We start from the raw sequence: 57,544 nt of genomic DNA on the forward strand, positions 1-57,544 counted from the left end.
GCGCCTGCGCACCACGCTGCGCCACATTGCCGATACGGATGTGGATGTGCTGGTGGCAGGCGAGACGGGCAGCGGCAAGGAAGTTGTGGCGACAGCGCTGCATCGCTGGAGCAAGAAGCGTTCAAAGGGAAATTTCGTGGCGCTGAATTGCGGTGCGCTGCCGGAAACGGTGATCGAAAGCGAGCTTTTTGGCCATGAGCCGGGAGCCTTTACCGGTGCACAGAAAAAGCGTGTTGGCCGTATCGAACATTCCAGCGGTGGTACGCTGTTTCTGGACGAAATCGAAAGCATGCCGCTCGCGGTTCAGGTGAAGATGCTGCGTGTGCTGGAAATGCGCGAAGTCTCGCCGCTCGGTTCAAACGAGGAGAGGCCAGTCGATATCCGCGTGGTGGCGGCAGCGAAGGTGGATCTCGGCGACCCGGCCGAGCGCGGCAGCTTCCGCGAGGATCTCTATTACCGGCTGAACGTGGTGACCTTGTCCATTCCGCCGCTGCGCGAACGCAAGGCGGATATTCCGCTCCTGTTTTCCCATTTCGTCACCAAGGCTGCCAACCGTTTCAACATGCCGGTGCCGCAGATCAGCGCCGGCACGTCCCGGCGGCTCCAGGACCACGACTGGCCGGGCAATGTCCGAGAACTCGGGCATTTTGCCGAAAGGGTCGTGCTGGGGCTGGAGGCAGAACCGGCGGCTGCGCCCGCCTCGCAATCCGCCATTCCGGCTTCCGGCACTCTGCCGGAGCGAATGGATGAGATCGAGGCGCATATCATCCGCGAAACGCTGGAACAGTCGAACGGAGACGTGGCGGAAACCGTCGCAACGCTCGGCATTGCCCGCAAAACCTTTTACGACAAACTACAGCGCCACGGCATCAACCGGGCGGATTATGTGAAGAACGGCACGGCGTGAGATCGCGCTGATGCAGATGGAAAAGCCGCGGACGTTTCCGCCCGCGGCCTGACAATAACGGTTGTATCTATGTTGCCGGTCTTGCCGATCAACCTGCTACGCAGAAATGGCGCTGACCGTCGTTGCCAACATAGGTGCCGGAGCGGCTGTTGAAGCTGCGATAGCGCTGCGAGCAATAGTCGTACCAGGCATTTGTCCAGGGCTCGATGGTGCGGTAGGTCCGGCGCGGCTGGTAATAACCGGGATTATTGTCATAGACCGGCTGGGCACGGTAAACCGGTGCCGGACGATAGACCGGAGCGGGGCGATAAACCGGCTGTGGCTGCGGCTGATAATAACGGTAGTCGGGCTCTTCATAAACGTAGCTCGGTTCGTAACGGCGGGGCGGGTCGATATAGACGCGTTCATCATCCACCGGGCCGGGCCGCGACATTGCCGAGCCAACGGCGACACCGGCGGCAAGACCGAGTACGCCACCCAGAATGGCGGCATCGCGACGGTCGTGGCGATCCCAGTCGCCGGCGGATGCGCTGCTGAAGGGAACGAGCGTGGCGGCGGCCACAGCGATCGTCAGAACTGTTTTAGCTGCGAAGGACGACATGGTGTTTTCTTCCATCCAAGTGGCAGGGCGCTGCCAGTTGCAAATTTGATGGTTAAGGAAATACAGTCCGGCTGCTGAACGGGCGCTGAATGAATTGTGGCGGACCGGCGGCGGCCTGCAATTCCTGTTTGCGCGGACCGTACTTCGCGCTAGAACTCAACAACAAACAGGACGCACCGATGAGCCTTTCCCACATAACCGTCAATCCCGATTCCTCGCATGAAGACCGTGCACAGGCCATTCGCGATACGCTGCGTGACGCCATTGTCGACCGGCGGCTTGCACCGGGGACGAAACTGTCGGAAGCGGAAGTGGGAACCCTGTTCGAGGTCAGCCGCACGGTGGTGCGGGCGGCCCTTCAGATGCTGGCCTATGAGGGGCTGGTCAAGGCCGAGCGTAATCGTGGCGCCTTCGTTTCCAACCCCACGCCGGATGAGGCGCGGCAGGTTTTTGCCTCGCGCCGGCTGATCGAACCCGGTGTGGTGGATGCGGCGATCGAAAAAATCACCCCAGCGGCGGCGAAGAAGCTGAGGGAACATCTGGTCGAGGAAAGCCGCCATCAGCTGGAGCGCGGCCCAACCGCCAGACGCGCGGAAATCAAGGCGTCGGGCGATTTTCACCTGATGCTTGCCGCGCTTGCCGGCAATGCCATCCTCGAAAAATTCATGGATGAGCTGGTGGCGCGGTCATCGCTGGTCATCGCGCTTTACGGTCGCTCGGGTGTCTCGAGTTGCGGCCATAATGACCATGCCGACCTTCTGAATGCGCTGGAGGCTAAGGATGCGGCAAAAGCCCGCGCGCTCATGCTGCGGCACCTCGACCATATCGAAGCCGATCTCGATCTTCGCATGAAGGAGGGGCTGGCGCTCAGGGACGCGCTGGCGCTTTGATCGCCGCCCGTCCCGCCTTGTCGGCGGGAAGGGGCTTTTCTATTCCGCCTCAGGCGGCGTAGCGGCTGATGGCGAGGTCGTGTGTATCGATCTCCGGCTTGTTCCCGCTGATCAGGTCGGCAAGTACACGGGCCGAGCCGCAGGACATGGTCCAGCCGAGCGTGCCGTGACCGGTGTTGAGATAAAGATTGCTGTAGCGGGTGGCGCCGATAACAGGCGTGCCATCTGGCGTCATCGGGCGCAGACCGCACCAGAATTTCGCCTGGCTCTGATCTCCCGCGCCGCCGAACAGGTCTTCCACCGAATGGGCGAGCGTTTCCTGGCGTGCGGCCGGCAAATCCTTGCTGAAACCGGCGATTTCCGCCATGCCGCCGGCGCGGATGCGCGAGCCAAGACGGGTGATCGCCACCTTGAACGTCTCGTCCATGACCGTGGAGACGGGCGCGCGCTCCTCCTTCACGATCGGAACCGTGATGGAGTAGCCTTTCACCGGATAAACCGGCAGGGTCAGCCCAAGTTGCCGCACGAATTGCGGCGAATAGCTGCCGAGTGCAGCCACGAAAATATCCGCTTCGATCAGGCCGCGCGTGGTTTCCACGGCCTTGATACGGCCTCCCTCAACGATGGGGCGCATGATGCCGGTGTCGTAAAGGAAGGTGACGCCTGCCTCTTCGGCCATGCGGGCGAGTTCCGTGGTAAACATGAAGCAGTCGCCGGTCTCGTCGCCGGGCAGCCGCAGACCACCGACGATCTTCTCCTTGGCGGGAGCAAGGCCGGGTTCGATGGCGGCGCAGCCGTCGCGGTCGAGAATTTCGAAAGGCACACCGCCCGCCGTCAGCACGTCCACATCCTTGCCGATGGCGTCGAACTGCTTCTGGGTGCGGAACACTTCCAGCGTGCCCTGCATGCGCTGGTCATAGTCGATGCCGGTCTCTTCGCGCAGTGCCATCAGGCAATCGCGGCTATATTCGGCAACGCGCACCATGCGGCTCTTGTTGATGGCATAACGCGCCGAGGTGCAGTTGCGCAGCATCTGGCTCATCCAGCGCCATGCGGCCGGGTCGGTGGTCGGGCGAATGATCAGCGGTGCATGTTTCATGAACAGCCATTTCATCGCCTTCATCGGAATGCCGGGGGCAGCCCAGGGCGATGAATAACCGGGGGAAACCTCGCCGGCATTGGCAAAGCTGGTTTCGAGCGCTGCGGCCGGCTGGCGGTCAATCACCGTCACCTTGTGTCCGGCTTTGGCCAGATACCAGGCGGATGTCACGCCGACGACGCCGGCTCCGAGGATAGTGACGTTCATGATCGTCTCACTTGTGATTGACTGATGTTGAAGCGGTTGCCGGGCTCATGCCCGGTTGAATGTAGCTGCGGCGGTAACGGCGGCCGAGGCCGGTCAGGATTTCATAGGCAATCGTGCCCGCGTCGTTCGCAATGTCTTCCAAAGTCTGGTCAGGCCCGATCATCTGAACGAGGCTGCCCTGGGTCAATGTTCCCTCGGGCAGGGCGGATATGTCGAGAATGATGCTGTCCATCGAAATGCGCCCGGCAATCGGCAGACGCACGCCATCATACCACGCCGCGCCGCGATTGCTGAGCGAACGCGGCAGGCCATCGGCATAACCGGCAGCGATGGTCGCAAGCCGCGTCGGAACGCTCGCCGTAAAAGAGCCGCCGTAACCAACCAGCGAGCCGGCGGGAACGGTGCGGGTCTGAATGACGGCGACATCGAGACGAACGACCGGCTTCATCGGGTTGGGGCCGGCAGCGGAAGGCGCACCGCCATAAAGCGCGATGCCGGGGCGCAGTAGAGCGTTATGATAGTCGTTGCCGAGAAAAATACCGCCCGAATTGGAAAAGCACACCGGCGTCTTGGGAAAGGTGGCTGCGGTCCTGCGCATTACGGCAAGCTGCGCGGCATTGGAAACATGATCCGGCTCGTCGGCACAGGCGAGATGGCTCATGACGAAGGCGATCTCAATTCCATCAAGCAGCTGCGGCTGGGCGGAGAGGATTTCAAGCTCTTCGGGGGAGAGCCCAAGGCGGCACATGCCGGTGTCGATCTGCACGGCGGCGGTGAGCGTCTTGCCGAGCTCTCTGGCATGACCCGACCATTGGGCGATCTGTTCCAGCGAATTCAGAACCGGGGTGATGGCCAGGGCGGCGCAGGAGGTTTCGTTGCCGGGCTGCAGACCATTAAGGACGAAAATACGCGCCTCTGCCGAAAGCCGGAGCCTGAGTGCCAGCGCCTCATCGATATGGGCGACGAAGAAATTGCGGCAACCCGCCTCGAACAGGGTCTGTGAGACGATATCTGCGCCGAGGCCATAGGCATCGGCCTTCACGACGGCGGCCGTCTGCGATGCGGGGGCCATCGCCGCAAGGGTCAGATAGTTGTCGCGCAATGCGCCGAGATCGATGGTTAGATGGCCGCTTGCACCACCGGCGGCCTGCTGGCGGCTGATCTGCATGTCCATGGTCGTTCACCCTCATTTTTATCCTCTGAGGGTATTGCAACGATTATCGAATTTCTTGGCGATTATTCGAAGAAAATACGATAGAATTTGAAATCACGCAATTTTCATCGATTAATTGGAATTTTCTATGTCGTCCCTTGACGCGACAGACCGCCACATCATCCGCCTGCTTCGGCTGAATGCCCGCATCAGCAATGCAAAGCTTGCCGCAGAGGTCGGGCTTTCGCCGTCGGCGTGTTTGCGCCGTGTCGATATTCTCGAGCGGGAAGGCATTATTCGCGGTTATACCGCCCTGACCAGCGGCCTTGCCGGCGGTGAGGTGATTTCGGTTATCGTACAGATCACGCTCGACCGGCAGACGGAGGATTTTCTCAACCGTTTCGAAAATGCGGTGCGGCGATATCCGGAAATTCGCGAGTGTTATCTGATGACCGGCGGTTCGGATTATTTCCTGCGCTGTGAGGCGGAAAGCGCGGGGGATTTCGAGCGCATTCACAAGGAGATCCTGTCGAAACTGCCGGGGGTTTCGCGCATTCATTCGAGCTTTGCGATCCGGAATGTGCTGGCGACGCCGAAGGCGCGGTAGCGTCGAGTACGCGGCCACCCCCCCTCTGTCCTGCCGGACATCTCCCCCACAAGGGGGGAGATCGGCAAGCTGCTTGCTCACCGCATCCAGTGAACCACTTTATCAATAGTGAGACGATTGCGAGAGAACGAGCGGCCGCCCCATCCGATCTCCCCCCTTGTGGGGGAGATGTCCGGCAGGACAGAGGGGGGTAAGCCTCACACTCGACGCTATCCGTTAATCCCACCACCGATAAAAATGATGCACCGGCCCGCGCCCGGACCCAACGACGAGCCCCCGGCCGGCCTCGAGCGCTCCGTTCAGATAATCCTTCGCAAGCCCGACCGCCTCCCGCAATTCATGTCCCATCGCAAGGTGAGCCGTAATGGCGGCCGCGAGCGTGCAGCCGGTGCCGTGGTCGTTTTTTGTCTCCACCCTGGGTGCAGAAATCGCCTGCATGGCACCATCCGCAAACAGATAGTCGGTGCTCTCAGGTCCATCGCCATGGCCGCCCTTGATGAGCACGGCCTTCGCGCCGGCCTTCAGGATCAGCTCCGCCTGGCGGGTGATCTCTTTCTCCGTCTCCGCCATCGGGGTTCCGGTCAGCAGCGCCGCTTCCGGCAGGTTCGGCGTGACGATGGCGGCGAGCGGCAAAAGATCGCGCCGCAGCGTCTCGATGGCATCTTCATGCAGCAGCCGGTCACCCGAGGTGGCGACCATGACGGGGTCGAGCACCACCGGCTGTGATTGCTGCCGAAGCCGTTCCGCGATGGCGGCGATGGTTTCGATCCGTGAGACCATGCCGATCTTCACGGCATTGACGGCGAGATCGGAAAAAACTGCATCCATCTGCGCAACGATGGTCGCGACCGATATATCTTCCACCGCGGTTACGCCCCGGGTATTCTGGGCGGTGATGGCGGTGATGACGCTAGCTGCATAGGCGCCGAGTGCGGAGAAGGTCTTGATATCGGCCTGGATACCCGCGCCGCCGCCGCTGTCGGAGCCGGCAATGGTCAATGCAATTGAAGTCATGGCTGTCTCGCTTTCAGCGCCGCGTCAATTGCGGAGCGGAAGTCGCTGGTTGCGCTGGCAATATTGGCTGCGCGGAAGATGGCGGAAATGACGGCGACCCCATCCGCGCCGGCGGCGATGACGGCGGGCACACGGTCAAGATCGATGCCGGCGATTGCGCCCACCGGCATATCCGGCTGCCACTCCTTCAGCAGGGCGCGCAGCGTTGTAAAGCCTTCTATGCCGACCGGCTTGTCCGGGTTGACCTTGGAAACGGTCTCGAACACGCCGCCAATACAGGCATAGTCGGCGGGCATGGAGGCCGCCCTTTCGGCATCGGCGCGGTTCTTTACGGTGAGGCCGATGATTGCCTTTTCGCCGAGAATGCGCCTTGCTGTCTTTGCATCCATGTCGTCGGCACCGAGATGCACCCCATCGGCCCCTGAAGCGAGCGCCACGTCCACCCGGTCGTTGATGACCAGCGGCACGCCGGTGCCGCCGATCGCCTCGCGAATGGCGCGGGCGTTTTCGATCATCTCCCGCGTCGAGCCGTGCTTGTCGCGATATTGCAGGATGGTTGCGCCGTTGAGCGCAGCCGCCAGAGCAAGCTCCGGTAACGGCGCGACGTCGGCAAGACTGGCATCGACCAGCGCGTTGAGGCGGTAATCAACCTTGTTCATGCTTGATCCTCGCATGATTGATGATGTCTTCCCCGGAGATTTCGGAAAGCGCATCCAGAAATGACGGTTCGAATGTGCCGGGGCCTTTGGCCCGTTGTGCGGCCAGTTCTGCGGAAACGCCTGTCACCGCAAGGGCGGAGGCTGCCGCTGTCAGCGCGTCTTTTTCCACTGCCATAAAGGCGGCGATGACACCGCCCGAAAGGCAGCCTGTACCGGTCACCTTCGCCATCCACGGATGCCCGTTGACAATGCTGACGTTGCGGCTCTTGTCGCGGAGATGATCCACCGGTCCGGTCTCGATCCTCACCACATCTGGTACATCGCCGATCAGGCTCATTTCTGCGCGGTTGCCACGGACGATAGTGGGCGATTGGGCGATAAGTTCCCGCGCGAAATCCAGCCGCGAGGGTGAATAGTCGACATGCACTGGGTCAACGATCCACGGCTTGCCAGATGCGTTGGCGATCTCGATCGCCAGCCGGATCACCTTGCGTCGTTCGGCGTCCAGTGTGCCGAGATTGACGGTCAGTGCATCCGCCTTGGTGACGAAGCTCTCGATTTCTTCGAGCGAGGTCGTCATCGAGGGAATGCCGCCAATGACGGTGATGCCGTCGGCGGTGAATTTCTGCGCCACGGTGTTCATCAGGCAATGCACGCGGGGGCGCATCTGCCGCACGCGCTCCAGAATTTCGGCGGCCTGTGCCGCTGTCGGAAAATCACCGCTCATGGCTGTTGCAGCTCCACGGCGATGTCGTCCGCTGCGGGGGCCTGCTTGATCAGCTGCATCTCCTGCATGAAGGCGCCGAAACGGGCGTAACGGGCGCGGTCGAGTGCGGCCGGGCGCTTGGTGAAACGTGGCAGCGTGTCGAAAAAGGCCTGTTTATTCAGGGCGTCGTTCAGGTTCGGATAGGCCTTGATGAAAAGCTGCCACGATTCCTGCGGATGGTTGGTGATGAAGATCGCGGCCTGTTCCACGGCGGAGAGGAAACGCGGCAGGCGGCTGTCCTTTACGAGATCGGTATGAGTGACGAAGATCAGCTCGTCATAGGCCGGCACGCCATGTTCCTCGGGGAAAAAGGAGCGACCCTCGTGGCCTTCGAGCTTCATCTGCGTCAGTTCGAAATTGCGGAAACCGCCCAGCGTGGCATCCACCTTGCCGGCGATCAGCGATGGCGAAAGCGAAAAATTGACGTTGATAAGTTCGACATCATCCTTCGTCAGGCCGTCCTTTTCCAGCATGCGCTTCAGCATCGCATCTTCGAAGCCGGAAACGGAAAAACCGACCTTTTTGCCTTTCAGATCCTTCAGGCTCTTGATAGGCCCATCGGCGAGAACTGTGACGGTGTTGAGCGGCGTTTCGACCAGCGTACCGAAACGGACGAGCGGCAGGCCGGCTTCGTGATCGAGATAGAGGTTCGGCTGGTAATGCACGCCGATATCGGCCTGTTTGGCCGAGACAAGGCGCGGCACGGCGGAAGGGTCGGCGGGCGGCACCAGCTCCACGTCCAGCCCTGCATCGGTGAACAGGCCACGTTCCCTGGCGATGACCATCGGTGCATGATCGGGGTTGACGAACCATTCGAGCAACACGGTCAGCTTGTCGGCGGCTTGGGATTGCATCGGCGCAAGCACGCTTATCGCTGCGATGGCGAGGGAAAGAAGTGTTCGTTTCATGGTGCCGAAAGTCTCCGTAAATATCTGAAAGGAATGGCGTGTTCTGTTTCCTTGGCCCAGGGGGCCAGATTGGCGGTTGCCCGGTCGACGATGAGCCTGAGCAGCACGGCCATGACGGCGAGAATGGCCATGGCGGCGAACATGGTGTCGGTCTGCATACGGGCATTGGACTGGATCATCACGAAACCGAGCCCGGCGGATGCGCCCACCCATTCGCCGATGACGGCGCCGAGCGGGGCAAGCGGCGCCGCCACCCTCAAGCCCGAAATCAGGGAGGGCAGCGCCAGCGGCACGCGCAGCCGGGTGAGGATCTGCCAATGGCTCGCCTCCGTCAGCGAGGCGGCGTCGAGGATGGCGCGGTCCGTGCGGTTGAGGCCATCGGTAAAGGCCGAAGCGACGGGGAAGAAGATGATAACCGCCGTCATCACGACTTTAGAGGCCATGCCAAAGCCGAACCAGAGCACGAGAATGGGAGCGAGCACGAAGACCGGGAACGCCTGCAACACCAGAACCATGGGCCAGACAAGGCGGCCGAAGCGCGGAGTGGCGGCAATCGTGAAGGCGACGAGAATTCCAGCGGTAACGCCTGCCGCGAGACCCAGCGCCATTTCACCAAGCGTCACCATGGCCTGACCGAACAAAAAGCCGGACTGGCGCCAAAAGGCGGCCGCGACATCGGCGGGTGACGGCAGGATGTAGCGCGGCGGCGCAAACAGCCATGTCCCCGTCTGCCAGAGAAGCAGCAGAAGACCTAAACCGTTCAGTGCATGGGTGGCACGCATGAGCCGGGCCTCAGACGCAAACGCACCATGTGCGGAGGACGGAAGGTTTCAGCATCATCGGTCGTCTCCAGATGTGACAATCACGGAGATCAGGCATGGCGGAGAAGAGAAAGGGCAGCGCCTCCAGGGCACGACAGTTCCGTTCCTACGCCGGCATGACCCGGATCAGGTTCAAGGGTCCGGTTCACCACCATCTCAGCACCGTCTGGTGCTCCCCTCGGAAGAGCTTGTTTTGTAGGTCAAGTTTTGAAAATGTCAACGGTTCGCGCGAGGTAAGACCCGCACTGGATCAAGCAGTTTCAGCCAGAAACCGGCGCTCGCATGTAACAATTCGCTTCGCCTGGCCTGTAATTCGCCGGGCCTGTACTTCAAAGTCAGCCTGTCGCAGGAGGAAGGCCATCACATCACCCCGCCTGACGGGGTGATGGCAAGGACAAAGCCTTTAGCCTTCAGCCGATGGTGCGAAGCTGTTCGAACAGCCGGTGATGGCTGCTATAGGCACGATAGAACACTGCCGGCTGGCCGAGCGGTGTTTCGACGGTGATGTCTCGCCCGCCGATATAACGCTTGCCGCTCCAGAGATGCACCCATTCACCGTCGCCCGGAAGGTAGAGCGAACGTTGCGTTTCGCCCGCTTTCCAGACCGGTGCGACAAGCATATCCGCCCCGTAGAGATAGCAGTCCTGAACGGCATAGGTCTGCGGCTCATTCTCGTAATGAAGGAATAGGGGTCGCTGCACCGGCAGGCCGGTTTTTGCGGCCTCGGCGGAAAGCGATTTCAGATAGGGGGCGAGCGCGACGTATATCGCCGTCATGCGGGCGAAATGGGCAAGAACAGTTTCATCCTGATCGATCTGGAGATTGTCCCGCGGCCGGTTGCCCTCATGGGTGCGCATGACCGGGGTGAAGGCGGCCATCTCCGTCCAGCGCATGATGAGTTCCGCTGTCCGGACATTGCCGAACAGGCTGGTGTAGCCGCCGATGTCTGAGTGATGATAGGCATTGCCCATGAGGCCGGAGGAGAGCGCGCCGCAGATGACGGTGACAAGGCCGTCATGACGGGAGAAGTCGACAGACTGGTCGCCACCCCAGATCAGCGGGCAATGGGCCTGCACGCCGGTGAAGCCTGCACGCATGAAGAACAGTGCTTCGCCGGTCTTGCCACGGCTTTCGACGCCCTTCGCATTGACTTCGGCCCAGAGCGTCGGCCAGGCATTATGCATCAGCTTGGCGTCGACGCCATTGGACAGCTTGATATCGATCGGCAGATATTCACCGAAATCGGCCATCCAGCCGGAAAGCCCGAAATCCAGCATGTTTTTGCCGATGATCTCTTCGGCGAACCAGTCGGCGGCGGCAGGGTTGGTGAAATCCACCACGCCGCAATCGAATTCGCCGAAGTCCACCAACGCCGTCTTTCCATCCACATCGGTGGCGAAATAACCCGCCGATTCAGCGACCGAAAAGAGTGGGCCATCTACGCAGAGATAGGGGTTCACATAGCCCAGGAAACGAACGCCCTGATCGGCAAGCTCGGCGATCTTCTGGCGCAGATGCGGGTAGCGCGTGTCATTCGCCTGCCAGTCCCAGAAGAGGCGTGCGCCGAAGGACGTCTGACGAAGCCCCACCCAGTCCTCGCACCAGAGGCCGGACACCTTCGTTCCGGCCGCACGGATTTTCTCCAGCCGGGCAAAGGAGTTGGCTCCATCCTTTAACCCTATGATCGCGCCGTTATAAACCCAATCAGGCAATTCCGGCTGGCGTCCGAAGCGAAGAGACAGGGTGGAGACGATATCGGTGAAACTCTCGCCGGCGAAAAATTCGATCTTTTCGGGGATGGCCCAGATTTCGATCTCGTGGAAATCGCCATTGCGGAAGTCGAAGATCGAATAGGCGCTCGTTTCCACATGCAGTGCGTATTTGCGCGAGGAGAGCCAGGTCGGCTGCGGATAGTTGGTGTTGTAATAATCACCACCCGCTTTGCCGCTGACATCAGACTTGAAGGTGATTTCGGTCGTCTTGTCGCGCCCGACCCCCGGCTCGGAGGTCCAGAGCGGGAAGCGCCGGCCGCGCATGTCGAAATAGGACATCTGCTCGCCGCCACCCCAGACATGCTCGTCCGTCTCCGCGACGACGCGCAGCCAGAGGCGGTTGATCGTCTCGTCTAGCGCCGTCAGCCTGATAGCGTTGCCGTCGAGCGTCAGGCTAAGGCGCGGCGCCTGTCCTGGCGCGGAAGAGAGCGTGACGCTGTCGCCACTCACCTCGGCATGGCGCAGGGCTGTTCTCTCGATGACATAGTCTTCAATATCGAAATTGCCACGATACATGTCCATCCGTTCCTTGCCGAAACCGGCGAAGAAGGCCGGTTTATCGGGCGAATGGGAAAGGATGGTGCGGTTGCCGATCGCAAGCGTGAAGCCGTCTTTGGTCGTTTCGAAATGCATGACTTAACCTTTTAGCCCTTGAGACCACCGGCGGTGAGGCCCGAGACGACCCGTTCCTGGAAGATGACGATCAGAATGGCAACCGGCACGATGCCGACCACCAGCGCTGCCGAAATGACCGGCCAGGGGAAGGCGAACTCACCCTGATAAAGCTGAATGCCGACGGGCAGGGTGCGAAGGGCCGGGTTGGAATTGAAGGAAAGCGCCAGCAGGAATTCATCCCAGGCATTGACGAAAGCGAGAATGCCGGCGGTAAAGACGCCCGGCGCGCAGAGCGGCACGACGACCTTGAACAGGGCGCCGATGCGGGTGCAGCCATCGATCATGGCGGCGTTTTCGAGGTCGCGCGGAATGCTTTCGAAGAAGGATACCAGCATCAGCGTGCAGACCGGCAGCGACAGCACCGTGTAGGGCAGGATCAGCGCCGTCCAGCTGTTGAGCAGGTTGAGCGCCCGCATGATTTCGAACAGTGGCACCAGCAGCGTCACCAGCGGGAAGGTGGAAACGGCGATGATGAGCGAGAGGATCAGCGCCCGGTATTTCAGGTTCAGCCGCGCCAGCGCGTAAGCCGCCAGCACCGAGATCAGGATTGTGAGCGCAGTGGAAAGCAACGCCACCATGAAGCTGTTGAACAGGAAGAGGTGCAACGGCTGATCGGAAAAGGCCTGCATGTAATTGGCAAGCGTCGGCGCGTGCGGAAACCATGTGATCGGTTTCACGGTCAGTTCTGCCTCGGTCTTCAGCGAGGTGAAGAGAATCCAGATCGCGGGGAAAAGGCCATTCACCAGAAGAATGGAGGCGGCGATGAAGCGCAGCGGCTTGCCGGAGAAGAAGGAGGACAGACCGGGGGAGGTGGCAACGGTGCTCATGGGTTTAGTCCTTCGTCCTGATAATGCGGAGGTAAACGGCGGTAACGCACATGGAAAGCGCAAACATCACGACCGCTAAGGCCGAACCGTAACCGAGATCGAGGAAGGAGACGGTGTTCTGGTGGATATACATGGCAAGCGTGGTGGTGGATGTGCCGGGTCCGCCGCCGGTCATCATGTAAGGGATATCAAAGGTTTGCAGCGCCGTGATCGTGCGGAAGATGAGTGCGACGACGATCGAGGGCTTGAGCAGCGGCAGGGTGATCTCGAAGAACTGCCTTATCTTGCCGGCGCCATCCACATCCGCTGCCTCGTAAAGCGAGCGCGGAATGGTCTGCAAGCCCGCAAGGATCATCAGCGCCATGAAGGAGGAGGTTTTCCAGATGATCGTCAGGCAGATGGCGGCAAAGGCCCAGTTCGGCGAGTTGAACCAGATGATGCCTTCAAAGCCGAGCCGGTTCAGCACATCATTGACCACGCCATATTCGTAATGGAAGAACCACGCGAAGATGAGGCCCGCAAAGGACAGCGGCAGCGCCCAGGGGATCAGAAGCGAAAGCCGCATCGGCCATTGCATGGAGAAAGGCAGGTTGGCGAGCAGTGCTAGGCCAAGGCCCATGAAGAGCGCGCCGGGCACCGTGATCAGCGTGATCAGCACCGTATTCCAGGTCGTTTCCCAGAAGATCGGATCATCGAACATCGCCGTATAATTTTCAAAGCCGATGAATTCCGCCGGCAGACCTGAGGTCAGCGACAGGCTGAAGAAGCTGGTATAGACGAGCCGCGCCACCGGATAAACGATGATGAGCGACAGCAGGATCGCTGCGGGCGCCAGCAGTAGCACGGCCAGCGACCGGTCGCCGAGATCGAGCCAGCGCGTCCAGCGCGGCAGCTGCTTTTCGTCCACCCGGACCATGGTTCTTTCCGGCATTGTCACCTTTGCCGCTCCCGCAACTGGATTCACGTCATCGTCTCCCGATCGGACCGGTTTATGTCCGGCCCGTTTATCGCGCCGTTCAGGCGGCTTTATTCCTGTCAGTCGAAACAGCCGGAAAGGGCATGGCGCGCATGCCGCCTTCCGGCCTCAAAGCTTAGCGCAGAACGCGCCGCAGACGGCTTTCCATCTGCTTTGCACCATCTTCCGGTGTCATCACGCCGGCAAGAACGCCATTGACCGTGGTGCGGATCGTTTCGCTGACCTCGTTGTAACGCGGGGTAACCGGACGGGCCTTTGCCGTTTCAACGACGGGCAGGGCGTCCGCGAACCACGGGATTGTCTTGGTCACGTCCGCATCCTTGTAGAGTGCGGCATAGGTGGGCAGAAGTGCTGCGTTGATCGCCATGAACTTCGACACATCCTGACTGGAGAGATATTCCACCAGCTTCTTGGCTTCATCCTGCTGCTTGGAATAGGCGGAGACGCCGAATTCCCAGCCGCCGAGGCAGGTCGTCTGCTCACCGCCCTTGACGGCCGGCAGGCGGGCGACGCCGACCTTGTCGTTTACCTGCGATTCCTTGCCCTGGAAATGGGTCCAGGCGTAGGACCAGTTGACGGCGAAGAGCACCTTGCCGGCCTGGAATTCCTTGCGGGTGTCGTCGGTCGCCACTTCCGAAATGTTCTTCTTGGAAATGCCGTCGTCAACAAAGCTCTTCCACAGCTTTAGCGAATCCACCGCAGCCTTGTTGTCGAAATTCAGCTTGCCGTTTTCAACCAGAGACTTGCCTTCACTCCAGTAGGGCAGGAGGAAGGTGCAGACCGCGCCTTCGATCGCCTTGCCCTGGAAGGACAGGCCCTGAAGCTCGGGGTTCTTTTCGCCGTCCATCACCTTCTTGGAGGCTTCCTTCAGCTCATCCCAGGTGGTCGGCGGCTTAATGCCGTATTTGTCGAGCAGGTCTTTGCGGTAATAGAGAAACATCGAGTCGGCAAAGGCAGGCAGCGCCACGATCTTGCCGTTCACCGTATTGGCTTCGGCATAGGTCGGCAGATAGCCGGACAAGTCCTTGCCGGAGAAATCGCTGGTCCAGCCGGCGGTGGCGAATTGCGCGGGACGGATGACGTCGAGCATCAGCACGTCGAGGCTCGAATCCTTGGCCGACATGACGGTGTTGAGATATTGCGCCTGCATTTCCGAGGTATTGCCGCCAGTCTCGATGACTACCTTCACACCCGGCGTCTTTGCCTCATATTGATCAAGCGCCTTGCGCCAGATATCCGGCTGATGCTGGCTGGAAACGAAGATTTTCAGTTCGGCGTCGGCAAAGGCCTGTCCCGAAAAAGTAAGCATTGTTGCGCAGAGCGCTGCGCCCATAAGGGCTTTGCCCCTGATGGTTTTAAGTGTCATGTGTTCCTCCCGTTATTAAACTCTTGGCCGCGCAGCCTTTTTGCCCGGCAATCAGTGAATCGAGCGTTCCGTCGTCGCGTCGAAAAGATGGACCTTGGATGGGTCGACGCCGATCCGCAGTTCCTCGTTCGGCGTTGGCCGAAGCTGCGGCGGCATCCGCGCGGTCAGCGCCGCATCGCCAAGGCTGAAATGGACGAGCGTGTCCGAACCCAGCGGCTCCACCACCTGCACCCTGACGGCAAGCTGGCTGTCGAAGCCTTCGGCGGGACCGAAATGTTCCGGACGAATGCCGACGATGACGTCTCGGCCTTCGAGCCCTGTTTCGCGCGATGGCCGGATGGCCGCCATCGGCAGGGAGTTGCCGTCGGAAAATGCCAGCCGGTCGCCATTGACCCTGGCGCGGGCGAAATTCATGGCGGGCGCACCGACGAAACCACCCACAAAGACGCTTTCCGGGCGGTTATAAACCTCATCCGGCGTACCAACCTGTTCGATATCGCCGCCGCGCAGGATGACGATGCGGTCGGCGAGCGTCATCGCCTCCACCTGATCATGGGTAACGTAAATGATCGTCGTGCCGAGCTGCTGATGCAGGCGTTTGATTTCGGTGCGCACCTGTCCGCGCAGCTTGGCGTCTAGGTTGGAAAGCGGCTCATCGAACAGGAAGACCTGCGGACGGCGTACTATGGCGCGTCCCATGGCTACACGCTGACGCTGGCCGCCGGAAAGCTGGCCGGGCCGCCGGTCGAGAAGGTGCTCGATGCCCAGCATCTTCGCCGCTTCATCGATGCTGGCATTGGCCTGGGAAGCGCTGACGCCGCGCACCTTCAGGCTGAAACCCATGTTTTCGCGCACCGTCTTGTGCGGATAAAGCGCATAGTCCTGAAACACCATGGCGATGTCGCGTTCACGCGGCGGCAGCTGGTTGACGACACGGTCGCCGATCTTCACCTCGCCGCCGGTAATGCTCTCCAGCCCCGCGACCATGCGCAGCGTCGTCGATTTGCCGCAGCCGGAAGGGCCGACGAACACGACGAATTCGCCATCGTTGATTTCAAGGTCGATGCCCTTGACGATGCGAAGCGCACCGTAACTCTTGTCCAGCTTGCGCAGGCTGACCGACGCCATATTTTCCTCCTCACGACCGGCGCGCCCAGAATTTGAATGGACGCAATAGCCGGTATCAACCTTCAAGTTCCCCGTATCGCATCTTCGAAAATCGATCCCGATTGTCTGGCGATAGCGGGGATGGCGAAACGCCTGTCTCCCTGAGGACGTGATATTACCTTTCATAAAAAGGAAATCAATAGTGTATCAATTTTATTTCTGACAGAAATCAAAAACTAATAAGTCTTTGATTCTAAGAAATATAACTGCAAAATAACCCGCAGCGCGGGCCGTGGCGTGCTTGCCTCCCGTCAAATTCCTTCGTCCACGTGGATCACGCGAAATTTGCGTAATCTCAACGTATGCGAGAAACGTAGCGGGCGACGGTATGGTCGAACCAGGTCCATGAAACTTCGGCCACTGCGCCATCCTGCGCCTGGCTGAGGCGCAGAACCCGCGGCACAGAGGAGCCGGCTTTCTGGCCGAAGACCTCGGGTGTCCATTCGGGCACGTCACCGAGATCGATGCGATCTTCCGCCTTCGATATCCAGAGATTGAGGCGGGTGCGGTAGTAGAGATAGAGGGATTCCGACATGTTTTCGATGGTGATTGTGTCGACGTAAGAACCATCAAGCCAGATTTCCTCGATAGCTGCCGGTTTGCCGGCGATGCGCCGCAGGCGGCGTATCCTGTGCCCTTCTGTCGAGGTGCCGAAGGCCGGCAGATCGGCTGGCTTGGCAAGGCGGGCCACATCCAGAACCTCTGCCGTCGGCAGGCCGCCGCCTTCGATCAGTTCAAGCCGGAAAAAGGCGTAGACGCTTTGCGGATCGCTGACGGCGCGGATGTAATTGCCGGAGCCCTGCACGCGCTCGAGAAGACCGCGCTCCTGCAATTCGGCAAGTGACTTGCGCAGCGTGCCGACGGCGATGCCCAGATCTGCCGCCATGTCGCGCTCCGGCGCCAGCTTTTCGCCATCGATCAGCCGGCCCGCCGCCACCTCGCGCACCAGCATTTCAGCGATCTGCATATACATGGGCAGGCTGCCGCCAGTGTGTTTCATGATGCAGTTTCCTCCGCCGAAACAAAAATTGATACATCATTGATTTACATATTTCTTGATGTTATGCAAGAAAAACGAGAGCGGCCCTGAGGAGGAATTGCATGACCGTCGTACCCGTTACATCTGCTGATCTCGATGCTGCCGAGGTCTCCTGGTTTTCCGCTTTGTGTTCCGATGATTACGCCTATCTCGGCGTGCCGGATGGAAGCCTGCGTTCCAGCTTCGAACATTGCTCCGATATCGTCAAAAAAGCCGAGGAACTCGGCTTCCGCAACATTCTCTGCCCTTCGTCCTATCAGGTCGGGCAGGATACGTTGAGCTTCGTTGCTGGCTGCGCGCCGATTAGCGACCGCATCAATTTCCTCGCGGCGATCCGTTGCGGCGAGATGCAGCCGATCATGCTGGCGCGGACCGTGGCAACACTCGACCACATGCTGAAGGGCCGCCTGACGCTCAACGTCATCAGCTCCGATTTCCCCGGCGAAGTGGCCGACAGCGCTTTCCGTTACAAGCGCAGCCACGAGGTCGTCGAGATCCTGCGTCAGGCCTGGACGCGCGACACCATCGACCATGACGGCGAGATTTACCAGTTCAAGGGTGTGTCGACCGAACCGGCAAGACCCTACCAGCTGAATGGCGGCCCGCTTCTCTATTTCGGCGGTTATTCTCCCGACGCGCTGGAACTCTGCGGCGCACAGTGTGACGTCTATCTAATGTGGCCGGAGACGAAGGACCAGCTGGCCGACCGCATGCGCGCCGCCCATGAGCGCGCCGCCGCCCATGGCCGCACGCTGGATTATGGCCTGCGCGTTCACATGGTGGTACGCGATACCGAACAGGAAGCCCGCGAATATGCCGACCATCTAGTCTCCAAGCTCGATGACGAATATGGCCAACTTATCCGCAACCGTGCCCATGACAGCGGCTCGCTCGGCGTGTCGCATCAGGCGCGCGCCCGCGAACTCGCCGACAAGTTCGGTTACGTCGAGCCCAATCTGTGGACCGGCATCGGCCGGGCGCGCTCGGGCTGCGGTGCAGCACTTGTCGGTTCGACGGATCAGGTTCTTTCGGCGCTGGAGGAATACCAGAAGATGGGTATCCGCGCCTTCATCCTCTCCGGTTATCCGCATCTCGACGAGGCGGAACATTTCGGCACCAAGGTTCTGCCGCAGATGAAAACCTGCTCCCTGCCGCATGCCTACGGCCGGGTGCCTTCTGAAACGCCTGCTACGCCGCTCGGCAACGGGGAACGCCACTGATGCAACGTATCGCTCTTTCTGACAAACTCGAACTCAGCCGCATCGTTTATGGCATGTGGCGCATCGGTGACGATGCCGACACCTCGCCGGCGCATGTGCAGGCGAAGATCGAGGCTTGCCTCGCGCAGGGCATCACCACCATGGATCAGGCCGATATTTACGGTGGGTACACGGCGGAAGCCATTCTCGGCGGCGGCCTGAAGGCGGCGCCCGGACTGCGCGACAAAATCGAAATCGTCACCAAATGCGGCATCGTCGCGCCGGCCGGCCGACACTCCTCCGCTCGCGTCAAGCATTACGATACGACGGCCGGCCACATCAACGTCTCGGTCGAAGCCTCGCTGCGCGACATGGGAACCGATCATGTCGACCTGCTGCTCATTCACCGTCCGGACCCGCTGATCGATGCGGAAGAAACCGGTAAGGCGCTGGATGCGCTGGTCGCCTCCGGCAAGGTCAAGGCGGTGGGCGTCTCCAACTTCCGTCCGTGGGATTTTTCGCTGCTGCAATCGGCCATGAGCAACCGGCTCGTGACCAACCAGATCGAAATGAGCCTTCTCGCCACCGATACCTTTACCAATGGCGATCTCGCCTATCTACAGGAAAAGCGTGTCTCGCCCATGGCCTGGTCGCCGCTTGGTGGCGGTTCGCTGTTTTCAGGCGCGCATGGCGGCACCATGGCTGCCCTGCAGCGCATCGGCAAGGAACAGGGTGTCGATGCGACGGCTGTCGCCATCGCCTGGCTGCTGCGCCATCCGGCAAAGATCGTGCCGGTACTGGGTACCAATAATCTCGAACGTATCAGAACCGCGGCCGATGCGCTTCGCGTGACGATGGACCGTCAGACCTGGTTTGAACTCTACACCCTTGCGATTGGAAAAGAGGTGGCGTGATGACAGTTGCAGAGGCAATCAAGATGCCCAATGAGCATGTATTCGTTCCCGGCGGCGAGAACAGCCGCAGCTTTCGCAACGCGCTCGGCGCTTTCACGACAGGTGTCACGGTGGTGACGGCAACGACGCCGGAAGGCCCGATCGGCATGACGGTCAACAGCTTTGCGTCGGTTTCTCTCGATCCGCCGCTGGTATTGTGGTCCCCGGCGAAAAGCTCGTCACGCCATCCGGCTTTCAGTGAGGCGACCCATTTCGCCATCCATGTGCTGAGCGCCGATCAGGATGTGCTGAGCGCCCGCTTTACCCGCAACGGCCGCGCTTTCGACGATCTTGACTGGGAAATCAACGACGAGGGTGTTCCCGTTATTCCGGGCACGCTCGCCCGTTTCGAATGCCGTCGCGCCGCCGCCCATGATGCGGGTGACCACACCATCATCGTCGGCGAAGTGCTGCGCGCCGCCCATCGCGACGGTGATCCGCTGTGCTTTTCGGGCGGGGCCTTCGGTCGTTTTTCAAGGCAATAGACAGAACGGGATTTTCCCGTTCGATCTCGAGAGAGATTTACTCTTGGTTGTTTAACGGAGCACGCCTGTCGTGCTCCGTTTCTGTTTTCGTCTGTCAGTAAAAACCGCGCTTTTGCTATTCATACTGGAAATCATCTTCCAAACTGTCCTAGTTGATTTGACTTATTAAACAGATGATTCGCGGGATCGCGAGAAGACCGCGCTGCGCAGTTGAGGGAGACTGGATGTCCGCTGGTTTCTGCCATGTTTCGGAAGGGAAAGCCTGTCCGACTGCGGAAATGCGTGGAGTGGCGCTCGGCCGATTCCTCATCTGCGGGGCAACGGGTCTTTCCTTTCTGACATTGTCACTTGCCGCCGTATCGGATGCTGTCGCGGAAACATTGCTCTGGACAGGCCCCGACGGGGCTGAATGGTTCACCGACGCCGCCTGGGGGCCGTCGCACCGCGTGCCGAATGCGGGCGATGACGCGATGATCAACGCCTATGGCCCGGTCATCACGATAGGCACCAACGCTGAAGTGCATCAATTGTCGATAGGCAATGCTCCGGGCGACGGCACGCTGGTGGTGCAGGGCGGCTTGCAGACGAACTCGGTTATTCTCGGTGCTACCAGTGGCTCATCCGGCACCGCAAGTTTCGTCGGCGCGAACTGGGCGAATGATGGTGACGTCTCCGTCGGCGGCAACGGAACGGGCAGCCTTCTTCTGCTGCACGGTACGACGGCATCGTCGGAAAATATCTATGTTGGCGAGAGCGGAACGGGAAGCGGCTCCCTCAAACTCGATAATTCGTCGACCCTGACTGTCGCCGATACTGTTTTTGCGGGTTACAACAGCTGGTCGTCATCCGCAGCGGGTGGTAGCGGCAATGTGGAGGTCCTTGGCGCCAGCTCGCTGTACAGTGCCAATGGCGTGCTGGCAAACGACCCCGATACCGTGGGAACAGCGTTGGTTTCCGGTGGAGGCAGCAGCTGGAACATGTCATCGGACCTGGTTGTTGGTGAGGCGGGCGTTGGCACGCTCACCATCACCGGTGGCGGTATGGTTATCAGCCAGACAACGACTGTAATCGCGGATCTGAATTCCGCAGACGGCAGTAGCGTGACAGTCAGCCGTTTGGGTTCCTCGCTGCAAAGCGATTCGCTCGTCGTCGGCAATGGTGGAGCTGCAAAGCTTCTGGTCGAAGCCGCGGCAACGGTCACCAGTGGCGAGGCCATTATCGGCCGCCATTCGGCAAGTGAGGCGACGGTGACGGGCGACGGCTCGAAATGGACGACCGGCGATTTGCAGGTCGGAGGCGACACCTCCGATCCGGGCGGCGCGGCCGGCAACGGCACGCTCAACGTCACGGCAGGCGGTTCCGTGGAGAGCACTGTTGCGCACCTTGGCGTCGTCGCAGGCGCAACCGGCTATGCCATCGTGGATGGAAAGGGGTCGGTCTGGACCGTCGACCGAAACAGTCTCGAGGTGGGGGTGAGTGGCACGGGTTCGCTGGCGGTGACAGGCGGCGGCCTTATCGATGCAGCGAATATCATCATCGGAACTAGTACAGGCGGCATTGGCTCGGTCCGGGTGTCGGGGGCAGACAGCACGGTGAAAAGCCGCTCCGATCTCAATGTCGGCCTTTACGGCAACGGTTCCATGACCGTCGAGGCCGGTGGCGCCGTTAAAAGCCGTGACGGTTATGTTGCCACCTATGGCGGGTCCACTTCCGCCGTGACGGTAACGGGCGACGGATCGAGCTGGGCGATGACCGGCACGTTTTTTGTCGGACATGCAGGCGGGGCCACGGGAAATGTGACGGTCAGCAATGGCGGCGCCATCAGGGCAACTGGCGTTACCCTCGGGGATCTAGCCGGCGCTTCCGGCACGATGACCATCACTGGATCCGGTTCCAACGTCACCGCTTACGTCGACAATGGCACCGTGAATTCCGGCTCTGTCGATGTCGGCTTTCAGGGCTCCGGAAGCTTGAGTGTTGTAAATGGCGGATCGCTTGCTGCCTATAATCTTTATGTCGGCAATGGGTTGGGATCGAGTGGCGCGGTTCTGGTCAGCGGCGTGGGATCCCATGTTTCCGTTGATGGCCTTATGGTTGTCGGCAGTGCCGGAAACGGTTCCGTTGAGATAACGGGGGGCGCGTCGCTTGCTGCCCCCACCATCCTCATCGCCACGGCGGCGGGTTCGACGGGGGTGTTGAGTATCGGTGCAGGCTCCGGCCAAACGGCGCGGTCCGCGGGTGCGGTCGAGGCGCGTGCGATCGCCTTCGGCGCTGGGAACGGCAGTATCGTTTTTAATCATTCCGAGACGGGCTATACGATGTCCGCCGATATTTCAGGTGCGGGCAGGGTGGTTGCCGAGGCTGGTGTCACCACGCTTTCGGGCAATAACAGCTATTCCGGCGGAACCACCATTTCGGCCGGTACGCTGAAAGGAACCGCGAAAAGTTTTGGCTCCGGCGGCATCGTCAATAATGGTGAACTCGTCGTTGACGGTGGGGGCACGCTTTCCAATGCCATCAGCGGCACTGGCGGCTTCGAAAAGACCGGCGACGGCAATCTGCTCCTGACCGGAAACGGCACCTATTCCGGCGCAACCGCGGTTTCCTCTGGAAAGCTGAGCGTGAACGGTTCGCTTGCAAGCGCCGTTTCGGTCGGCAGCGGCGCGACGGTCGGCGGCACCGGCACCATTGGCGGTCTGACCGTCAATTCAGGCGGCACGCTTGCGCCCGGAAATTCCATCGGCACGCTGACGTCCACGGGCAATGCGACATTTGCGAGCGGCTCCACCTATGTGGTCGAAATCGATGCGGACGGCAGTTCCGACAGGCTTGCCGTGACCGGTACGATTACCATCGCAAACGATGTCAGCCTTATTGTCACGCCGCTTGGCGCCCATTCGGCCTACAGCCTTGGCACGCGATACACGATACTGACGGCGACGGGCGGAGTGACGGGCACATTTTCAAGTGTTGACGAAAGTTTCGCCTATCTGACCGCAAAGGTCGTACAGAGTGGCGATGACGCTACCACCTATCTTTCTTTCCTCAGGACATCGCCCGATGCCGGCTTACTGGCCGCCGCGACATCGACTGCCAATGCGCGGGCAGCCGCCAATGCCGTCGAGACGCTCGGAGAAACCTCGCCGCTCTATGAAGCGGCGCTCTTCTTGCAGCAGGGCGAAACGCAAGGGGCTTTCTCGCAGCTTGCCGGAGAAATCCATCCCTCGCTTGCCATGGCCTTGATCAATCGCAGCGGGCAAAGCCGGGATGTCATTCTCAACCGGCTGCGCAGCGCTTTCGAGGGCGTCGATGCGCGCCCAATCCTGCCGGTCGCTTATGCGGAAGGCGGTCAGAACCCATTTGCAGTTGATCAAGGCGCGCTTAGCTTCTGGTCCAGCGGTTTCGGGTCTCACGGGCGTATCGATAGGGACGGCAATGGTTCATCCGTCGACATGAACGGCGGCGGCATCCTGTTCGGCCTTGATGGAGAACTCAGCGACAGCTGGCGCGCCGGGGTTGCGGCCGGTTATGGCCATGACGGTATCAAGCAGACTGTGCTTGCCGCCTCGGCCGATGTGGACAGCTATTATCTGGCCGCTTATGCGGGCACACAGATCGGCCCCGCCTCTTTGCGGCTCGGCGCAATCCACGCTTTTCAGGATGCCGAAACCCGCCGCTCGATTTCTTTCTCGACGCTGCAGGAGAGCCTTTCCGCAAGTTACGGTGGTTCCACCTCGCAGGTCTTTGCCGAAGCCGCCTGGCATTTCGATTTCGATCTCACCCATATCGAGCCCTATGCCAGTATCGCCTATGTGAATACACGCACGGACGGCTTCCAGGAGAAGGGTGGCATCGCGGCTGTTTCCGCCAACTCTGCCAGTTACGACCAGCTATACACCACGCTCGGTGCGCGGATCAGCCGCGATATCGCGCTTGAAGGCATGCTTGGCCGCGCGATGTTCGATCTGGCGTGGCGTCACAATTATGGCGATACGGCCATGGGCAGCAGCTTGTTCTACGAGGGTGGCGGTGTGTTTTCGGTTGCGAGCACTTCGAGCCCGCGCGATGCAGCGATATTGAACCTGGGGCTGAGCTATGATCTCACGCCATCGGCCACTTTGACATTCCGTTATGGTGCGGTTTTCGGGGCTGGCGTGCTGGATCAATCCGCTGCCGCCGAACTTGGAGTTCGTTTCTGATGGGACATAGCCAGATGTGCATCGTGAAAGCGGCGCTTGCGGTTTTTCTTTGCGCCGGTGCCACGGCGGGTGAGGCGGTTGCGCAGGAGGCGGCAAAAACCGCAGCACCCCTCCATGAGGTTCACGGAAGCTGGCAGCTTGCCTGTGCGGCTGCCGCAAAAAAAGACGGTGCCGATGCCGCGTCCTCCACAGGGGGAGAGACGAAACCACCTTGCGCCATTGCCCAGGTGCAGTTGGAGGAAAAAACCCGCAAGCTGGTCGTCTCCGTCGAGTTCCGGCTGGACGATGCCGCAACGCCGGACAGGCTTACCGGCACCATGGTCCTGCCTTTCGGTCTGGCCGTCACCAAGCTGTTTTCAGTGAAATCGGGAAATATGCGCTTGCAGGAAGTGCAGGTCAGCACATGCCTGCCGGTTGGCTGCATCGTGTCCTTCACGCCCTTCATCGAGCTCGTCTCGGCGCTGAAAGCGGAACAGACGCTCACCATCGAGGCGCCTGATCTGCAGGGCCGCATTGTGTCGTTCCAGCTGCAGGGCAAAGGTTTTCCCGAGGCGCTGAAACGCCTCGGGGAAGTGCGTTAGGCGGCCACGGAATCCGGTTCGGCCTTCCCACGCGGTTTTTGCTGTTCTGCATGGGGCTCAACGTTTTTCTTGCGGGAAAAAAGCCCGGTGAGGAAGTGGCCGAACCGGTCCATCTCCACGAAGATCACGGGTGTGATGAACAGCGTCAGTAGTTGCGAGACGATGAGACCACCGACCACGGCGATGCCGAGCGGCTGGCGCAGTTCCGAACTTGCGCCGGAGCCGAGCGCGATGGGCAATGCGCCCAGCAATGCGCAGAAGGTGGTCATCATGATCGGCCGGAACCGGCGCACGCAGGCTTCGTGAATGGCGATTGCGGGCGGTTCCGCCTTTTCGCGCATCAACTCCACCGCCACGTCGATCATCATGATCGCGTTTTTCTTCACGATACCGATCAGCATCAAAAGGCCGATGAGCGCGACGATCGAGAAATCCATGCCCATCACCTTCAGCGCCACAAGAGCGCCGAAGGCTGCGGCCGGCAGGCCGGACAGGATGGTCAGCGGGTGGATGAAGCTTTCATAGAGCACGCCCAGCACCACATAGATGGTCAGCACCGCCGCCAGAATGAGGATGCCGGTATTGCCCTGGCTCTGCTGGAAGATCGCTGCCGTGCCGCCATAGCTGGTGAACACATCCTGCGGCAGGCCGATCGTGGTCTTGATCTGGTCGATGCGGCTTGTGGCATCGGAAAGCGCCACGCCATCCGGCAGGTTGAAGGAGATGGTGGTGGAGACGAGCTGGCCCGTCTGGTTGATGGTAACCGGCGCCTGCGTACGGGTCAGCGAGGCGAAGTTGGAAAGCGGAACCAGAACTCCCGATTTTGCCGAAAGAATATTGATATCGCTGAGGAAATCGTCATTCCAGGATTTGGAGCTGTCGAATTCCACGATGACGTCGTAGCTGTCGCCGGTCGACTGGATTTGTGCTGCGGTATAGCCGCCGAAAGACATTTCCAGTGTCTTGCGTAACTGGTCATTGGTGATGCCGAAGGCGGCCGCTTTTTCCGGATCGACGGAGATCGTCGCGGCAATCGCCCCGTTCTGGGCGTCGGTGGTGACGGCGGTGAATGTGTGGTCGCGGCGCATCGCCTCCATCAGCTTGTTCGACCATTCATTGGTCGTATCGGCATTCAGGCCCTGAACGACGAGCTGATATTGGCTGGCGGAACTGCGTCCGCCGAAACGCAGGCTCTGCTGCGGATTGATATAGGTGCGAATGCCCGCCACTTTCGACGTGGCCTGACCCAGTTCGGTCAGCACCTGGCTTATCGGCGCGCGTTCTTCCTTTGGCTTCAATTCCACAAACATCGAACCGTTGTTCAGCGGATTGCGTGAATTGCCACCGACGATGGAAGTGACATGCACGACCGCCGGGTTCTTGCGGATCTGATCGGCGACCTGTGCCTGGAGATCGCGCATCGCCGTGTAGGAAATATCCTCACGCGCCTGTGTCGAGACCGAAAGGCGGCCGATATCTTCCTGCGGGAAGAAGCTGGAGGGCAGGGTTTCGAACAGGTAGACCGAGGCGGCGACCGAGGCGAGAAATGAGGCAAGCACGATGCGGCGGTGGGAAAGGCACCAGCCGACGGCCTTGCCGTAGAGGCGAAGCGTGCGCTCGAAGCCGGCATCGAACCAGCGGATGATGGCCGGCGGCCGCGAGGAGTGGCCCGACAGGCGCGAAGCAAGCATCGGCGTCACCGTCAGTGAAACCAGCGCCGAGGCCATGATCGCCAGCGTGACGACCATGCCGAACTCGTTGAAGAGCCTGCCGATTACGCCGCCCATCAACAGAATGGGAATGAAGACGGCCACCAGCGAGACGGACATGGACAGGATGGTGCCGCTGACTTCCGCCGCCCCCTGCAAGGCCGCCTCACGCATGGGCAGGCCTTTTTCATGCAGCCGCAGGATGTTCTCCAGCATGACGATGGCGTCATCGACCACCAGGCCCACCGATAGCGTCAGCCCGAGCAGCGAGATATTGTCGATGCTGTAGCCCAGAACATACATCATGCCGAAAGCGGTGATGAGCGACAGCGGCACGGCAAGGCCCGGAATGATGGTTGCCGTCAGGTGCCCGGTGAAAAGATAGATGACCGCAACCACCAGCCCGATGGTGAGGAACAGGGTGAACTGAACGTCAGAGATCGCATCCTTGATGGCAGTCGAAGCATCGTTCATGACATGGATATTGACGGATGGCGGCAATTGCTGTTGCAGCGCCGGCAGCTTGGCCTTGATGGCATCAACCACTTCGACGGTATTGGCATCCGGCTGCCGCTGCACGGCAAGAATAATAGCCTGTTCACCATCGAACCAGCTGCCGGCATTGGTATTGTCGATGCTGTCAGTGACATTGGCGATATCGCCGAGATGAATCGGCGCGCCATTATTCGTGGAGACGACCAGCGAGCGGAAGGCGGCCGCATTGGTCCGCTGGGTATCGGCCTCGATGGTCAGGCGCTGATTGTCGGTCTGCAAGGCACCCACGGGTACCTGATTGTTCGCCTGGGTGATGGCCGTTGTGACCGTATCAACACCGAGCCCTCTTGCCTGAAGCTGCGTTGGATCGAGACCAATGCGCACCGCATAGGTTTGCGCACCATAGATGCTCACCTGTGCGACGCCCGAAATGGTGGAGAGAAGCGGCGAGATGATGTTTTCGGCGATCTCATCCACCTTGCTGGTCGGCATTTCCTTGCTGTTGACGGCAAGCAGCAGCACCGGCGCATCGGCCGGATTGGTCTTGCGATAGCTTGGGGTTGTCGTCATGTTGCTCGGCAATTGCCGTTGGGCGCGCGAAATGGCGGCCTGAACATCGGCTGCTGCGGCGTCGATATCGCGGTTGAGATCGAACTGCAGCACGATCGAGCTGTTGCCGAGCGTGTTGGTGGCGCTGATTTCGCTGACGCCGGGAATGGTTTCGAACTGCTTGACCAGCGGTGTGGTGACCGATGTGGCCATGGTTTGCGGCGAGGCGCCTGATAGCGATGAGGAGACGTTGATCGTCGGAAAATCCACCTTCGGCAGGGCAGCGACGGGCAGCAGGCGGAAGCCAGCAAGCCCGGCGAGCACAAGGCCGATGGCGAGAAGTGTGGTGGCGACGGGGCGGTTGATACAGAAATTAGGGATCATTGGCCGCCAACCTGTTCCTGCGGAATATTGGCGGCCACATTGGCAGCCGCACCGCCCTTGTCCGAGAATTGCTCGACCACCGTCTGGCCATCGGCAAGTTCGGACTGACCTTCAACGATGATATGTTCGCCGCCATTGAGGCCGCTTGTTATGGCGGTGAGATCGCCATTCGAGCGGGCAATTTCCACCGGCGTCATATGGGCACGGTGGTCGTTATCGACCGTATAGACGAAATTGCCCTTTGGCCCGGGCCGCACGGCGACCGTCGGCACCACGATCATTTCATCGTCCGAGACGAAGTGGGCGGTGACGTTCACCGACTGGCCGGGCCACAAAAGACCGCGGTCATTCTTGAACTCCGCTTTTGCCAGCACGGTGCCCGAGGTCTGGTCCACCGTATTGTCGTAAAAACGCAGGACGCCGCGCATGGGCTCGCCACCCGTCGCCGCCGGATCGACATCAACGGCGGTTTCTTTTGTCACGCCTTCACGCAATTGCGGCAGGTAGCGCTGGGAAAGCCGGAAACTGACCGAGATCGGATCATATTTGGTAATCGTCACGATATTGACGCCGGCACTGAGGTAGGCGCCGGGGCTGACGGTGATATCGCCGAGCCGCCCGTCGAACGGGGCACGGATTTCCATATGTTCGAGCGTCACCTGATCTGAGGCGAGCGTTGCCTTGTCGGCATCGATCTTGGCGCTGGCGCCGTCGCGCGCTGCCCTGGCCTGGTCCAGTACCTGTTGCGATTCAGCACTTTGCTTGACCAGATTGGTGGCACGCTGGAAGGCGGCCTCGGTCTGCTCCAGCGTCGCCTGGTCGGCGGCGATATTGGCCTTGTCCTTGTCGACGGCGGCACGGGCGATGCGGTCATCCAACTTGAGGATCAGATCGCCCGCCTTGATATGCTGGCCGTCCTTCGCGCTAATTTCCGTGACGAGACCGGCCTGAAGCGGGGCGATATTGGTGATATCGGCCGCAACTGCCCATCCCGTCGCCGTTGCATCCATCGGCAGCGTCGCCTTGGCGACGGCGATGGTGCTGACCGTGGGCGGCGCGCCATTGCGACGTCCGCCGCCCTGTCTTTGTCCCGACTGCCGGGCCGGCTGGCCGTTTTGGGAGGATTGCGCTGCAGTTTCGGCGCCGGGCTGTGGAGACGCGCTGGAAAATTGTTTGAGATAGGGAATTTGATCGAGCGGCAGGCGATCCCTAAAATACCAGGTACCGGCGGCTGCAATGGCAAGAACGCTAAGGGCGGTCCAGAAACGTTTCATCTGACGATTCCGCGTAATGAGAGTACATGTTTCCCGAACATGTGCGGCAAGCCTTGGGAGCAGCTTTCCTCCACAAGACACCCAATGCGCTACGAAATCACCTTAAACTTTTGTAATGGCGGCGACAATGCCCACGGCGGCATCGCCTTGCCACGCAGGGGCTGGAGCACTTTCGGGCAAGTTGCCCGGTCATCGCCACGGTCACCCCGGGGACCGCCAATGAAAAAAGCCGCCTCGTTTCCGGGGCGGCTTTGATGGGAGGTGTCGGGATGCCGAGTATCAGAAGGCTCGGATGGCGTTGCGTGTCGTCAGCACGTCCTCTGCAACATTGCCCGTCGTTGCCGGAACGGAGCCGACGAGATCCAGGAACTTGTAAAGTTCTGTCGCCTGCGAATTGGTGACGTAGATGATGTCGCGATCCTGCATCGGGAACTTCGTGGTGGCGAAGAAGGTCGACGGATCGCGCAGATTGGCGCGGAAGATGACCGGAATTTCCTGCCCCGGGAATTTCGACGTATCGATGCCGAGTTTCACGAGAAGATCGCGTTTCACGGTACGATAGATATAGACTTGCGCGGGGTCTGCGCGGGAATCGAGCAGGCCGCCGGCTTTGCCGAGCGCATCCGAAAGCTTGAGGCTGGCGTCCTCGAACTCGAAACGTCCGTTCAGGCCAGAAGCGCCGAAGGCGAGATAGGTGCGGCGCTCACGCTCCACCATGATTGTGTCGCCGGGAACCACATAGATGTTTTCCGACGGGGTGCTGACGAGGTGGTTGTAGTTGATGCGCGCAGTCTTGCCGCGGCGGATCAGTGTGACGTAGGATTCGATATTCGGCGCGCTCAAGCCTTTGGCATAGGAGATGACGTCGAGAACGCGGTCGCCCGCTTCCGAAAGCTGAACCTTTGTTGGCTCCTTAACATCGCCCAGCACCGATGCCTGTGCGGAGCGGCTGGAAATCTTGGTGATGAGAACCTGCGGTTCGATGGCGCGGTTGGCGAGCCGCTCCTCGATTTCGGTCTGCACATTCTCGACATTGCGGCCGGTGGCGCGGATCTTGCCGGCATAGGGAACGCTGATATTCCCCTCGCGGTCCACCGTCTGGTTCGGCAGGCTGATGAAGTTGCCGGGACGGCTGCCGGCCTCGCTTGGAATGAACAGGCCACCTGCCTGGCTTTCAAAGATCGCCACCTGCACCACGTCGCCGACACCCATCGGCAGTGCCGGCACGCCACCCTTGCCGCCGCCGAAGCTGCCGAGCAGGGTCGTATTGGTGGTATCTCCCACGTAATTGAGAACGGCGCTGTTGACGTCGATCAGGGCGTAATCGACGCCTGCGGTCTTGTGTTTGTCCTTGGACGCAAATTTTACGGAAGCGTTGGATTCGATCGTCGCCGCGTCAGGGCCGGAGGCCGCAGTGACCGTGCAACCCGAAAGTGCTGCAGAGGCAAGCAGGATCGAAACATTCAATAAACGCATTTGGTCCTCAAAATAAATTCCGTCCGAAAAAGTGAAAATAGTCCGGACACCGTATAAGTTATTAAAAATAAGCACTTCTTACATGACACCGGTAAAGGAAATCCCAACCGGCATTACATCCCTTCAGCGGAATCGCATTCGAAGATGTTTAATTCCCCCAATCAGGCATATGCCTAATTTAAGGCGATGCTTCAAGTTCTTCATTGCTCAACCGCCCCGGAAAAATCCGGATCAGGCGCGATATTCAAATTCCCCGACGGTATCAGTATTGTTGCTCTTCAATATTCAGTTATCGTCATAATCTCTTTGATTGCTGCATCGCGCTAGTGCAGTTTTGTCACGTTTGCGCGGTTTCTTTTTCGGTTGACGTGAGTGACGTCTAATCAATTGTTTTGTAAAAGACTTTTACATTCAAGGCGGACCAAGCTGAGTACTTGGCGGTGATGATGAGCTTTGGCGTGGACGGGAAATCCGGTTCAGGCCCGCTCAGCCAGGGCGAAATTCACCGTATCTGCGAATTCCCTCAGGAAGCGCTCGCGCGAGAAGCGGGCGGCATTGTCGACGCAGGCACTCTTGTCGAAACGGTCGGAATTGTCGACGAATTCCTGGACCGCGGCACAGATCGCCTCCGGTGTCTGCTCGCCGAAATAAAGGCCGGTCGGCTGGTTTGAAGCGCCGAGTGGAATGACGGTTTCCAGCACGCCGCCCTTGCCATAGGCGATGACCGGGGTACCCAGCGCCTGCGACTCGACGGGAACGATGCCGAAATCATCTTCCGCGGCAAAAACGAAAGCCTTGGCCTCCGCCATGTATTTGTGAAGCTCTTCATTGCCGACAAAACCGAGAATTTCGACATTTGGCGCGGCGATGTCGCGGATGCGTTTCATGTCCGGCCCGTCGCCGATGACGACGAGCCGTTTGTCGGGCATCTTCGCAAAGGCCTCCACGATCAGGTGCACCTTCTTGTAGGGCACCAGCCGTGAGGCGGTGACGAAATAATCGCCTTTCCTGTCGGAAGGGGAAAGATGCGCGGTATCGACAGGCGGATAGATCACCGTGGAATCACGCCCATAACATTTGCGCACGCGGCTGCGGATGAATTTGGAATTCACCGTCATCAGATCGACGCCATGGGTGGTGCGGATATCCCACATGCGAATGTAGTGAAGAATGGCGCGCGCAATCCACGAGGCGAAGCCGCGATTGAGCCGGGTTTCCTTGAGGTATTGATGCTGGAGATCCCAGGCGTAGCGAATGGGGCTGTGGATATAGGAGACGTGAAACTGGCCGGGACCGGTGATGACGCCCTTGGCGACCGCATAGCTGGAGGAGATGACGAGGTCATAACCGCTAAGATCGAACTGCTCGATAGCGAGCGGCATAAACGGCAGATAGGAGCGATATTTCTTTCGGGCGAAGGGCAGCTTCTGGATGAAGGAGGTGTTGACGGGACGCCCGCCGAGAAAGCCCCGGTCGCGCTCGCTCATGAAATCGACGAGGCAATAGAGGTCCGCGTGAGGATAAATTTCGAGAAGGTTGTGAAGCACTTTCTCGGCCCCACCTCGGTCGGTGAGCCAGTCATGCACGATAGCCGTCTTCATAATTTCCTCAATAATTTCAACGTAATAAAAATTTATTGTCCGCCTTTGAACAAGCTCGGCGGTATCGAATATCAGGTCTGTCTGCAGCCCTTGAAAACACGGCTGCGGGAAGGCGAATAAGGTAAAGATAAATAAGAATGGGCGGTTATGTCTGTCCTAGTCCGATCTTCAATAACACTTCCTTCGCAAATGCGAAACAACCAAGCTGCGTAATTCTCCACCGGCGTCTCCCTCGCGAATGCGTGCAGCAATATCCTCCCTGCCGGCTCGCTCCTTTTTGTTCCCCCGAAAAATCCTGTTTCCAGTTTGGCGATACCGGAAATCCGTCATCGCGCCGCATGGTCATTGACAAGACGTCTTATCGAGATATTCTGTTATAAAGATGCATATAACATAATAATGGAACATCGAGTTGGAACAAAGAGCTGGGAGCTTGACCATGAGACGTAAAATTGCATTTCTCGCCACCGCCGCGCTGTTGCTGGCGCCGGGTGTTATGATGGCTGCGGAGAAGGGTGGCGTCATCAATGTCGCGACGATCGGTGAGCCCCCGACACTCGACCCGATGGCCTCGACCGCCGATCTGGTCGGCATCGTCACGCAGCATATTTTCGAGACGCTCTACACCTTCGACAAGGGCTGGAAGGTGACGCCTCTTCTGGCCGAAAGCCTGCCTGAGATCAGTGCGGATAGCAAAACCTATACGATCAAGCTGCGTCAGGGCATCAAGTTCCATGACGGCAGCGACATGACCTCGGAAGACGTCGTCGCCTCGCTCGGCCGGTGGATGAAGATCGCATCGCGCGGCAAGCAGGCCGCCGGTTTTATCGACAATATTTCTGCACCCGATGCCGGAACGGTGACGATTACCCTTAAGCAGCCCTATGCGCCGCTGACCTCGCTGCTGGCTTTCAACAATTCGGCAGCCATCATCCTGCCGGCTGAAAAGCAGGCGGAGCCGATGGCCGAATTTGTCGGCACCGGCCCCTATATGCTGAAGGAACGCAAGGCGGACCAATATATCCAGCTCGTGCGTTTTGATGGCTACAAGTCCCGCGATGGCGAAAGCGACGGCTATGGTGGTGCGCGACATCAATATCTCGATGAAATCCGCTTCGTTCCGGTGCCTGATCCGAATACCCGTGTCGAGGCGGCCGTCTCAGGTCAATATGATTACGTCGATTCCATTCCGGTGGAGTCCTTCGACAAGGTGAAGTCCTCGTCAGCCTCGCAGCCCATGATGCTGAAGCCATTCGGTTTCCCGGTCTTCGTGTTCAACACCAAGGAGGGGCTTGCTTCCAAGCTTGAGGTTCGCAAGGCCGTAACCGAAGCGCTGAACATGGAGGACATGCTGGCCGCCGCTTTCGGCAGCACCGATTTCTACGCCCTTGACGGCGCCTATTATCCCGACAATTTCTCCTGGCACACGGAAGAGGGCGTCGACGGCAATTATAATGTCGGCAACCCGGAGGCAGCAGCCGAAAAGCTGAAGGCTGCCGGTTATAATGGCGAGCCGTTGCGCATCCTCACCAGCCGCCAATACGAATTCCATTACAAAATGGCGCAGGTGGCGGCGGAATATCTGAAGCTTGCCGGCTTCAAAGTGGATATGCAGGTGGTGGACTGGGCAACGCTGACGCAGCGCCGCGCCGATCCGAAGCTCTGGGACATTTATATCAGCCACAGCCCCTTCCTGCCGGAACCGGCGCTGATGGGAGCGCTGTCCACCAGCTCGCCGGGCTGGTGGGATACGCCGGCACGCAAGGCGGCAGTTGACGCCTTCACGTCGGAAGCCGATCCGGAAAAGCGCCTTGCGCTGTGGGCCAATGTGCAAAAAACGATCTATGCCGAGCTGCCGCTCATCAAGATCGGCGACTTCAACGCCGCGGCGGCTAAATCCAACAAGCTGGAAGGCGTCGATCCGGCTCCCTGGCCTTATTTCTGGAATGCTTCGGTCACGAAATAAGACTGGTTGGCAATCGGGCGCCGGGCTTTGCATCCGGCGCTCTTTCATGCCGGACCTGTGAGCCCGCTTCGCCTCCGCCCTCATTCCTGTGCTTGTCACGGGAATCCAGCCGACGCGCGTCTGCACGGCGAGAGGAGTCCTTTCAGCCCAAGGACTTGGGGCTGGCTAGATTCCTGTGACAAGCACAGGAATGAGGGTGGAGTATAAGGAGGACGTGCGAAGAGAACGTTCGATTTTACTACTGCGAGTGCCGGAATTGCCGGCACCCTCGAGAACTCGGTTCAACCGTCGCCTGGTCGCGGCAATCACGCGCTTCGGAGCTTTCATACGTGATACGCTATATTTTCCAAAGACTTGCGGGAATGATCGTGGTGATGTTTCTCGTCGTCACCATCGTTTTCGTTATCCTGCGCGTCACCCCCGGTGATCCGGCCGCCGTGATGCTGGGGCCGGATGCCACGGCGCAGGATATTGCCGAGCTTCGCACCCGGCTTGGTCTCGACCAGTCGCTCGGCGTGCAATATGTCTATTATATCGGCCAATTGCTGAAGGGTGATCTCGGCCAGTCGATCTTTCTTAACATGCCGGTCGGCTCGGCGCTTCTCGACCGGGCGGAACCGACCTTCTTCCTGACGATTTTTTCGCTGCTGATTGCCGGTGTCATCGCGCTCCCCATCGGTATCTATGCTGCTTACCGTCGCGGTTCCTTCGTGGACCAGGCCGCGACCACCATCGCGATGCTGGCAGCGAGCATTCCGAGCTTCTGGCTCGGCCTCATTCTCATGCAGTTCTTCGCCGTGCGGCTCGATCTGTTCCCGGTGTCGGGTTATGGCGGGCCCGGTGCGAGCTTCCTTGAGCGCATGTATCACCTGACCCTTCCGGCGATTGCGCTCGGCCTCGTTTCTTCCGCCCTCATTCTACGCTTCACCCGCGCCTCGATGCTGGATGTTCTCGGCGACGACTATGTTCGCACTGCCAGAGCCAAGGGCGTCAAAGAGCGCCGGGTGGTGATGAAACATGCGCTCAAAAATGCGCTCATCCCCATCCTCACCGTGCTTGGCCTCACCGCCGCCGTGCTGATTTCCGGCGCGGTCGTCACGGAGACCGTCTTCGGCCTGCCGGGTGTCGGCAATCTCGTCGTGTCCGCCGTGCTCCGGCGTGATTATCCGGTCATTCAGGGCGCGCTTCTCGTCATCGCCGGGCTTTACGTGCTCATCAATTTTGCCATCGACATGCTTTATCTGCTGGTCGATCCGAGGGTTCGTTACTGATGGCCGATATCACCTCCACCGCCCCTCCGACGCGCAACCCGACCATCCTGTTCATTCGGCGTCTCCTGAAACGCAGGACTGTCGCCGCCGGTCTTATCGTGCTGCTCGTCTTCGTGCTGCTTGCCGTTTTCGCGCCGATGATTGCGCCTTACTCGCCGTCGAAACTGTCGATCGTCAACCGCCTGAAGCCGCCGAGCGAACTCTACTGGTTCGGCACCGACGAATTCGGTCGCGACGTGTTTTCCCGCACCATCTATGCCGGCAGGCTGTCGCTTCTCGTGGGGGCCGCCGTTGTGGCGCTGTCGTCCATTATCGGCATCACGCTCGGCCTGCTCGCCGGTTTCTTCCAGAAGCTGGATACGCCGATTGCCCGCCTGATCGACGCAATGATGGCCTTTCCGGATATTCTGCTGGCCATCGCGCTGGTGGCGGCACTCGGTCCGTCGCTGACGACTGTCATCATCGCGCTCGCCGTGGTTTATTCGCCTCGCCTTGCCCGCATCGTGCGCGCCTCGACACTGGTGATTCGTGAGTTGCCCTATGTGGAAGCGGCCAGGGCGCTCGGCATCTCCACCTTCCACATCATGACGCGGCATGTCCTGCGCAATCTGGTCTCGCCGATCCTCGTGCAATGCACCTTCCTTTTCGCCAGCGCCATGCTGGCCGAGGCCGGCCTGTCGTTTCTGGGGCTCGGTGTCAGCCCTGAAATTCCAACCTGGGGAACCATGATCTCCGCCGGCCGCCAATATATCGGTCAGGCTGACTGGATGACCTATTTCCCCGGCTTTGCCATCATTCTTTCCGTGCTGTCGCTGCAAATGGTCGGCGACGGGCTGCGGGACATGCTCGACCCAAGACTGCGAAGGGATTTGTAATATGACATCAGGTGAACAGGTAAAAACGCCTCTTCATGCTCCCATTCTTCTCACCAATGTCAAACCTGTCGGTTTCGGAAAGGGGACGTCCCAAGCCCCGACCGATATTCTGATCGGCGGCGACGGCAAGATCGCTGCCGTTGGCTCTGCCCTGCAGGCACCTGCGGATGCGCAACGTATCGATGCGAAGGGTGCCTTCATTTCGCCCGGCTGGGTGGATTTGCATGTCCATATCTGGCACGGCGGCACCGATATCTCCATCCGTCCCTCCGAATGCGGCGCGGAACGCGGCGTGACCACGCTGGTGGATGCCGGTTCGGCCGGCGAGGCGAATTTTCACGGGTTCCGTGAATATATCATCGAGCCCTCGAGGGAGCGCATCAAGGCCTTCCTCAATCTCGGCTCCATCGGCCTTGTTGCCTGCAACCGGGTGCCGGAACTGCGCGACATCAAGGATATCGACCTCGACCGCATCCTCGAGTGCTATGCCGAAAACAGCGAACATATTGTCGGCCTCAAGGTGCGGGCGAGCCACGTCATCACCGGCTCCTGGGGTGTGACGCCGGTCAAGCTCGGCAAGAAGATCGCCAAGATCCTCAAAGTGCCGATGATGGTGCATGTGGGCGAACCGCCCGCACTTTATGACGAGGTGCTGGAAATTCTCGGCCCCGGCGATGTCGTGACCCATTGCTTCAACGGCAAGTCGGGCTCCAGCATTATGGAAGACGAGGACCTGTTCAATCTTGCAGAGCGCTGCGCCGGCGAAGGCATCCGGCTGGATATCGGCCATGGCGGCGCATCCTTTTCCTTCAAGGTGGCGGAAGCGGCGATCGCGCGCGGTCTGTTGCCGTTCTCGATCTCGACCGATCTGCATGGCCATTCGATGAATTTCCCAGTGTGGGATCTGGCGACCACCATGTCGAAGCTGCTCTCGGTCGATATGCCTTTCGAAAACGTCGTCGAGGCAGTCACCCGCAATCCGGCCTCCGTCATCCGCCTCGATATGGAAAACCGCCTCGATGTCGGCCAGCGGGCGGATTTTACGGTTTTCGATCTTGTCGATGCCGATCTGGAAGCCACGGATTCCAATGGTGACGTGTCGCGTCTGAAGCGCCTGTTCGAGCCGCGTTACGCGGTCATCGGTGCGGAAGCCATAGCCGCCAGCCGTTACATTCCAAGGGCGCGCAAGTTGGTGCGCCATAGCCATGGTTATTCCTGGCGCTGAACCCGACTGGAATGGCGCAGGGTCTGCCCTGCGCCTTCCGCAGACAAGGCGGGATACCCATCCCGGCATTATGAGGAATTCGCGTGAAACAGTCTTTGCTTGATGCTGAAGGGCACCTTTCGCCCTATGACCGGCTCGCTGCACTTGGCATCTCTCTGCCGCCGCCGCCGCCGCCGATTGCCAATTTCGTCACCCATGTGGTGGAAGGCAACATGCTTTATCTTTCGGGGCAGGGGCCGCGGGAAGAAAACGGCCATCTTTACGCCGGCAAGGTTGGCGCGGAAATCGGGCTGGAAGAGGCCTATAATCATGCGCGCCTCACCGGCATCAACCTGCTTGCCGTCATGCATGAGGCGCTGGGGGACCTGTCGCGGGTGAAGAAGGTGGTCAAGCTGCTCGGCATGGTCAATGCCGTCAGCGATTTCCGCGATCATCCGAGCGTCATCAACGGCTGCTCCGATCTGTTCATCGACGTGTTCGGCGATGCGGGGCAGCATGCCCGCTCCGCCGTGGGTTTTGGCTCGCTGCCGGGCAACATTACCGTTGAAATCGAAGCCATCGTCGCGCTGAAGGGTTGAGGCTGTTTAATGGTTGCGCCAGCCCATCAGCTTTTCGATCCGTTCTGCCGAGACCCTGACCTGTTCGGTATAGTGGTTTTCGTCCGCCAGCACCTTCTGTTCCGGCAGCACGATGGAAATCGTCGCGACGCATTCGCCGTTGATGTCGCAGATCGGCGAGGCGATGCAGGCGACGGCGTAATCGGATTCGGCGACCTGTATCGACAGGCGGTCACGAAAAGCGACCGCCGCCGATTGCGACAGGGTCTCGGGATTGATTTCCGCACGGCCCGTGGGCGAGGAGCGGGCGCAACGCCTGAAAAGTTCGAGGCGTTCGGTTTCCGGCAGATGACCGACGAGCAGGCGGCCGGATGCCGTCCAGTTCAGCGGAACACGGGTGCCGACGCGGGACGCGACCTGAAAGTGGCTGGGGCCATCGGCCATCGCCAGCACAAGCATATGATCACCATCGCGTCCGCAAAGCTGTACCGTCTCGCCGGCATGGCGGCACAGATCATGCATTTCGTGGGTAGCGACACCCATGAAATCCAGCGAGCGCGCATAGGCGAGGCCATAGTGGTAAAGCCGTGCGCCAAGCCAGATGTTGCCGTCGGCGTTGCGCGCCAGCATGCTCTTTTCGACGAGATCGTCGACGATCACATAGACGGTGGAAAGCGGCGCCTTGATGGCCTTGGCAATCGCGTAAGCGCCGGCTGGCGATCCGGTTTCGTAAAGGTAATCAATAACCTGAAGGGCACGGTCGATGCCGCTGACGCGCGAGCGCTTGGCCGCCTTCACGTCCGGGTTTTCCGCTGTGTCGGAAAGGGCGGTTGAAGCTATTTCGTCCAGTCGATGGGCGTCCAAATTCCGGCTCCTCATGCATTTTGAGAAGCTATTACATTATTATGGCATATATGTCGATGCCCATCGCATCGCAAAGACAGGAGAAAGACATGACCGAGGATATCAGAAGCAGGATCGGCCTTCGCCCGGTCATCAACGTCTCGGGCACAATGACGTCGCTCGGTGCTTCCATCGTCGTCCCCGAGGCGGTCGAGGCCATGGCGGCGATCCTGCCGCAATTCGTGGAGATCAATGATCTGCAGCGCAAGGCGAGCGCGATCATCGCGAGGCTGACGGGCGGCGAGGCCGGCTTCGTCACGGCGTCCTGCTCGTCCGGCATCAGCCTTGCTGTGGCGGGTGCGATTACCGGCAATAATCTGCTCGCCATCGAAAAATTGCCCGATATCGCGCCTGAAAAGAACGAGGTTCTGGTCCAGATGGGCCATGTGGTGAGCTACGGCGCGCCGGTGGATCAGGCGATCCGGCTCGGCGGTGGCAAGGTGGTGCTGGTCGGGCAGGCGACATCAACCCATCGCTACCACATGGAAAACGCCATCACTGAAAAAACCGCGGCAGCGGTCTATGTGGTCTCGCATCATGTGGTCGATTATGGGTTGCTGCATCTGTCCGAATTCGTCGAAATTGCCCATGCCAAGGGCGTGCCTGTCATCGTGGATGCGGCGTCCGAATATGATCTGGAGTTGTTTCTGGCGACGGGCGCGGATGTGGTGCTCTATTCCGGCCACAAGTTCCTTGGCGGCCCCACGTCCGGCATCGTCGCCGGAAGCAAGGAACTGGTGCGGCATGCCTTTCTGCAGAACATGGGCATCGGCCGCGGCATGAAGGTCGGTAAGGAAAGCATCTATGGCGTGATGGCGGCGCTGGAAGCCTGGGAAAAACGCGACCATGCCGGCATTCGCGAGCGCGAAACCGGCTATCTCAATCTCTGGAAAAAGACGCTGGACGGACGCCCGGGCGTGACGGCGCTGATCGAGCCCGACCCGACTAACAATCCGCTCGACCGCATGCGTGTCATCATTGATGCCGAAGAAGCGCATATCACCGCCTGGGATCTGACGACAGCGCTGGCCAGGGGTAATCCGCCGATCATCACCCGCGATCACGAGGTCGAGCATCGCTATTTCTATCTCGACCCCTGCAACCTGCATCCCGGTCAGGAAACCATCGTGGCTTCCCGGCTGGCCGAGGAGCTGGACAAGGCACGCGCCTCCAACGAGATGATTGCGACACCGTTCGAAGACCGCAGCCGCCACCGCTTCGACGGCATGCTGCGCTGGCCGGACTGAGTAAGCGAGCGGGTGCCGCGAGCATTGCAACGACAATAAAGAGAAGGGAACGATCATGACCATGCCGCAGGCAGCACCGCTTGGTGCCGAAGATGCCGTGCTTTCCGTCCGCAATCTCACCACGTCCTTTCACGTGGATGGCGGCTGGAAACCGGTGGTGCGTGATATCTCCTTCGATGTCGGGCCGGGCGAGACCGTCGCGATCGTCGGTGAAAGCGGTTCGGGCAAGAGCGTGACGTCGCTCTCCATCATGCGGTTGCTGGATCGGGAAAGCAGCAGGGTTCAGGGTGAGATCATGCTCGGCGGTCGCAACCTATTGTCCCTTTCCGAAGACGCCATGCGGCGGGTCAGGGGCAACGAGGTCGCCATGATCTTTCAGGAGCCGATGACCAGCCTCAATCCGCTGTTCACCATTGGCGACCAGATTTCCGAAGCTCTGCTCTGCCACCAGCCAATGTCGAAAGCAGAGGCAAGAGCGGAGACAGTCCGCCTTCTCGAAAAGGTACGAATCCCTTCCGCTGCGTCCCGTTTCGATGAATATCCGCACCGCTTTTCCGGTGGCATGCGCCAGCGCGTGATGATCGCCATGGCGCTTGCCTCAAAACCAAAGTTGTTGATCGCAGACGAACCGACGACTGCACTCGACGTCACGATCCAGGGCCAGATTCTCGACCTTATCAAGACGCTTCAGGAAGAGGAGGGCACCTCCGTCCTGTTCATCACCCATGATATGGGCGTGGTGGCCGAAATCGCCGACCGCACCGTCGTCATGTATCGCGGCGAGCAGGTGGAGGTCGGCGCGACGGCCGATATCTTCCATCGCGGCAAACACCCCTATACCCGTGCGTTTCTGTCCGCAGTTCCGGTTCTGGGGTCGATGAAGGGTGAAGAAAGGCCGCTCCGCTTCCCCATCGTCAACACCGCCACGGGGGAAACGCAGGAACCTGCCCGCCCGGCCGATACCGTCGATGCCACTGCCCAACCGGTGCTCAAGGTGGAAGGGCTGACCAAGCGTTTCGACATTCACTCCGGCCTTTTGGGACGGCTCAGCGGCCGGGTGCACGCGGTGGAAAATGTGTCCTTTGATCTCAGGGCTGGTGAAACACTCTCATTGGTGGGCGAAAGCGGTTGCGGCAAATCGACCACCGGTCGCGCCATCATGCGGCTGATCGAGCCGGATGCCGGTTCTGTGGTGGTCAATGGCGAGAATATTCTGGCCCTCGACAAATCAGGCATGCGCGAGATGCGCAAGACAGTGCAGATGATCTTTCAGGACCCTTTCGCCTCGCTCAATCCGCGTATGACGGTGGGTGCGGCGATTGCCGAACCTTTTCTGGAACACCGCATGGGCAGCGCCCGCGAAGCGAAGGAGGTGGTGGCCGACATGCTGGAAAAGGTCGGCCTCTCCCCTGATATGGCGGCGCGTTACCCGCACGAGTTTTCCGGCGGCCAGCGCCAGCGCATTTGCATCGCCCGCGCTTTGGCGCTGCAGCCGAAGGTCATCGTTGCCGATGAAAGCGTTTCGGCGCTGGATGTGTCGATCAAGGCGCAGGTCATCAACCTGATGCTGGATCTGCAGCAGAGCCTCGATCTCGCCTTCCTGTTCATTTCACATGACATGGCGGTGGTGGAACGCGTCAGCCATCGCGTGGCGGTGATGTATCTCGGTGAGATCGTCGAGATCGGCCCGCGCGCTGATGTCTTCGACAATCCGCAGCACGATTATACCCGCAAGCTGATGGCCGCCGTGCCGGTGCCGGACCCGGACCGCCGGAATACGCGGCGTGGTGCGGCGAATGACGAGCTGAAAAGCCCCATCCGTCCGGTGGATTACACAGTCAATCCGCGGGCGTATCGCGAGGTTTCACCCGGCCACCTCGTGGCGCTCTGACTGCCGCCCCGTTTTCCCGGAGCGCGGCGCTTTACACGGGGGGACATTCTTCTATACCGCTTCTGGCCGCGTGACACCGATCACGCGCGGAAGGCGGATCATGGCGGTAACGGAAAAGCAGTGGCGCAAAAGCTTCGAGACGGCGGCAGCGGTGATGCTGTCACGTTTCGATGCCGTGCTCGGCGCGGTGGCCGCGTTGATCCTTGCGGCCCTTCTCGTGGTGGTGCTGATCAATGTCACCCTGCGATATCTGTTCCACACCGGCTTCATCGGCGCGGAAGATCTCGGCATATGGCTCAACGTCGCGATGATCGCCGTTGGCGCACCGCTCAGCCTCAAAAGCGCATTGGCGATGCGGCTCGATGTCTTCGTGCGCTTCCTGCCGCAGCGGTTTCATGCCGTCATTGAAATTCTGGCCGATGCCTTCTCCTTTGTTGCGGCGCTCATCCTCGCTTTGGGTGGGGTGGAGATCGCGGCGATGCTGGGTGGTACTTCGCCGACGCTCGGCCTGCCGGAATGGGTGCGTTTCGGTTTTCTTGGCGCAGGCGGCGCGCTTATCTTTGTCTATCTGACGCTTCAGCGTTTCAGCGAAGGCAAGACATTCGCCGTTCTGCTGTCCATGACCATCGCACTTGTGGCCTATGTCGGACTGCCGCAAATATTCGTTGATACGACCCTGCCGCCGAGCCTGTTTCTGGTGCTGACGGCGGCGGTAGGGCTGGTTCTGGCGGCACCGCTCGCTCACGCTTTTCTTGCCGCCGCTTATGTGGCGATTGCCTTTGGCAGCACCTTGCCGGAGCCGGCCATCGTTTCCTCGACCGTAACGGGCATGTCGAAATTCCTGCTGCTCGCCATCCCCTTCTTCCTGCTGGCCGGAAGCCTGCTGACAATATCGGGCGTCGCCAACCAGCTCGTCCGTTTCGCCGCTTCCGTGGTCGGCCACCGCCGGGCGGGTCTGGCGCAGACGACGCTTTTGACCAGCGTGCTGTTTTCCGGCGCGTCCGGTTCTTCGGTCGCCAATGCCGCCTTCGGCGCGTCCACCTTTCACCCGGAACTCGTCAAACACGGCTATCCGCCGGCGCAGGCGGGCGCGATTATTGCCGCGACATCCGTGCTCGACAATGTCATTCCGCCCTCCATCGCTTTCCTGATCCTTGCCACGGCCACCAATCTTTCGGTGGGCTCACTGCTGGTCGGCGGTTTCTTCGCCGGTGGGCTGATGGCAGCCTGCCTCGGCGTGGCGATCCATTTGAGCGTGCGCAGCGTCGATACCCTGCCACGCGCTACCGGGGCAGAGCGATGGCGCTCGGCCATCGCCGCCATACCGGCTTTCGGCCTCGGCGTCATCGTGGTGGTCGGCATCCGTATCGGCATCGTCACCACCACGGAAGCGGCGGCCCTTGCGGCGCTCTATACGCTGCTCCTTGGCTTCGGTTACCGGCTGGGCGTGGGCCGCATTTTCGCGACCTTCCGGCAATCGGCCGGGGAGGCGGCAGCAATTGGTCTTCTGATCGGCACGGCCGGTCCTTTCGCCTTTCTGCTGGCGGTAGACAATGTCTCCCGCCTCGTTATGGATTTTGTCACTGTGCTCGGCGGCAGCAAGATCGCCGTATTGCTGCTCTCCAATCTCATCCTGCTGGCGGTCGGTCTGGTGCTGGATATCGGCGCGGCGATCCTGCTCTTCGGGCCCATCCTGCTGCCCGCTGCGGTGGCGGCCGGCATCGATCCCATTCATTTCGGCGTCATTCTGGTGGTCAATCTGATGATCCACGGCCTGACACCGCCGCTCGGCATGCTCATTTTCGTTGTCAGCGGCGTGACCCGTGTTCCGGCGGCAGCACTTTTTCGGGCGGTCATTCCCTATCTCGTCTCGCTGCTCGTTGCCCTCGCCATTTTATGCCTATGGGCCATATTGTTTTAAGTCAGAGGTTTTCGTCATGACCATTATCGATCGCCGCCATCTCCTCAAACTCTCCGCTCTCGGTGCCGCGACGCTTGCCGCACCGGCCCTGATGCGCCCGGCGCAGGCCAGAACCCGCCGCCTCACGGTCGCATCGCTATTTGCCAACGACAAGCCGGAGACGAAGATCTGGGTGAAGATCAGCGAGCTGGTGGAGGCGAAACTACCCGGCCGTTTCCACTTCAACATCGTCAAGAGCGGGGCCCTCGGCGGCGAAAAGGAAGTGGCGGAAAACATCCGCCTCGGTTCGGTGCAGGCCAGCCTCTCCACCGTCTCTTCCCTGTCCGGTTGGGTGCCGGAACTGCAGATCCTCGATCTGCCCTTCTTGTTTCGAGATAGTGAACATGTGCGCAAGGTGGTGACGGGTGAGACCGGCGAAGAACTGAAGACAAAGCTTGCCGCACAGCAATTCGTCGCCGCCGATTTCATCAATTACGGCGCACGTCATCTTCTGGCCAAGGAGCCTGTGACCCGGCCGGAACAGTTGAAGGGCAAGAAAATCCGCGTCATTCAGAGCCCGCTGCACACCAAATTGTGGAGCGCCTTCGGCATGACACCGGTCGGCATTCCGATCACCGAAACCTATAATGCGTTGGCGACCGGGGTGGCCGACGCCATGGACCTCACCAAATCGGCCTATGCCGGTTTCAAGCTTTACGAGGTCGTGCCTTATCTGACCGAGACCGGCCATATCTGGGCCTCTGGCGTGGTTTATTACGGCGCGGCCTTCTGGAGCCAGCTGGATGATGAGGAAAAGAAGGTGCTCTTGGAAGCCTCCAGCGAAGGTGCCCGTTATTTTAACCAGTTGATCGTGGAAGATGAAGTAAAGTCCGTCGACCTTGCGCTCTCGAAGGGTGGCAAGGTACTGCAGCCGGAAATGGTGGATGAATGGCGCAAGGGCGCGCAGGGCGTCTGGCAGGATTTCGCCGGAATTGTCGGTGGTCTCGAAAAGATCGAGGCGATCCAGTCTATCTGAGGCAGCCGCATCGGACATGAAAGGGGAAGGCGCTTTTGCGCCTTCCCCTTTGTTTTAGCGGATGTCTTCGGGCAGAACGTCCGAAGGGATGTTCTGGTAGGAAACCGGGCGCATGAAGCGGCGGATCGACATGGTGCCGACAGAGGTTGCGCCGAAGTTCGTCGAGGCCGGGTAGGGGCCACCGTGAACCATGGCTTCGGACACTTCCACACCGGTCGGGAAACCGTTGGCGAGAACACGGCCGGCCTTGCGCTCCAGGATCGGCAGCAGCTTGCGGCCGAGTTCGGCGTCGCCGGCATCCAGATGCATGGTTGCCGTCAACTGGCCTTCGAAGCTCTTGGCGACTTCAAGCATTTCTTCCGCGCTATCAACAGTCACGATCAGTCCGAGCGGTCCGAAGACTTCTTCAGCAAGCGCGTGGTTGGCAACCCAGTCCTTGCCGGCAACACGGTAGAGATAAGGCGTTGCATTGCGCAGATTGCAGGTGGTCGTCAGCACGTCGCGCACGCCGTTGCCGGCAGCGATACGGTCACGGCCGTCACGATAGGCGGCGGCGATGCCGTCCGTCAGCATGACCTGCGGGCCGACTTCGGAAAGTGCTGCGCGGGCGGTTTCAGCCACGGCATCCGCCTGCTCGGAGAGAATGACGGCGATGCCGGGATTGGTGCAGAACTGGCCCGCACCCATGGTGAGCGAACCGGCCCAGCCCTTGGCGATGGCTTCACCACGGGCGGCAACGGCTTCCGGCAGCAGGAACATCGGGTTTACGGAACCGAGTTCGCCGAAGAAGGGGATCGGCTCGGGGCGCTGGGCGCAGAGATCGAACAGCGCACGGCCGCCGGCGAGCGAGCCGGTGAAACCGACCGCCTTGATGCGCGGATGCTGCACGAGTGCGGAACCGACATCGCGGCGGCCGCCCTGGATCAGCGAGAAGACGCCGGGATGCAGATTGTGCTTCTTGACAGCGGCAAGGACGGCTTCGGCAACGATTTCGCCGGTGCCGGGATGGGCGGAATGGCCCTTGACGACCACCGGGCAACCGGCTGCCAGAGCGGCGGCCGTATCACCACCGGCCGTGGAGAAGGCGAGCGGGAAGTTGGAAGCGCCGAAGACGGCGACGGGGCCGATCGGACGCTGCATCAGGCGGATATCCGGACGCGGCAGCGGTTGGCGATCCGGCAGGGCTTCGTCGTGGCGGCGGTCGAGATAATCGCCCTTGCGGATATGCGATGCGAAAAGGCGAAGCTGACCAACGGTGCGGCCACGTTCACCCTGAAGGCGTCCAGCAGGCAGGCCGGTCTCGGACGAGCCGATTTCGGTGATGGCGTCGGCGCGGGCTTCGATCTCATCGGCGATGGTGTCGAGGAATGCGGCGCGCTCTTCGCGGGTGGTATAGCCGTAGCTCCAGAAGGCCTCTTCGGCTGCTTCTGCGGCCGCATTCACCAGATCGACGGTGCCGACCGAAAAATCGAAAGCTTCGCCATGTGCAGGCTCACTGCGGAATTTTGCTTCCGTTGCGACCCATTCTCCTGCAACCAGATGTTTGCCATGCGGCTTGAAACTCATTGTGCTCTTCCCTGAAAATCTGATCCTGTGTGGAAAATCCACCGATACCGTGACATCGCATCGAAAGGCGACAGCGCCAAGGCCATCAGCCACGATCCTCGTCCGGTTGCCTTCTGCCTTAGCCCGTGTGGGGCCTGAGCGAAAGCCGGTTTTTGAACTATCTGACCAAAAAGTGTGATTAATTGGGCGAGGCGTGAAAAAGACGTGCTTCCGTTTGCGCGGGTGGCACTCTATTGTTACGCCATGATGACAAACAGACTTCCAAAATATATCGCCTGGTCGGTTCTTCTACTGATCGTGATCGTTACAATCTGCCCGATCGGCTTTCGTCCGCACACGCTGACGAGTGTTGGCCTCGATCGCGCGGCTGCCTTTGCCTTCTGTTCGGCGGCCTTCGTGCTGGCCTATCCGCGTTATTGGCTGGCGATCATCGTGGCGGGTATTGTTGCGGCGTTCGGTATCGAGGCGTTGCAATTCCTCTCGCCGACACGCCACCCGCATCTGATGGACGCCGCCGTGAAAGCCGCTGGAGCGGTTGCCGGCGGACTTGCAACCTTCTCCTATCTCACGTTCCGGGCGCGGTTGGCCGCAGGCTGACGCATCGCCTGCGGTCAATTTTCCCGCTCAGCCTTTGCCGGTCGCAAGGCCGAAACGGCCATGCGACAGCGTGCGCTCGATACCGCGCAGCTCCGCCAGCCCCTTCAGCCTGCCGATGGCGGGATAACCGGGCTGCGCGCCGCGCGTCAGGTCGTTGAGTATTTCCTGACCGTGGTCGGGCCGCATCGGAATGGTATGGTCGTCGCGGCCCTCCGCCCGGCGTCGGGCCTCTTCGGTGACGAGTGCGGCGATGACGGCGACCATATCGGTTCCGCCCTCCAGATGTTCGTCCTCGAAGAAGGAGCAGGGAACGGTATCGGTATCGCGCGTCACATTGCGCAGATGCACGAAATGAATACGATCGGCAAAACGGCCGGCAATGAAGGGCAGATCGTTATCGGCGCGCGCCCCGAGGGAGCCGGTGCACAGCGTCACGCCATTGGCGCGGCTGTCGACCTGGGACAGCATATGGGCATAGTCCGCTTCCGTTGACAGAATGCGCGGCAGGCCGAGTAGCGGCCATGGCGGATCGTCGCCATGGGCGCAGATGTTGATGCCGACCTCTTCCGCAACCGGCGTCACTTCGGAGAGAAAGTCGATCAGGTTCTGTTGCAGTCTTCCCCGGTTAATGCCGTGATAGGAACGCAGCTTTTCCAGAAGCTGGGCGAGCGTATAACCATCCGCCGAACCGGGCAGGCCCGCGCCGATATTGCGCCCCAGAGCGGCGATTTTCGTATCCGGCATCTCGGCAAAACGTTTTGCCGCTTCCTCCAGCAGCCAGCCCGGATAATCGGCCTTCGCGTCAGGGCGTTTCAGAATATAGATGTCGAAAGCGGCGAAATCGGTGAGATCGAAGCGCATCGCCCTTGCGCCATGTCTGGTTTCCCAGCGCAGGTCGGTGCGCGTCCAGTCCAGCACCGGCATGAAATTATAACAAACGGTGCGGATGCCGGAGGCGGACAGACGGCGCAGCGTCTCCTGCCAGTTGGTGATGTGATTTTTCCAGTCGCCGGTCTGGGTCTTGATATCCTCGGAAACCGGCACGCTTTCCACCACATCCCAATAAAGCCCGCCGGCCTTGATCGCTTCATGCCGTTTGGCGATCTCGTCCACCGGCCAGACATCGCCGGTGGCGATGTGATGCAGCGCGCTGACGATGCCTTCCGCGCCCGCCTGAGCCGCATCCTGAACCGTGACCTTGTCGACTGGACCGAACCAGCGCCATGTATGTCTCATCTTTGATCCTCAAATATCAGTCTGCGGAAAATGTCAGCTGCACCTTGCAGGCGGCGGAACGATCCCCGGCCTGTTCGAATGCCGCTTTCGCCTCGCCAAGCGGGAAGCTGTGGGAAATGATCGGTCGCACATCGATCTTGCGGGTGGAAATGAGCCCGGCGGCGATGGCGAATTCGTCGTGGAAACGCTGCGAGCCGCGCCAGACAATCTCTTTGCCCACCAGCGCATTGAGCGGAATGGTGACGTCGCCTGTCACGCCCACCTGCACGATGGTGCCGCGCGGGCGAACGCAGGCGAAGGCGGAGCGGAGCGCGGGGCCGGCTGCGGAGCAATCGAAAATGACGTCGAAATAACCTTTGTTGTCCTGATAGGGCAAAAGCGCATCGGCGTCCTTCGCGACATTGATCGTGCGGTCGGCACCCATGGCGGGTGCGCGCTCCAGTGCCGCATCGGTGAGATCGGTCGCGACGATGATGCCGGCACCCGCCTGGCGGGCGGCGGCTATGGTAAGGAGGCCGATGGGACCGGCGCCGGTCACCAGTACCTTCGCACCTGCCAGATCGCCAGCCTGTGCGACGGCATGCAGGCACACCGCAAGTGGCTCGGTACAGGCGGCCTCGGCGGGCGAGGTGGCGTTCGAAAATGTCGCGCATTGTTTTGCCGGAACCACCAGCCGGTCGCGGAACATGCCCTGTTCGTGCGGCAGGCGCATGGCGCTGCCCATGAAGTGCATGTCGAGGCAATGGATCGGCTGCCCCTTCAGGCAGAACTGGCAATGGCCGCAGGGTTGCGAAGGGTTGACGGCGACGAGTTGGCCGATGGCAAGCCCGCTGACACCCGCGCCCAAAGCCGCGATATGGCCGGATGCCTCATGACCGCAGATAATCGGCTCGCGCACCCGCACCGGGCCGAAACCGCCATCCTGATAATAATGAAGATCGGAGCCGCAAATGCCACCTGCCGCCATGGTCAGCAACACTTCGCCGGGGCCGGGGGGCGCAACGTCCTGCGTTTCGACGCGGATATCTTCACGGGAATATAGACGTGCCACGCGTGTCTGCATGACGATGCCCTCATATAGTCTGTGTGTGGAAGGAATGAACCCGCACGGCGAACCGCGCGGGCGATGATGTTTGCCTTAGCGGATCAGGCCCATTTCGGTCGGCAGCCACAAGGTGATTGCCGGAATGAAGGTGATCAGCAGCAGCGCCACGAATAGCGGCACCAGCCATGGCAGGATGGCGACAGTCGTGCGCTCGACGGAGAGTTTCGCCACGCGCGAGAGCACGAACAGCACCATGCCGAGAGGCGGATGCAGCAGCCCGATCATCAGGTTGAGCGTGATGATGAGGCCGAAATGCACTGGGTCGATGTTGAATTGCAGCACCAGCGGCAGAAGGATCGGCACGAGGATGGTGATAGCCGCAATCGTGTCGAGGAAGCAGCCGACGAACAGCATCAGCAGGTTGACCAGCACGAGGAAAATCCACTTGCTGTCGGTGATCGTCAGGATTGCCGCCGACAGAAGCTGTGCAGCCTGACTGACCGTCAGCAACCATGCGAAGACCGAGGCTGCCGCAACGATGAAGAGTACCGATGCGGTCGTCTCGATGGTGTCGAAGGTCGATTTCGCCAGCGTCTTGAACGTCATCGTGCGATAGCGGACAAGGCCGAGGAACAGCGACCAGAGAACGGCCGCAACGGCTGCCTCCGTCGGTGTGAACCAACCCATCGTCATGCCGCCGATCAGGATCACCGGCGTCATCAACGCCATCACGGCAGAGAAATCAAAATACCAGTCGCAGGCGAGCAATATCACCAGCACGATCAAGATCGACAGGTTGAGCGACAGGCCAAATGCCGTGAGGATATAGATGCCGAGCGGCACCATCATGACAACGAGGACTTCAAGCGATGCGCCGAAGATTGTCCTGAGATTAAACGGCGTATCGGAACCCCAGCCCTTGATATAGGCAAAGACCGCAACCGTGATCATCATCAGCAGCGTCATGACGACGCCCGGAACGATGCCGGCCATGAACAGCGCACCGATCGAGACATTCGCCATCATGTCGTAGATGACGAAGGGCAGGGACGGCGGGAAGATCGGCCCGAGCGTTGCGGAAGCGGCGGTGACGCCGACGGCCGCCTCGACCGGATAACCATGATCCTTCATGGCCTTGATTTCGATGGTGCCGATGCCGGCAGCATCGGCCAGTGCGGTGCCGGACATGCCGGAAAAGATCACCGAACCGATGATGTTGACCTGCGCGAGGCCGCCCTTCATCCAGCCGACGAGCGCGACAGCGAAGGAATAGATACGTCCCGTTACACCTGCCGTATTCATGAGATTGCCGGCAAGGATGAAGAAGGGAACCGCCAGGAGCGGGAAGCTTTCCACACCCGCAATCAGGCGCTGCGCCGCGATGATATCAGGCGCGACATTATAAAAGACGATGTAGAGCAGCGAAGCCGAGGCCATGGAAATGGCGACCGGCAGGCCGATCAGCATCAGAAGAAGGAATGAGCCGATGAGAAGCAACATGTGATCAATCCCCCGCGCTCTGGAATTCTTCTGGCCGTTCCAGAACGGAATAGCCACGCCGCATATTTTCAATGAAGACCTGCACGGAGCGGAAGAACATCAAAACGAAAGCTGCCAGAACGGTGTAGAAGACGATATTGCGCGGCAGCGCCACGGTGACCATCTCCTCATCCGCAACGATTTCCAGATAACGCCACATCAGCCAGGATGTGTAGGCGAAGAACAGGATGCGCAGCACATCGACCAGGATCGACATGGCGTGGGCCACCTGCGGCGGTACATAATGATAAAGCACATCCACTTGGATGTGGCGCGACATGCGCACGCACATGACGGAGCCTAAAAACACCACGCCAATCAGGCAATTGACGGCGATTTCTTCCGTCCAGGCGTAGCTGTTGTTGAGAACGTAGCGGGTGAAGAACTGAAGGAACACGCAACCTGTCATCAACCAGAACAGGGCGAGCGTGACCCAGTCCTCGAAGGTGTAGACCTTGAGATCGACCTCGGGCGGTGCCTCGTCGAACGTATGGGCGAGTTCCTCAGGCGTGACCTGAGTATGGATTTCCTGCGACATTGAGATATCCCGTCTGGAGAGAAAGGGCGGTGCGGCGCAAGGGCCGCACCGAATCTTGGCTCACTTGACGGCGCGAATGGCTTCCCAGTCGGCCTTGTCGTAACCGAAGTCCTCGAACTTCACCTTCTCGATGACATTCTTTTCGAAGTCGGCCTTGTCGACCTCGGCGACGTTCAGGCCACGCTTCTTGAAGTCTTCCACGAGGCTTTTTTCGCGTCCTTCGATGGTCTTTGTGGTCCGCTCGGCGGCCTCTTGCATGACGTCCGTGAAAATTTTCTTGTCTTCATCGGAAAGCTTGGACCATAGGTTCTTCGAGACAACCGTGTTGAGATGGTCAACGATGTGGCCCGTCAACACGATGTTCTTCTGCACTTCGAAGAACTTCTTCGCCTCGATGGTCGTCAGCGGGTTTTCCTGTGCATCGACGGTGCCGTTCTGAAGCGCCAGATAGACTTCCGCAAATGCAATCGGTGTCGTGTTGGCGCCGCAGGCGCGCGGCATGGCAAGATAGGCAGGAACGTCGGGAACGCGCATCTTTAAGCCAGCCATATCGGCGCAGGCGGCAATCGGCTTGTTGGATGTTGTGTGGCGCGTGCCGTAATAGCTGACGGCGGCGATGTGGTTGCCGGTCTTGTCTTCATAACCCTTGGCGAGACGCTTGAAGATATCGCTCTTGGTATAGGCGATGAGATGGCTCGGATCGCGGAAGATGTAAGGGAAATAGGTGACGCCGATCGGCTTGAAATCACGCGCGGCAAAGCTCGAACCGGAGATGATGATGTCAACGGTGCCGATCTTGAGACCCTGGTTGATATCGGCTTCCTTGCCAAGCTGTGAGGCGGGGAAAACATCCACCTTGTAACGGCCGTCGGTGCGTTTGGCGATTTCTTCCGCAGCCCAGACCGAATCCGTGTGGAACGGTTCGGAGGTTTCGTAAACATGCGCCCATTTCAGCGTGGTCTGCGCCTGCGCCGCCAAGGCGGAAAGCAGGATGGCGGCTGTTGCGCCCATTAAAGTCGACAATCTGATTTTCATTCTTAACTCCTCCCGAATTAAAGCCAGATTTCTGTTTTTCCCGTCGCCGATTACGGCGCGGTCACTCTTCTCCGATCGTTTCCTCCCCGAAACTTTCGGAAAATCTCTTTTGCGACAGCGTCAGATGCTGCCGCATCGCCTCACGAGCCCCTTCCGGGTCGTCGGCGGCAATGGCGTCGCGGATCGCTCGGTGTTCCTGAACGGCGAGGCTCCAGGTGTGCGGGCCTTCGAAATAGCTGGCGAGCTTTTCGAAAAAGGGCGACAGGCTGCGCTCGTCATAAATCAGGCCGGTAAAGCGATTGAGCGCGGCATTGCCGATGATGTCGGCAATGGCTGTATGAAACGCGCGGTCAAGATTGAGCGCCAGCGGCGAATTGTCGAGCGCGCCGGCCATGCGTTCGATGATGTCATCGAGCTTGGTGATACATTCCGGCGTCGCAAGTCGCGCGGCTTCCTCCGCAATCGCGCTCTCGATGATGCAGCGCGCCTGCAGGATTTCGAATGGGCCATGCGCGTCTGGCACCGGCGGCTTTTCCCTCGCCTGCCTGCCGGCAGCGTTGACGTAAACGCCCGAACCCATGCGGATATGGATGTGGCCTTCCACTTCCAGAACGATGAGGGCTTCACGAACGGTAGGGCGGGAAACGCCGAAGCGTTCCGCAAGGTCACGCTCCGCCGGCAGGCGCTGACCTTCGGTCAGCTCCCCGCTCTCGATGAGCAAGCGAATTTGTTCCGCGACCAGCCGGTAAAGGCGGCGCGGCTCCAGAGCCACAAACATGATGTCCTCCCAGCGCGAAGGTCTCCCCCCGTTCGCGCAAGCGGTAAGATGGTCTTACCAATTTTATTAGGACGTATTTATGGATGGCTGTCAATTAGCCGTCTTGGAAAAGCTTACAGGTTATGCTTGAGGGCGGCTCAGCCGGTCGGTGGTCGCCGGCAGCTCTTCAGGCTTTGCTGCTGGTCAGCTTCAGGCCACCATTCCCGTCGATCACCACACCCAGTTCACCGTAACTGCCGATGGCAAGATGCGGCGTCTCGATCGGGTGGGAATGGGTCACGTTGATGACCACCACCGCAGCCCCCATGCGTTCGCCGGCCTGGATGCCCGCGGGCGCATCTTCGAAGACGACGCAGCTTTCCGGAGCAACGCCGAGCCTTTCGGCGGCCTTCCGGTAACCTTCAGGATCGGGCTTGCCGTTGACCACATCGTCCGCGCAAATCATCACGGGTGGCGGTGTGATGCCGGCCGCCGCGAGCCTTTTTTCCGCCAGTTCACGCACGGCGGAGGTGACGATGGCCCATTTTCCCGCCGGCAAAGACGCGAGAAAAGCCGCGGCGCCCGGTATCGGAATGATGCCCTCCACGTCATCCATCTCGGCGCGCAAGATCATGTCGGCCTCAGCGTCCACATCGAGGCCGGGAACCGCCTCGCGACGGATCACCTCGGAAGCCCGCATGCCGTGAATGCGCTGGAGGAAAGCATTCGGCTCGATACCGTTTGCAACGGCCCACTCCCGCCAGACGCGCTCGACAACGGCAATCGAATTGACCAGCGTTCCATCCATGTCGAACAGGAAGGCCGCGAACTCTTGCGAAAATATCTGGGTCTGCGGCGGGACTTTGCTGTGCATCTCATTCTTCCGTTGGAACTCTCGGGTATAGCCGTATCTACAGTATCCGGAGACATAACGGAATCGCTTTTCGGCTGCCATAAGCAGATGATCGTCTCCTGAGTGTTGAAAGAATGTTGTTCCAGAATCGGACGCTGCGTGATGCCTGCGAGTCGAGCCCGAAAAGCGGGGAGGGCGAGGGTTGCCTGCTGAAAGGAGGCGTCAGCTTGCAGCAAGGATGCTCTGCTATCATGCGTCTTCATTTGCAAGGCAGTGACATCAATTCAAGGCGTAACAGCTGTTTTCGAATGTTTTGCGCGAAGGCTTTTGCAAGCGGAATTTTATTAACGAATTCACCGCTTCAGGGGCTGCGTTAACCATTTGTTAACCATATTCGAGGTACCTAATTGTCAACGATTTGTTTACCAAGATGACCAAAGTGCTAACAGACCAGCGTTCGATCCGTATCAAAGGCCGCTCCTTCCTCGCGGTCGTCCTGTCCCCCGAATCTCCGGTCGATCAATGGCTCGAAAGGCTTGATGATCTGGCTGCCCGCTCGGCCGGGTTCTTCCTGTCGCGGCCGGTGGTTCTCGATGTGTCGGAGCTGTCGCTCGACAAGGCGGGCCTGAAGGAACTGCTGGCGGCGCTGAGAGAACGCAATGTTGGCATCATGGGCATCGAGGGTGTTCGCCCGTCGATGATCGAGCCGGGCATGCCGCCGTCGCTGAAGGGTGGCAAGCCTGCTTCCGATGTCGAGGTGGAGCCGGTCGCCGTGGCTGCCGAATTGCCGGAAGACAAGCCGCACGCTTCGGGCGAAGTTCGCGCCGTCGTGCAGTCGCTGGTCGTCAACGAGCCGGTGCGCTCCGGCCAGTCGATCATGTTTCCAGAGGGTGACGTCACCGTCATCGGTTCGGTCGCTTCGGGCGCTGAAATCATCGCCGGCGGTTCGGTGCATATTTACGGTGCGCTGCGCGGACGGGCCATGGCCGGTTCGCTCGGCAATGTCTCGGCGCGCATCTTCTGCCGCAAGCTTGAAGCGGAGCTTTTGGCCATCGACGGCGTCTACAAGGTTGCCGAGGACATTGACGACAAGCTGCGCGGCCAGCCCGTTCAGCTCTGGCTGGAAAACGATACCATCAAGGCCGCGAAGCTCGGCTGATAACAGAGAAACGAACAGGAACAGGAGAGAGCCATATGGGGAAGGTAGTCGTTGTAACTTCCGGCAAGGGCGGGGTCGGCAAGACCACCTCGACCGCAGCGCTTGGCGCCGCATTGGCGCAGAACAAAGAGAAGGTCGTGGTCGTCGATTTTGATGTCGGGCTGCGCAATCTCGATCTCGTCATGGGTGCTGAACGCCGCGTGGTTTACGATCTCGTCAACGTCATCCAGGGTGATGCCAAGCTGACGCAGGCGCTGATCCGCGACAAGCGGCTCGAGACGCTGTTCCTTCTGCCGGCCTCGCAGACCCGCGACAAGGACAATCTGACGCCGGAAGGTGTCGAATGGGTCATCGCCGAGTTGAAGAAGCACTTCGACTGGGTGATCTGCGACAGCCCCGCCGGTATCGAACGCGGCGCGACGCTGGCCATGCGCCATGCGGATGTGGCTGTCGTCGTTACCAATCCGGAGGTCTCTTCGGTGCGTGACAGCGATCGCATCATCGGCCTGCTCGATTCCAAGACGCTGAAGGCCGAGCGCGGCGAGCGTATGGAAAAGCACCTGCTCCTGACGCGTTATGATTCCGTCCGCGCCGAACGCGGCGACATGCTGAAAGTGGATGACGTTCTCGAAATCCTCTCCATTCCGCTGCTCGGCATCATTCCGGAAAGCACCGATGTGCTGCGCGCTTCGAACGTCGGTGCGCCTGTCACGCTGGCGGATGCCCGTTGCGCGCCGGCCATGGCCTATTTCGACGCCGCCCGCCGCCTCTCCGGCGAGGATATTCCGGTCGTCATCCCGGGCGAGAAGCGTGGCATCTTCTCCAAGATCTTCGCAAGGAGGGCTGCATGAGCATCTTCAGTATCTTCCGTAAACAGAAGTCGGCACCGCTTGCGCGCGAACGCCTGCAGGTGCTGCTCGCCCACGAAAGGGCGTCGTCGGGAACCGATCTCGTCGCCGTTCTGCGGGAAGAAATTCTTAGCGTCATCGCCAAGCATGTACAGATAGACAATGACCGGGTGCATGTGAAAATGGATCGTGACGAACATGTCTCCATATTGGAGATCGATGTCGAAATTCCGTTGGGCGCCCATCTTCGCGCTGCATAAGGCACTTCATAAAAGACGCCGCCCGCCTCCGGGCGGCGTTTCTCATTCTGCCGTCGTATCCACAGGGCTTCGAAACGCTTCTGCCAGATCGCCGGGCAGCGGGCGTTTCAGGTTGATGCCATTCGGCGGGATCGGCGCGTTGAACCATTTGTCGTAGATTTTTTCGATTTCGCCGCTTTGATAAATCTGCTCCAGCGCTTCGTTGACGGCGTCCCGGAAGCCGGTATCGCCGTGCCGCAGCATCAGGCCATAGGGCTGCGGCGGGGCAAGATATTCGTTCGAGATGACGTAATCTTCCGGCCTGCCGGTCTCGGCGATGAAGGATCGCAGGAGGATATCGTCCATGACGAAGGCAGAGGCGCGATTTTCCGTCACCATATCGAAACTGCCCTCCGTGCTGTCATTCTGCAGGACGGCGATGTTCATTCCCAGTTTGCGATTGAGCACGTTGAGCTGGCTGATATTGATGGTGCCTGTCGTCACCACCACCGTTCGCCCGGCAAGATCGGCGACGGTGTTCAGGCCACTTGATTTCAGCGCGACATAACGCGTGCCGGTGATGAAGTGGCTGTAGGAAAACCAGACGGCCTTGCGTCTTTCCTCCGTATTCGTGCTCGCCACGCATTCCAGGTCCATGGTGCCGTCATTGAGAAGCATGATGCGGTTGCTGGGCGTGCGCTTGACGAACTCGACCTTCAGTTCCGGCAGGGCGAGCTTTCTCTTGATGGAATCCGCCACGCGGAGGCAAAGCTCGATGCTGTAGCCGATAGGCTCCGGGCCGGTGCCCAGATAGGAAAAGGGAATATTGCGATCGGCAAAACCCAGCCGGATCGTGCCAGTCCTGGCAATGGTTTCAAGTGTCGGTGGTTGGGCATTGTCGC

At 60.0% G+C, this 57,544-nt stretch carries 49 protein-coding genes and 1 riboswitch (2 of these 50 only partly in view); of the genes, 21 read left to right on the top strand and 28 right to left on the bottom strand.

Going from position 1 to position 57,544, the window contains the following annotated elements:
- Positions 1-907 carry the 3' portion of a sigma-54 dependent transcriptional regulator gene (locus GSF67_RS21925; protein WP_006315271.1) on the top strand. Its footprint begins 458 nt before the window's first position, so the window shows 907 of its 1,365 coding nt (coding positions 459-1,365); its start codon lies off the left edge, out of view; it ends in the stop codon at positions 905-907.
- Positions 908-995: 88 nt separating this feature from the next.
- On the opposite strand, the gene GSF67_RS21930 is transcribed toward GSF67_RS21925, so the two are convergent.
- Positions 996-1,508: a BA14K family protein gene (locus tag GSF67_RS21930; RefSeq protein ID WP_010972920.1), complete on the bottom strand. Its 513-nt coding sequence runs from the start codon at positions 1,506-1,508 to the stop codon at positions 996-998.
- A 179-nt stretch (positions 1,509-1,687) separates the two neighbouring features.
- On the opposite strand from GSF67_RS21930, the gene GSF67_RS21935 reads away from it, so the two are divergent.
- Complete coding sequence (locus tag GSF67_RS21935) at positions 1,688-2,398, top strand: GntR family transcriptional regulator (RefSeq protein ID WP_006315276.1); 711 nt, start codon at positions 1,688-1,690, stop codon at positions 2,396-2,398.
- A 49-nt stretch (positions 2,399-2,447) separates the two neighbouring features.
- Here GSF67_RS21935 and GSF67_RS21940 read toward each other — a convergent pair whose 3' ends face one another.
- Together GSF67_RS21940 and alr are read right to left on the bottom strand one after the other, a co-directional pair.
- Positions 2,448-3,704 carry a D-amino acid dehydrogenase gene (locus GSF67_RS21940; RefSeq protein ID WP_006315278.1) on the bottom strand — a complete coding sequence of 419 codons (1,257 nt, stop codon included), beginning with the start codon at positions 3,702-3,704 and terminating at the stop codon, positions 2,448-2,450.
- A 7-nt stretch (positions 3,705-3,711) separates the two neighbouring features.
- Positions 3,712-4,878, bottom strand: a complete 1,167-nt coding sequence (gene alr, locus GSF67_RS21945) for an alanine racemase (RefSeq protein WP_006315279.1) — start codon at positions 4,876-4,878, stop codon at positions 3,712-3,714.
- 127 nt (positions 4,879-5,005) lie between these two features.
- On the opposite strand from alr, the gene GSF67_RS21950 reads away from it, so the two are divergent.
- Complete coding sequence (locus tag GSF67_RS21950) at positions 5,006-5,464, top strand: Lrp/AsnC family transcriptional regulator (RefSeq protein ID WP_004438693.1); 459 nt, start codon at positions 5,006-5,008, stop codon at positions 5,462-5,464.
- A gap of 216 nt (positions 5,465-5,680) precedes the next feature.
- Here GSF67_RS21950 and thiD read toward each other — a convergent pair whose 3' ends face one another.
- From thiD to GSF67_RS22005, 11 genes are all read right to left on the bottom strand, one after another.
- Entirely contained in the window at positions 5,681-6,478 is a 798-nt protein-coding gene (gene thiD / locus GSF67_RS21955) for a bifunctional hydroxymethylpyrimidine kinase/phosphomethylpyrimidine kinase (protein WP_006314888.1), read from the bottom strand.
- Positions 6,475-7,137, bottom strand: a complete 663-nt coding sequence (gene thiE, locus GSF67_RS21960; RefSeq protein ID WP_010972915.1) for a thiamine phosphate synthase — start codon at positions 7,135-7,137, stop codon at positions 6,475-6,477. The genes thiD and thiE overlap by 4 nt, the downstream gene beginning before the upstream one ends.
- Positions 7,124-7,864 carry a hydroxyethylthiazole kinase gene (locus tag GSF67_RS21965; protein ID WP_006314885.1) on the bottom strand — a complete coding sequence of 247 codons (741 nt, stop codon included), beginning with the start codon at positions 7,862-7,864 and terminating at the stop codon, positions 7,124-7,126. The genes thiE and GSF67_RS21965 overlap by 14 nt, the downstream gene beginning before the upstream one ends.
- A complete protein-coding gene (locus tag GSF67_RS21970; protein ID WP_006314875.1) occupies positions 7,861-8,811 on the bottom strand; it encodes an ABC transporter substrate-binding protein in 951 nt (316 codons plus the stop codon). The genes GSF67_RS21965 and GSF67_RS21970 overlap by 4 nt, the downstream gene beginning before the upstream one ends.
- The gene (locus GSF67_RS21975) at positions 8,808-9,593 is read right to left on the bottom strand and encodes an ABC transporter permease (RefSeq protein WP_006314874.1); all 786 of its coding nucleotides are present in this window, start codon (positions 9,591-9,593) and stop codon (positions 8,808-8,810) included. The genes GSF67_RS21970 and GSF67_RS21975 overlap by 4 nt, the downstream gene beginning before the upstream one ends.
- Before the next feature lie 125 nt (positions 9,594-9,718).
- A riboswitch (TPP riboswitch) is annotated at positions 9,719-9,821 on the bottom strand.
- Between the two features lie 221 nt (positions 9,822-10,042).
- The gene (locus GSF67_RS21980; protein ID WP_006314873.1) at positions 10,043-12,037 is read right to left on the bottom strand and encodes an alpha-glucosidase; all 1,995 of its coding nucleotides are present in this window, start codon (positions 12,035-12,037) and stop codon (positions 10,043-10,045) included.
- A gap of 11 nt (positions 12,038-12,048) precedes the next feature.
- Entirely contained in the window at positions 12,049-12,906 is an 858-nt protein-coding gene (locus GSF67_RS21985) for a carbohydrate ABC transporter permease (RefSeq protein ID WP_006314872.1), read from the bottom strand.
- A gap of 4 nt (positions 12,907-12,910) precedes the next feature.
- Positions 12,911-13,822, bottom strand: a complete 912-nt coding sequence (locus GSF67_RS21990) for a carbohydrate ABC transporter permease (RefSeq protein ID WP_035216169.1) — start codon at positions 13,820-13,822, stop codon at positions 12,911-12,913.
- A gap of 175 nt (positions 13,823-13,997) precedes the next feature.
- Positions 13,998-15,248 (bottom strand): ABC transporter substrate-binding protein, encoded by a 1,251-nt coding sequence (locus tag GSF67_RS21995; RefSeq protein WP_006314869.1) that lies wholly within the window; start codon positions 15,246-15,248, stop codon positions 13,998-14,000.
- A 51-nt stretch (positions 15,249-15,299) separates the two neighbouring features.
- Positions 15,300-16,376, bottom strand: coding sequence for an ABC transporter ATP-binding protein (locus GSF67_RS22000; protein ID WP_006314868.1), 1,077 nt, complete (start codon positions 16,374-16,376; stop codon positions 15,300-15,302).
- 334 nt (positions 16,377-16,710) lie between these two features.
- Positions 16,711-17,415 carry a GntR family transcriptional regulator gene (locus GSF67_RS22005; RefSeq protein WP_006314867.1) on the bottom strand — a complete coding sequence of 235 codons (705 nt, stop codon included), beginning with the start codon at positions 17,413-17,415 and terminating at the stop codon, positions 16,711-16,713.
- Positions 17,416-17,516: 101 nt separating this feature from the next.
- Here GSF67_RS22005 and GSF67_RS22010 point away from each other — a divergent pair, with 101 nt between their 5' ends.
- From GSF67_RS22010 to GSF67_RS22030, 5 genes are all read left to right on the top strand, one after another.
- Positions 17,517-18,674 (top strand): LLM class flavin-dependent oxidoreductase, encoded by a 1,158-nt coding sequence (locus GSF67_RS22010; RefSeq protein WP_006314866.1) that lies wholly within the window; start codon positions 17,517-17,519, stop codon positions 18,672-18,674.
- Positions 18,674-19,567 (top strand): aldo/keto reductase family oxidoreductase, encoded by an 894-nt coding sequence (locus GSF67_RS22015; protein ID WP_006314865.1) that lies wholly within the window; start codon positions 18,674-18,676, stop codon positions 19,565-19,567. Before GSF67_RS22010 ends, GSF67_RS22015 begins: the two co-directional genes overlap by 1 nt.
- Positions 19,567-20,091 (top strand): flavin reductase family protein, encoded by a 525-nt coding sequence (locus GSF67_RS22020; protein WP_035216167.1) that lies wholly within the window; start codon positions 19,567-19,569, stop codon positions 20,089-20,091. The genes GSF67_RS22015 and GSF67_RS22020 overlap by 1 nt, the downstream gene beginning before the upstream one ends.
- A gap of 224 nt (positions 20,092-20,315) precedes the next feature.
- Positions 20,316-24,290 carry an autotransporter domain-containing protein gene (locus GSF67_RS22025; protein ID WP_006314863.1) on the top strand — a complete coding sequence of 1,325 codons (3,975 nt, stop codon included), beginning with the start codon at positions 20,316-20,318 and terminating at the stop codon, positions 24,288-24,290.
- The gene (locus GSF67_RS22030) at positions 24,290-24,871 is read left to right on the top strand and encodes an invasion associated locus B family protein (protein ID WP_006314862.1); all 582 of its coding nucleotides are present in this window, start codon (positions 24,290-24,292) and stop codon (positions 24,869-24,871) included. Before GSF67_RS22025 ends, GSF67_RS22030 begins: the two co-directional genes overlap by 1 nt.
- Here GSF67_RS22030 and GSF67_RS22035 read toward each other — a convergent pair.
- From GSF67_RS22035 to GSF67_RS22050, 4 genes are all read right to left on the bottom strand, one after another.
- Entirely contained in the window at positions 24,868-28,008 is a 3,141-nt protein-coding gene (locus tag GSF67_RS22035; RefSeq protein ID WP_006314861.1) for an efflux RND transporter permease subunit, read from the bottom strand. The two genes, GSF67_RS22030 and GSF67_RS22035, sit on opposite strands and share 4 nt — an antisense overlap.
- Complete coding sequence (locus GSF67_RS22040) at positions 28,005-29,282, bottom strand: efflux RND transporter periplasmic adaptor subunit (protein ID WP_006314860.1); 1,278 nt, start codon at positions 29,280-29,282, stop codon at positions 28,005-28,007. The genes GSF67_RS22035 and GSF67_RS22040 overlap by 4 nt, the downstream gene beginning before the upstream one ends.
- A 279-nt stretch (positions 29,283-29,561) precedes the next feature.
- Positions 29,562-30,758 carry a polysaccharide biosynthesis/export family protein gene (locus GSF67_RS22045; RefSeq protein ID WP_006314859.1) on the bottom strand — a complete coding sequence of 399 codons (1,197 nt, stop codon included), beginning with the start codon at positions 30,756-30,758 and terminating at the stop codon, positions 29,562-29,564.
- Positions 30,759-31,234: 476 nt separating this feature from the next.
- A complete protein-coding gene (locus GSF67_RS22050; RefSeq protein ID WP_006314858.1) occupies positions 31,235-32,359 on the bottom strand; it encodes a glycosyltransferase family 4 protein in 1,125 nt (374 codons plus the stop codon).
- 439 nt (positions 32,360-32,798) lie between these two features.
- Between GSF67_RS22050 and GSF67_RS22055 the strand changes: the two genes are divergently transcribed.
- The 5 genes from GSF67_RS22055 to GSF67_RS22075 all read left to right on the top strand — a co-directional run bounded on the left by GSF67_RS22055 (position 32,799) and on the right by GSF67_RS22075 (position 38,274).
- Positions 32,799-34,325 (top strand): ABC transporter substrate-binding protein, encoded by a 1,527-nt coding sequence (locus tag GSF67_RS22055; RefSeq protein ID WP_006314857.1) that lies wholly within the window; start codon positions 32,799-32,801, stop codon positions 34,323-34,325.
- A gap of 329 nt (positions 34,326-34,654) precedes the next feature.
- Complete coding sequence (locus tag GSF67_RS22060; protein WP_006314856.1) at positions 34,655-35,596, top strand: ABC transporter permease; 942 nt, start codon at positions 34,655-34,657, stop codon at positions 35,594-35,596.
- Positions 35,596-36,471 carry an ABC transporter permease gene (locus GSF67_RS22065; RefSeq protein ID WP_006314855.1) on the top strand — a complete coding sequence of 292 codons (876 nt, stop codon included), beginning with the start codon at positions 35,596-35,598 and terminating at the stop codon, positions 36,469-36,471. Before GSF67_RS22060 ends, GSF67_RS22065 begins: the two co-directional genes overlap by 1 nt.
- 1 nt (position 36,472) lies before the next feature.
- Entirely contained in the window at positions 36,473-37,696 is a 1,224-nt protein-coding gene (locus GSF67_RS22070) for an amidohydrolase/deacetylase family metallohydrolase (RefSeq protein ID WP_006314852.1), read from the top strand.
- A gap of 83 nt (positions 37,697-37,779) precedes the next feature.
- A complete protein-coding gene (locus tag GSF67_RS22075) occupies positions 37,780-38,274 on the top strand; it encodes a RidA family protein (protein ID WP_006314849.1) in 495 nt (164 codons plus the stop codon).
- Positions 38,275-38,280: 6 nt separating this feature from the next.
- Here the strand turns inward: GSF67_RS22075 and GSF67_RS22080 are convergent, their stop codons facing one another.
- Positions 38,281-39,117, bottom strand: coding sequence for an IclR family transcriptional regulator (locus GSF67_RS22080; RefSeq protein WP_006314848.1), 837 nt, complete (start codon positions 39,115-39,117; stop codon positions 38,281-38,283).
- An 89-nt stretch (positions 39,118-39,206) separates the two neighbouring features.
- Here GSF67_RS22080 and GSF67_RS22085 point away from each other — a divergent pair, with 89 nt between their 5' ends.
- From GSF67_RS22085 to GSF67_RS22100, 4 genes are all read left to right on the top strand, one after another.
- Complete coding sequence (locus GSF67_RS22085; protein ID WP_035216177.1) at positions 39,207-40,403, top strand: aminotransferase class V-fold PLP-dependent enzyme; 1,197 nt, start codon at positions 39,207-39,209, stop codon at positions 40,401-40,403.
- A 55-nt stretch (positions 40,404-40,458) separates the two neighbouring features.
- Positions 40,459-42,294: an ABC transporter ATP-binding protein gene (locus GSF67_RS22090; RefSeq protein WP_176072084.1), complete on the top strand. Its 1,836-nt coding sequence runs from the start codon at positions 40,459-40,461 to the stop codon at positions 42,292-42,294.
- A gap of 154 nt (positions 42,295-42,448) precedes the next feature.
- Positions 42,449-44,215 carry a TRAP transporter large permease subunit gene (locus tag GSF67_RS22095; protein ID WP_244399880.1) on the top strand — a complete coding sequence of 589 codons (1,767 nt, stop codon included), beginning with the start codon at positions 42,449-42,451 and terminating at the stop codon, positions 44,213-44,215.
- A 16-nt stretch (positions 44,216-44,231) separates the two neighbouring features.
- Positions 44,232-45,230 (top strand): TRAP transporter substrate-binding protein, encoded by a 999-nt coding sequence (locus GSF67_RS22100; protein WP_006314844.1) that lies wholly within the window; start codon positions 44,232-44,234, stop codon positions 45,228-45,230.
- Between the two features lie 54 nt (positions 45,231-45,284).
- On the opposite strand, the gene GSF67_RS22105 is transcribed toward GSF67_RS22100, so the two are convergent.
- On the bottom strand, positions 45,285-46,796 hold the full coding sequence (locus tag GSF67_RS22105; RefSeq protein ID WP_006314843.1) for an aldehyde dehydrogenase (NADP(+)): 1,512 nt from the start codon (positions 46,794-46,796) through the stop codon (positions 45,285-45,287).
- A 243-nt stretch (positions 46,797-47,039) separates the two neighbouring features.
- On the opposite strand from GSF67_RS22105, the gene GSF67_RS22110 reads away from it, so the two are divergent.
- On the top strand, positions 47,040-47,393 hold the full coding sequence (locus tag GSF67_RS22110) for a hypothetical protein (RefSeq protein WP_035216175.1): 354 nt from the start codon (positions 47,040-47,042) through the stop codon (positions 47,391-47,393).
- Positions 47,394-47,420: 27 nt separating this feature from the next.
- On the opposite strand, the gene uxuA is transcribed toward GSF67_RS22110, so the two are convergent.
- The 7 genes from uxuA to GSF67_RS22145 all read right to left on the bottom strand — a co-directional run bounded on the left by uxuA (position 47,421) and on the right by GSF67_RS22145 (position 54,417).
- Entirely contained in the window at positions 47,421-48,629 is a 1,209-nt protein-coding gene (uxuA, locus tag GSF67_RS22115) for a mannonate dehydratase (RefSeq protein WP_006314840.1), read from the bottom strand.
- Between the two features lie 16 nt (positions 48,630-48,645).
- Complete coding sequence (locus GSF67_RS22120; RefSeq protein WP_006314839.1) at positions 48,646-49,692, bottom strand: L-idonate 5-dehydrogenase; 1,047 nt, start codon at positions 49,690-49,692, stop codon at positions 48,646-48,648.
- A gap of 75 nt (positions 49,693-49,767) precedes the next feature.
- Entirely contained in the window at positions 49,768-51,174 is a 1,407-nt protein-coding gene (locus tag GSF67_RS22125; RefSeq protein ID WP_176072085.1) for a TRAP transporter large permease, read from the bottom strand.
- 4 nt (positions 51,175-51,178) lie between these two features.
- Entirely contained in the window at positions 51,179-51,751 is a 573-nt protein-coding gene (locus tag GSF67_RS22130; protein ID WP_006314837.1) for a TRAP transporter small permease, read from the bottom strand.
- Positions 51,752-51,811: 60 nt separating this feature from the next.
- The gene (locus GSF67_RS22135) at positions 51,812-52,786 is read right to left on the bottom strand and encodes a sialic acid TRAP transporter substrate-binding protein SiaP (RefSeq protein ID WP_006314836.1); all 975 of its coding nucleotides are present in this window, start codon (positions 52,784-52,786) and stop codon (positions 51,812-51,814) included.
- Positions 52,787-52,847: 61 nt separating this feature from the next.
- Entirely contained in the window at positions 52,848-53,564 is a 717-nt protein-coding gene (locus GSF67_RS22140) for a FadR/GntR family transcriptional regulator (protein WP_006314835.1), read from the bottom strand.
- A 166-nt stretch (positions 53,565-53,730) separates the two neighbouring features.
- Complete coding sequence (locus GSF67_RS22145; protein WP_006314833.1) at positions 53,731-54,417, bottom strand: HAD family hydrolase; 687 nt, start codon at positions 54,415-54,417, stop codon at positions 53,731-53,733.
- A gap of 409 nt (positions 54,418-54,826) precedes the next feature.
- Between GSF67_RS22145 and minC the strand changes: the two genes are divergently transcribed.
- The 3 genes from minC to minE are packed head-to-tail and all read left to right on the top strand — an operon-like array spanning position 54,827 to position 56,663.
- On the top strand, positions 54,827-55,555 hold the full coding sequence (gene minC / locus GSF67_RS22150) for a septum site-determining protein MinC (RefSeq protein WP_006314832.1): 729 nt from the start codon (positions 54,827-54,829) through the stop codon (positions 55,553-55,555).
- 35 nt (positions 55,556-55,590) lie between these two features.
- Positions 55,591-56,406: a septum site-determining protein MinD gene (minD, locus tag GSF67_RS22155; protein ID WP_006314831.1), complete on the top strand. Its 816-nt coding sequence runs from the start codon at positions 55,591-55,593 to the stop codon at positions 56,404-56,406.
- A complete protein-coding gene (minE, locus tag GSF67_RS22160) occupies positions 56,403-56,663 on the top strand; it encodes a cell division topological specificity factor MinE (protein WP_006314830.1) in 261 nt (86 codons plus the stop codon). The genes minD and minE overlap by 4 nt, the downstream gene beginning before the upstream one ends.
- Before the next feature lie 42 nt (positions 56,664-56,705).
- Here the strand turns inward: minE and GSF67_RS22165 are convergent, their stop codons facing one another.
- A protein-coding gene (locus GSF67_RS22165) for an amino acid ABC transporter substrate-binding protein (RefSeq protein ID WP_006314829.1) crosses the window boundary here: on the bottom strand, positions 56,706-57,544 show its 3' portion. Its footprint extends 64 nt past the window's final position; 839 of the gene's 903 nt are visible here — the last part of the coding sequence; its start codon lies off the right edge, out of view — the gene reads right to left on this strand; the stop codon is at positions 56,706-56,708.

The organism is Agrobacterium sp. CGMCC 11546, assembly GCF_013365515.1.
Taxonomy (GTDB): domain Bacteria; phylum Pseudomonadota; class Alphaproteobacteria; order Rhizobiales; family Rhizobiaceae; genus Agrobacterium; species Agrobacterium fabrum.

What these genes read in the sequence shown, in the direction of transcription:
- GSF67_RS22085 (WP_035216177.1), top strand. Translation starts at nt 39,207, where the DNA reads ATGACCGAGGATATCAGAAGCAGGATCGGCCTTCGCCCGGTCATCAAC.
- GSF67_RS22105 (WP_006314843.1), bottom strand. Translation starts at nt 46,796, where the DNA reads ATGAGTTTCAAGCCGCATGGCAAACATCTGGTTGCAGGAGAATGGGTC.
- GSF67_RS22095 (WP_244399880.1), top strand. Translation starts at nt 42,449, where the DNA reads ATGCTGTCACGTTTCGATGCCGTGCTCGGCGCGGTGGCCGCGTTGATC.
- GSF67_RS22110 (WP_035216175.1), top strand. Translation starts at nt 47,040, where the DNA reads ATGATGACAAACAGACTTCCAAAATATATCGCCTGGTCGGTTCTTCTA.
- GSF67_RS22065 (WP_006314855.1), top strand. Translation starts at nt 35,596, where the DNA reads ATGGCCGATATCACCTCCACCGCCCCTCCGACGCGCAACCCGACCATC.
- GSF67_RS22100 (WP_006314844.1), top strand. Translation starts at nt 44,232, where the DNA reads ATGACCATTATCGATCGCCGCCATCTCCTCAAACTCTCCGCTCTCGGT.
- GSF67_RS22070 (WP_006314852.1), top strand. Translation starts at nt 36,473, where the DNA reads ATGACATCAGGTGAACAGGTAAAAACGCCTCTTCATGCTCCCATTCTT.
- GSF67_RS21965 (WP_006314885.1), bottom strand. Translation starts at nt 7,864, where the DNA reads ATGAGCGGTGATTTTCCGACAGCGGCACAGGCCGCCGAAATTCTGGAG.
- GSF67_RS22050 (WP_006314858.1), bottom strand. Translation starts at nt 32,359, where the DNA reads ATGAAGACGGCTATCGTGCATGACTGGCTCACCGACCGAGGTGGGGCC.
- minE (WP_006314830.1), top strand. Translation starts at nt 56,403, where the DNA reads ATGAGCATCTTCAGTATCTTCCGTAAACAGAAGTCGGCACCGCTTGCG.
- GSF67_RS22125 (WP_176072085.1), bottom strand. Translation starts at nt 51,174, where the DNA reads ATGTTGCTTCTCATCGGCTCATTCCTTCTTCTGATGCTGATCGGCCTG.
- GSF67_RS21930 (WP_010972920.1), bottom strand. Translation starts at nt 1,508, where the DNA reads ATGTCGTCCTTCGCAGCTAAAACAGTTCTGACGATCGCTGTGGCCGCC.
- GSF67_RS22000 (WP_006314868.1), bottom strand. Translation starts at nt 16,376, where the DNA reads ATGGCGTCGGTCAGCCTGCGCAAGCTGGACAAGAGTTACGGTGCGCTT.
- GSF67_RS22045 (WP_006314859.1), bottom strand. Translation starts at nt 30,758, where the DNA reads ATGCGTTTATTGAATGTTTCGATCCTGCTTGCCTCTGCAGCACTTTCG.
- GSF67_RS22140 (WP_006314835.1), bottom strand. Translation starts at nt 53,564, where the DNA reads ATGTTTGTGGCTCTGGAGCCGCGCCGCCTTTACCGGCTGGTCGCGGAA.
- GSF67_RS22090 (WP_176072084.1), top strand. Translation starts at nt 40,459, where the DNA reads ATGACCATGCCGCAGGCAGCACCGCTTGGTGCCGAAGATGCCGTGCTT.
- GSF67_RS22030 (WP_006314862.1), top strand. Translation starts at nt 24,290, where the DNA reads ATGGGACATAGCCAGATGTGCATCGTGAAAGCGGCGCTTGCGGTTTTT.
- thiE (WP_010972915.1), bottom strand. Translation starts at nt 7,137, where the DNA reads ATGAACAAGGTTGATTACCGCCTCAACGCGCTGGTCGATGCCAGTCTT.
- GSF67_RS21940 (WP_006315278.1), bottom strand. Translation starts at nt 3,704, where the DNA reads ATGAACGTCACTATCCTCGGAGCCGGCGTCGTCGGCGTGACATCCGCC.
- GSF67_RS21990 (WP_035216169.1), bottom strand. Translation starts at nt 13,822, where the DNA reads ATGGTCCGGGTGGACGAAAAGCAGCTGCCGCGCTGGACGCGCTGGCTC.
- minC (WP_006314832.1), top strand. Translation starts at nt 54,827, where the DNA reads ATGACCAAAGTGCTAACAGACCAGCGTTCGATCCGTATCAAAGGCCGC.
- GSF67_RS21970 (WP_006314875.1), bottom strand. Translation starts at nt 8,811, where the DNA reads ATGAAACGAACACTTCTTTCCCTCGCCATCGCAGCGATAAGCGTGCTT.
- GSF67_RS22145 (WP_006314833.1), bottom strand. Translation starts at nt 54,417, where the DNA reads ATGCACAGCAAAGTCCCGCCGCAGACCCAGATATTTTCGCAAGAGTTC.
- GSF67_RS22130 (WP_006314837.1), bottom strand. Translation starts at nt 51,751, where the DNA reads ATGTCGCAGGAAATCCATACTCAGGTCACGCCTGAGGAACTCGCCCAT.
- GSF67_RS21980 (WP_006314873.1), bottom strand. Translation starts at nt 12,037, where the DNA reads ATGCATTTCGAAACGACCAAAGACGGCTTCACGCTTGCGATCGGCAAC.
- GSF67_RS22005 (WP_006314867.1), bottom strand. Translation starts at nt 17,415, where the DNA reads ATGAAACACACTGGCGGCAGCCTGCCCATGTATATGCAGATCGCTGAA.
- GSF67_RS22135 (WP_006314836.1), bottom strand. Translation starts at nt 52,786, where the DNA reads ATGAAAATCAGATTGTCGACTTTAATGGGCGCAACAGCCGCCATCCTG.
- GSF67_RS21995 (WP_006314869.1), bottom strand. Translation starts at nt 15,248, where the DNA reads ATGACACTTAAAACCATCAGGGGCAAAGCCCTTATGGGCGCAGCGCTC.
- GSF67_RS22055 (WP_006314857.1), top strand. Translation starts at nt 32,799, where the DNA reads ATGAGACGTAAAATTGCATTTCTCGCCACCGCCGCGCTGTTGCTGGCG.
- GSF67_RS22015 (WP_006314865.1), top strand. Translation starts at nt 18,674, where the DNA reads ATGCAACGTATCGCTCTTTCTGACAAACTCGAACTCAGCCGCATCGTT.
- GSF67_RS21935 (WP_006315276.1), top strand. Translation starts at nt 1,688, where the DNA reads ATGAGCCTTTCCCACATAACCGTCAATCCCGATTCCTCGCATGAAGAC.
- GSF67_RS22035 (WP_006314861.1), bottom strand. Translation starts at nt 28,008, where the DNA reads ATGATCCCTAATTTCTGTATCAACCGCCCCGTCGCCACCACACTTCTC.
- GSF67_RS21975 (WP_006314874.1), bottom strand. Translation starts at nt 9,593, where the DNA reads ATGCGTGCCACCCATGCACTGAACGGTTTAGGTCTTCTGCTGCTTCTC.
- GSF67_RS22120 (WP_006314839.1), bottom strand. Translation starts at nt 49,692, where the DNA reads ATGCAGACACGCGTGGCACGTCTATATTCCCGTGAAGATATCCGCGTC.
- minD (WP_006314831.1), top strand. Translation starts at nt 55,591, where the DNA reads ATGGGGAAGGTAGTCGTTGTAACTTCCGGCAAGGGCGGGGTCGGCAAG.
- GSF67_RS21985 (WP_006314872.1), bottom strand. Translation starts at nt 12,906, where the DNA reads ATGAGCACCGTTGCCACCTCCCCCGGTCTGTCCTCCTTCTTCTCCGGC.
- GSF67_RS22020 (WP_035216167.1), top strand. Translation starts at nt 19,567, where the DNA reads ATGACAGTTGCAGAGGCAATCAAGATGCCCAATGAGCATGTATTCGTT.
- alr (WP_006315279.1), bottom strand. Translation starts at nt 4,878, where the DNA reads ATGGACATGCAGATCAGCCGCCAGCAGGCCGCCGGTGGTGCAAGCGGC.
- GSF67_RS22025 (WP_006314863.1), top strand. Translation starts at nt 20,316, where the DNA reads ATGTCCGCTGGTTTCTGCCATGTTTCGGAAGGGAAAGCCTGTCCGACT.
- uxuA (WP_006314840.1), bottom strand. Translation starts at nt 48,629, where the DNA reads ATGAGACATACATGGCGCTGGTTCGGTCCAGTCGACAAGGTCACGGTT.
- GSF67_RS21950 (WP_004438693.1), top strand. Translation starts at nt 5,006, where the DNA reads ATGTCGTCCCTTGACGCGACAGACCGCCACATCATCCGCCTGCTTCGG.
- GSF67_RS22010 (WP_006314866.1), top strand. Translation starts at nt 17,517, where the DNA reads ATGACCGTCGTACCCGTTACATCTGCTGATCTCGATGCTGCCGAGGTC.
- GSF67_RS22040 (WP_006314860.1), bottom strand. Translation starts at nt 29,282, where the DNA reads ATGAAACGTTTCTGGACCGCCCTTAGCGTTCTTGCCATTGCAGCCGCC.
- thiD (WP_006314888.1), bottom strand. Translation starts at nt 6,478, where the DNA reads ATGACTTCAATTGCATTGACCATTGCCGGCTCCGACAGCGGCGGCGGC.